At 64.7% G+C, this 54,411-nt stretch carries 54 protein-coding genes, 10 pseudogenes and 1 riboswitch (1 of these 65 only partly in view); of the genes and pseudogenes, 27 read left to right on the top strand and 37 right to left on the bottom strand.

Translation table 11 applies throughout. From position 1 onward, the window contains the following. Positions 1 to 1,296, bottom strand: the 5' portion of a protein-coding gene (locus tag BLS74_RS28860) for an aldehyde dehydrogenase family protein (RefSeq protein WP_093110641.1). Its footprint begins 204 nt before the window's first position; only the first 1,296 of its 1,500 coding nucleotides appear in the window; it begins with the start codon at positions 1,294 to 1,296; its stop codon lies beyond the left edge, outside the window. A gap of 13 nt (positions 1,297 to 1,309) precedes the next feature. Continuing rightward, on the bottom strand, positions 1,310 to 2,833 hold the full coding sequence (gene betC, locus BLS74_RS28855; protein WP_093110639.1) for a choline-sulfatase: 1,524 nt from the start codon (positions 2,831 to 2,833) through the stop codon (positions 1,310 to 1,312). An 82-nt stretch (positions 2,834 to 2,915) separates the two neighbouring features. Here betC and BLS74_RS28850 point away from each other — a divergent pair, with 82 nt between their 5' ends. The 5 genes from BLS74_RS28850 to BLS74_RS28835 all read left to right on the top strand — a co-directional run bounded on the left by BLS74_RS28850 (position 2,916) and on the right by BLS74_RS28835 (position 7,580). Then, positions 2,916 to 4,139 carry a CaiB/BaiF CoA transferase family protein gene (locus tag BLS74_RS28850; protein ID WP_093110637.1) on the top strand — a complete coding sequence of 408 codons (1,224 nt, stop codon included), beginning with the start codon at positions 2,916 to 2,918 and terminating at the stop codon, positions 4,137 to 4,139. Next, complete coding sequence (locus BLS74_RS28845; protein ID WP_093110635.1) at positions 4,136 to 4,870, top strand: enoyl-CoA hydratase/isomerase family protein; 735 nt, start codon at positions 4,136 to 4,138, stop codon at positions 4,868 to 4,870. Before BLS74_RS28850 ends, BLS74_RS28845 begins: the two co-directional genes overlap by 4 nt. Before the next feature lie 899 nt (positions 4,871 to 5,769). Continuing rightward, positions 5,770 to 6,051 carry an HU family DNA-binding protein gene (locus tag BLS74_RS28840; protein ID WP_093110633.1) on the top strand — a complete coding sequence of 94 codons (282 nt, stop codon included), beginning with the start codon at positions 5,770 to 5,772 and terminating at the stop codon, positions 6,049 to 6,051. 438 nt (positions 6,052 to 6,489) lie between these two features. Further along, on the top strand, positions 6,490 to 6,732 hold the full coding sequence (locus tag BLS74_RS34105) for a hypothetical protein (RefSeq protein WP_139191781.1): 243 nt from the start codon (positions 6,490 to 6,492) through the stop codon (positions 6,730 to 6,732). Continuing rightward, complete coding sequence (locus tag BLS74_RS28835; protein ID WP_093110631.1) at positions 6,729 to 7,580, top strand: hypothetical protein; 852 nt, start codon at positions 6,729 to 6,731, stop codon at positions 7,578 to 7,580. The genes BLS74_RS34105 and BLS74_RS28835 overlap by 4 nt, the downstream gene beginning before the upstream one ends. Before the next feature lie 11 nt (positions 7,581 to 7,591). Here the strand turns inward: BLS74_RS28835 and BLS74_RS28830 are convergent, their stop codons facing one another. Together BLS74_RS28830 and BLS74_RS34870 are read right to left on the bottom strand one after the other, a co-directional pair. Further along, complete coding sequence (locus tag BLS74_RS28830; RefSeq protein ID WP_093110629.1) at positions 7,592 to 8,230, bottom strand: PIN domain-containing protein; 639 nt, start codon at positions 8,228 to 8,230, stop codon at positions 7,592 to 7,594. Further along, entirely contained in the window at positions 8,230 to 8,718 is a 489-nt protein-coding gene (locus BLS74_RS34870) for an excisionase family DNA-binding protein (protein WP_212733717.1), read from the bottom strand. The genes BLS74_RS28830 and BLS74_RS34870 overlap by 1 nt, the downstream gene beginning before the upstream one ends. A gap of 476 nt (positions 8,719 to 9,194) precedes the next feature. On the opposite strand from BLS74_RS34870, the gene BLS74_RS28820 reads away from it, so the two are divergent. Then, positions 9,195 to 9,776 carry a hypothetical protein gene (locus tag BLS74_RS28820; RefSeq protein WP_093110625.1) on the top strand — a complete coding sequence of 194 codons (582 nt, stop codon included), beginning with the start codon at positions 9,195 to 9,197 and terminating at the stop codon, positions 9,774 to 9,776. A 194-nt stretch (positions 9,777 to 9,970) separates the two neighbouring features. Then, positions 9,971 to 10,477: a hypothetical protein gene (locus BLS74_RS28815; protein ID WP_093110623.1), complete on the top strand. Its 507-nt coding sequence runs from the start codon at positions 9,971 to 9,973 to the stop codon at positions 10,475 to 10,477. Between the two features lie 169 nt (positions 10,478 to 10,646). Here BLS74_RS28815 and BLS74_RS28810 read toward each other — a convergent pair whose 3' ends face one another. Together BLS74_RS28810 and BLS74_RS35345 are read right to left on the bottom strand one after the other, a co-directional pair. Continuing rightward, on the bottom strand, positions 10,647 to 11,369 hold the full coding sequence (locus tag BLS74_RS28810) for a DUF6988 family protein (protein WP_170855758.1): 723 nt from the start codon (positions 11,367 to 11,369) through the stop codon (positions 10,647 to 10,649). Between the two features lie 1,449 nt (positions 11,370 to 12,818). Continuing rightward, the gene (locus BLS74_RS35345) at positions 12,819 to 13,439 is read right to left on the bottom strand and encodes a hypothetical protein (protein ID WP_244504062.1); all 621 of its coding nucleotides are present in this window, start codon (positions 13,437 to 13,439) and stop codon (positions 12,819 to 12,821) included. Between BLS74_RS35345 and BLS74_RS35340 the strand changes: the two are divergent. From BLS74_RS35340 to BLS74_RS28785, 4 genes and pseudogenes are all read left to right on the top strand, one after another. Next, a pseudogene (locus tag BLS74_RS35340) lies at positions 13,427 to 13,759 on the top strand (transposase); the annotation flags it as partial. The gene BLS74_RS35345 and the pseudogene BLS74_RS35340 overlap by 13 nt on opposite strands. A 12-nt stretch (positions 13,760 to 13,771) precedes the next feature. Then, complete coding sequence (locus BLS74_RS35335) at positions 13,772 to 13,981, top strand: hypothetical protein (RefSeq protein WP_244504069.1); 210 nt, start codon at positions 13,772 to 13,774, stop codon at positions 13,979 to 13,981. A 448-nt stretch (positions 13,982 to 14,429) separates the two neighbouring features. Further along, positions 14,430 to 14,858, top strand: a complete 429-nt coding sequence (locus tag BLS74_RS28795) for a hypothetical protein (RefSeq protein WP_093110617.1) — start codon at positions 14,430 to 14,432, stop codon at positions 14,856 to 14,858. Between the two features lie 438 nt (positions 14,859 to 15,296). Continuing rightward, positions 15,297 to 15,665 carry a hypothetical protein gene (locus BLS74_RS28785; protein ID WP_093110613.1) on the top strand — a complete coding sequence of 123 codons (369 nt, stop codon included), beginning with the start codon at positions 15,297 to 15,299 and terminating at the stop codon, positions 15,663 to 15,665. 836 nt (positions 15,666 to 16,501) lie between these two features. Here the strand turns inward: BLS74_RS28785 and BLS74_RS28780 are convergent. After that, a complete protein-coding gene (locus BLS74_RS28780) occupies positions 16,502 to 17,413 on the bottom strand; it encodes a LysR family transcriptional regulator (protein ID WP_280142680.1) in 912 nt (303 codons plus the stop codon). A gap of 128 nt (positions 17,414 to 17,541) precedes the next feature. On the opposite strand from BLS74_RS28780, the gene BLS74_RS28775 reads away from it, so the two are divergent. From BLS74_RS28775 to BLS74_RS28765, 3 genes are read left to right on the top strand one after another with little or no spacing between them, the layout of a single operon-like run. Then, positions 17,542 to 18,501, top strand: a complete 960-nt coding sequence (locus BLS74_RS28775; RefSeq protein ID WP_093110611.1) for a Bug family tripartite tricarboxylate transporter substrate binding protein — start codon at positions 17,542 to 17,544, stop codon at positions 18,499 to 18,501. Beyond that, entirely contained in the window at positions 18,459 to 19,553 is a 1,095-nt protein-coding gene (locus BLS74_RS28770; protein ID WP_244504061.1) for a zinc-dependent alcohol dehydrogenase, read from the top strand. The genes BLS74_RS28775 and BLS74_RS28770 overlap by 43 nt, the downstream gene beginning before the upstream one ends. Continuing rightward, positions 19,546 to 20,163, top strand: a complete 618-nt coding sequence (locus BLS74_RS28765) for a DUF4286 family protein (RefSeq protein WP_139191779.1) — start codon at positions 19,546 to 19,548, stop codon at positions 20,161 to 20,163. Before BLS74_RS28770 ends, BLS74_RS28765 begins: the two co-directional genes overlap by 8 nt. Here the strand turns inward: BLS74_RS28765 and BLS74_RS28760 are convergent. From BLS74_RS28760 to BLS74_RS34655, 8 genes are read right to left on the bottom strand one after another with little or no spacing between them, the layout of a single operon-like run. Continuing rightward, positions 20,138 to 20,470: an FAD-dependent oxidoreductase gene (locus tag BLS74_RS28760; RefSeq protein ID WP_093110605.1), complete on the bottom strand. Its 333-nt coding sequence runs from the start codon at positions 20,468 to 20,470 to the stop codon at positions 20,138 to 20,140. The two genes, BLS74_RS28765 and BLS74_RS28760, sit on opposite strands and share 26 nt — an antisense overlap. A 15-nt stretch (positions 20,471 to 20,485) precedes the next feature. After that, complete coding sequence (locus BLS74_RS28755; RefSeq protein ID WP_093110722.1) at positions 20,486 to 21,253, bottom strand: SDR family oxidoreductase; 768 nt, start codon at positions 21,251 to 21,253, stop codon at positions 20,486 to 20,488. An 11-nt stretch (positions 21,254 to 21,264) separates the two neighbouring features. Continuing rightward, positions 21,265 to 22,266, bottom strand: a complete 1,002-nt coding sequence (locus BLS74_RS28750; protein WP_093110603.1) for an ABC transporter substrate-binding protein — start codon at positions 22,264 to 22,266, stop codon at positions 21,265 to 21,267. Positions 22,267 to 22,277: 11 nt separating this feature from the next. Continuing rightward, on the bottom strand, positions 22,278 to 23,045 hold the full coding sequence (locus BLS74_RS28745; RefSeq protein WP_093110601.1) for an ABC transporter permease: 768 nt from the start codon (positions 23,043 to 23,045) through the stop codon (positions 22,278 to 22,280). Continuing rightward, the gene (locus BLS74_RS28740; RefSeq protein ID WP_093110599.1) at positions 23,042 to 23,788 is read right to left on the bottom strand and encodes an ABC transporter ATP-binding protein; all 747 of its coding nucleotides are present in this window, start codon (positions 23,786 to 23,788) and stop codon (positions 23,042 to 23,044) included. Before BLS74_RS28740 ends, BLS74_RS28745 begins: the two co-directional genes overlap by 4 nt. Positions 23,789 to 23,796: 8 nt before the next feature. Then, on the bottom strand, positions 23,797 to 25,266 hold the full coding sequence (locus BLS74_RS28735; RefSeq protein ID WP_093110597.1) for an acyl-CoA reductase: 1,470 nt from the start codon (positions 25,264 to 25,266) through the stop codon (positions 23,797 to 23,799). Continuing rightward, positions 25,263 to 26,381, bottom strand: a complete 1,119-nt coding sequence (locus BLS74_RS28730; RefSeq protein WP_093110595.1) for a LuxE/PaaK family acyltransferase — start codon at positions 26,379 to 26,381, stop codon at positions 25,263 to 25,265. Before BLS74_RS28730 ends, BLS74_RS28735 begins: the two co-directional genes overlap by 4 nt. Beyond that, positions 26,382 to 26,534 (bottom strand): hypothetical protein, encoded by a 153-nt coding sequence (locus BLS74_RS34655; protein ID WP_170855756.1) that lies wholly within the window; start codon positions 26,532 to 26,534, stop codon positions 26,382 to 26,384. Positions 26,535 to 26,603: 69 nt separating this feature from the next. Next, positions 26,604 to 26,697, bottom strand: a riboswitch (TPP riboswitch). A gap of 127 nt (positions 26,698 to 26,824) precedes the next feature. On the opposite strand from BLS74_RS34655, the pseudogene BLS74_RS28725 reads away from it, so the two are divergent. After that, positions 26,825 to 27,274 (top strand): annotated as a pseudogene (locus BLS74_RS28725) (tripartite tricarboxylate transporter substrate-binding protein); the annotation flags it as partial. Positions 27,275 to 27,726: 452 nt separating this feature from the next. Here the strand turns inward: BLS74_RS28725 and BLS74_RS28720 are convergent. From BLS74_RS28720 to BLS74_RS28695, 6 genes and pseudogenes are all read right to left on the bottom strand, one after another. Then, a complete protein-coding gene (locus tag BLS74_RS28720) occupies positions 27,727 to 28,068 on the bottom strand; it encodes a hypothetical protein (protein WP_170855749.1) in 342 nt (113 codons plus the stop codon). Positions 28,069 to 28,189: 121 nt separating this feature from the next. Then, positions 28,190 to 28,323 (bottom strand): annotated as a pseudogene (locus BLS74_RS35330) (phytochelatin synthase family protein); the annotation flags it as partial. Positions 28,324 to 28,572: 249 nt separating this feature from the next. Then, a complete protein-coding gene (locus BLS74_RS28710; protein ID WP_093110589.1) occupies positions 28,573 to 29,436 on the bottom strand; it encodes a uracil-DNA glycosylase family protein in 864 nt (287 codons plus the stop codon). A gap of 13 nt (positions 29,437 to 29,449) precedes the next feature. Beyond that, positions 29,450 to 31,105, bottom strand: a complete 1,656-nt coding sequence (locus BLS74_RS28705) for an amidohydrolase family protein (protein WP_093110587.1) — start codon at positions 31,103 to 31,105, stop codon at positions 29,450 to 29,452. Positions 31,106 to 31,108: 3 nt separating this feature from the next. After that, on the bottom strand, positions 31,109 to 32,338 hold the full coding sequence (locus BLS74_RS28700; protein ID WP_093110585.1) for a hypothetical protein: 1,230 nt from the start codon (positions 32,336 to 32,338) through the stop codon (positions 31,109 to 31,111). Positions 32,339 to 32,369: 31 nt separating this feature from the next. Next, positions 32,370 to 34,202, bottom strand: coding sequence for a S41 family peptidase (locus BLS74_RS28695; protein WP_170855755.1), 1,833 nt, complete (start codon positions 34,200 to 34,202; stop codon positions 32,370 to 32,372). Positions 34,203 to 34,993: 791 nt separating this feature from the next. Between BLS74_RS28695 and BLS74_RS28690 the strand changes: the two genes are divergently transcribed. Next, positions 34,994 to 35,446 carry a pyridoxamine 5'-phosphate oxidase family protein gene (locus tag BLS74_RS28690; protein WP_093110581.1) on the top strand — a complete coding sequence of 151 codons (453 nt, stop codon included), beginning with the start codon at positions 34,994 to 34,996 and terminating at the stop codon, positions 35,444 to 35,446. A 376-nt stretch (positions 35,447 to 35,822) separates the two neighbouring features. Here the strand turns inward: BLS74_RS28690 and BLS74_RS28685 are convergent, their stop codons facing one another. The 5 genes and pseudogenes from BLS74_RS28685 to BLS74_RS35325 all read right to left on the bottom strand — a co-directional run. Next, entirely contained in the window at positions 35,823 to 36,311 is a 489-nt protein-coding gene (locus BLS74_RS28685) for a HugZ family pyridoxamine 5'-phosphate oxidase (protein ID WP_093110579.1), read from the bottom strand. Between the two features lie 110 nt (positions 36,312 to 36,421). Next, positions 36,422 to 36,922, bottom strand: a complete 501-nt coding sequence (locus tag BLS74_RS28680) for a GNAT family N-acetyltransferase (protein WP_093110577.1) — start codon at positions 36,920 to 36,922, stop codon at positions 36,422 to 36,424. Then, complete coding sequence (locus BLS74_RS28675; RefSeq protein ID WP_093110575.1) at positions 36,919 to 37,206, bottom strand: type II toxin-antitoxin system TacA family antitoxin; 288 nt, start codon at positions 37,204 to 37,206, stop codon at positions 36,919 to 36,921. The genes BLS74_RS28680 and BLS74_RS28675 overlap by 4 nt, the downstream gene beginning before the upstream one ends. Before the next feature lie 408 nt (positions 37,207 to 37,614). Further along, positions 37,615 to 38,079 (bottom strand): annotated as a pseudogene (locus BLS74_RS28670) (ATP-binding protein); the annotation flags it as partial. A 12-nt stretch (positions 38,080 to 38,091) separates the two neighbouring features. After that, positions 38,092 to 38,286 (bottom strand): annotated as a pseudogene (locus tag BLS74_RS35325) (IS701 family transposase); the annotation flags it as partial. Positions 38,287 to 38,603: 317 nt separating this feature from the next. Between BLS74_RS35325 and BLS74_RS28665 the strand changes: the two are divergent. From BLS74_RS28665 to BLS74_RS28660, 3 genes are all read left to right on the top strand, one after another. Beyond that, positions 38,604 to 38,897: a hypothetical protein gene (locus BLS74_RS28665; RefSeq protein WP_139191777.1), complete on the top strand. Its 294-nt coding sequence runs from the start codon at positions 38,604 to 38,606 to the stop codon at positions 38,895 to 38,897. A gap of 234 nt (positions 38,898 to 39,131) precedes the next feature. Next, the gene (locus BLS74_RS34650; RefSeq protein WP_170855754.1) at positions 39,132 to 39,749 is read left to right on the top strand and encodes a hypothetical protein; all 618 of its coding nucleotides are present in this window, start codon (positions 39,132 to 39,134) and stop codon (positions 39,747 to 39,749) included. Beyond that, entirely contained in the window at positions 39,730 to 40,329 is a 600-nt protein-coding gene (locus tag BLS74_RS28660; RefSeq protein ID WP_170855753.1) for an RES family NAD+ phosphorylase, read from the top strand. Before BLS74_RS34650 ends, BLS74_RS28660 begins: the two co-directional genes overlap by 20 nt. Positions 40,330 to 40,454: 125 nt before the next feature. Here BLS74_RS28660 and BLS74_RS34645 read toward each other — a convergent pair whose 3' ends face one another. Continuing rightward, positions 40,455 to 40,595, bottom strand: coding sequence for a hypothetical protein (locus tag BLS74_RS34645; protein ID WP_170855752.1), 141 nt, complete (start codon positions 40,593 to 40,595; stop codon positions 40,455 to 40,457). Positions 40,596 to 40,723: 128 nt separating this feature from the next. On the opposite strand from BLS74_RS34645, the pseudogene BLS74_RS35320 reads away from it, so the two are divergent. Continuing rightward, positions 40,724 to 40,856 (top strand): annotated as a pseudogene (locus BLS74_RS35320) (type II toxin-antitoxin system RelE/ParE family toxin); the annotation flags it as partial. An 87-nt stretch (positions 40,857 to 40,943) separates the two neighbouring features. On the opposite strand, the gene BLS74_RS28655 reads toward BLS74_RS35320, so the two are convergent. The 4 genes and pseudogenes from BLS74_RS28655 to BLS74_RS35310 all read right to left on the bottom strand — a co-directional run. Next, positions 40,944 to 41,210: a BrnA antitoxin family protein gene (locus tag BLS74_RS28655; protein WP_093110569.1), complete on the bottom strand. Its 267-nt coding sequence runs from the start codon at positions 41,208 to 41,210 to the stop codon at positions 40,944 to 40,946. Continuing rightward, positions 41,194 to 41,493 (bottom strand): BrnT family toxin, encoded by a 300-nt coding sequence (locus tag BLS74_RS28650; protein ID WP_093110567.1) that lies wholly within the window; start codon positions 41,491 to 41,493, stop codon positions 41,194 to 41,196. Before BLS74_RS28650 ends, BLS74_RS28655 begins: the two co-directional genes overlap by 17 nt. Before the next feature lie 97 nt (positions 41,494 to 41,590). Then, positions 41,591 to 41,996 (bottom strand): annotated as a pseudogene (locus BLS74_RS35315) (tyrosine-type recombinase/integrase); the annotation flags it as partial. Further along, a pseudogene (locus BLS74_RS35310) lies at positions 41,996 to 42,453 on the bottom strand (nucleotidyl transferase AbiEii/AbiGii toxin family protein); the annotation flags it as partial. The pseudogenes BLS74_RS35315 and BLS74_RS35310, both read right to left, overlap by 1 nt. A gap of 17 nt (positions 42,454 to 42,470) precedes the next feature. Here BLS74_RS35310 and BLS74_RS34635 point away from each other — a divergent pair. From BLS74_RS34635 to BLS74_RS28620, 3 genes are all read left to right on the top strand, one after another. After that, positions 42,471 to 42,761 carry a hypothetical protein gene (locus BLS74_RS34635; RefSeq protein WP_170855751.1) on the top strand — a complete coding sequence of 97 codons (291 nt, stop codon included), beginning with the start codon at positions 42,471 to 42,473 and terminating at the stop codon, positions 42,759 to 42,761. Positions 42,762 to 43,092: 331 nt separating this feature from the next. Then, positions 43,093 to 43,686 carry a RadC family protein gene (gene radC, locus BLS74_RS28630; RefSeq protein ID WP_093110565.1) on the top strand — a complete coding sequence of 198 codons (594 nt, stop codon included), beginning with the start codon at positions 43,093 to 43,095 and terminating at the stop codon, positions 43,684 to 43,686. A 365-nt stretch (positions 43,687 to 44,051) separates the two neighbouring features. Continuing rightward, positions 44,052 to 45,206 carry an ArdC family protein gene (locus tag BLS74_RS28620; RefSeq protein ID WP_244504059.1) on the top strand — a complete coding sequence of 385 codons (1,155 nt, stop codon included), beginning with the start codon at positions 44,052 to 44,054 and terminating at the stop codon, positions 45,204 to 45,206. A gap of 138 nt (positions 45,207 to 45,344) precedes the next feature. Here the strand turns inward: BLS74_RS28620 and BLS74_RS28615 are convergent, their stop codons facing one another. Next, the gene (locus tag BLS74_RS28615) at positions 45,345 to 46,235 is read right to left on the bottom strand and encodes a DMT family transporter (RefSeq protein WP_093110559.1); all 891 of its coding nucleotides are present in this window, start codon (positions 46,233 to 46,235) and stop codon (positions 45,345 to 45,347) included. A gap of 359 nt (positions 46,236 to 46,594) precedes the next feature. Here BLS74_RS28615 and BLS74_RS34095 point away from each other — a divergent pair, with 359 nt between their 5' ends. Together BLS74_RS34095 and BLS74_RS28610 are read left to right on the top strand one after the other, a co-directional pair. After that, positions 46,595 to 46,816, top strand: coding sequence for a hypothetical protein (locus tag BLS74_RS34095; protein WP_139191776.1), 222 nt, complete (start codon positions 46,595 to 46,597; stop codon positions 46,814 to 46,816). A gap of 521 nt (positions 46,817 to 47,337) precedes the next feature. Beyond that, positions 47,338 to 47,625: a hypothetical protein gene (locus tag BLS74_RS28610; RefSeq protein WP_093110557.1), complete on the top strand. Its 288-nt coding sequence runs from the start codon at positions 47,338 to 47,340 to the stop codon at positions 47,623 to 47,625. 339 nt (positions 47,626 to 47,964) lie between these two features. Here BLS74_RS28610 and BLS74_RS35305 read toward each other — a convergent pair whose 3' ends face one another. From BLS74_RS35305 to BLS74_RS34090, 5 genes and pseudogenes are all read right to left on the bottom strand, one after another. After that, positions 47,965 to 48,531 (bottom strand): DUF1016 domain-containing protein, encoded by a 567-nt coding sequence (locus BLS74_RS35305; RefSeq protein ID WP_244504067.1) that lies wholly within the window; start codon positions 48,529 to 48,531, stop codon positions 47,965 to 47,967. Between the two features lie 30 nt (positions 48,532 to 48,561). Further along, positions 48,562 to 49,083, bottom strand: a pseudogene (locus BLS74_RS35300) (DUF1016 N-terminal domain-containing protein); the annotation flags it as partial. Between the two features lie 932 nt (positions 49,084 to 50,015). Then, positions 50,016 to 50,166, bottom strand: a pseudogene (locus BLS74_RS35295) (IS3 family transposase); the annotation flags it as partial. Positions 50,167 to 50,399: 233 nt separating this feature from the next. Further along, entirely contained in the window at positions 50,400 to 50,684 is a 285-nt protein-coding gene (locus tag BLS74_RS34630) for a hypothetical protein (protein WP_170855750.1), read from the bottom strand. Positions 50,685 to 50,923: 239 nt separating this feature from the next. Continuing rightward, positions 50,924 to 51,145 carry a hypothetical protein gene (locus tag BLS74_RS34090; RefSeq protein ID WP_139191775.1) on the bottom strand — a complete coding sequence of 74 codons (222 nt, stop codon included), beginning with the start codon at positions 51,143 to 51,145 and terminating at the stop codon, positions 50,924 to 50,926. A 391-nt stretch (positions 51,146 to 51,536) separates the two neighbouring features. Between BLS74_RS34090 and BLS74_RS28600 the strand changes: the two genes are divergently transcribed. Beyond that, a complete protein-coding gene (locus tag BLS74_RS28600) occupies positions 51,537 to 53,393 on the top strand; it encodes a hypothetical protein (protein WP_170855748.1) in 1,857 nt (618 codons plus the stop codon). Positions 53,394 to 53,900: 507 nt separating this feature from the next. Continuing rightward, on the top strand, positions 53,901 to 54,329 hold the full coding sequence (locus tag BLS74_RS28595) for a cupin domain-containing protein (RefSeq protein WP_093110718.1): 429 nt from the start codon (positions 53,901 to 53,903) through the stop codon (positions 54,327 to 54,329). The last annotated feature ends 82 nt before the right edge of the window (positions 54,330 to 54,411 follow it).

Here is a 54,411-nt window from a genome sequence, read left to right as displayed (position 1 = left end):
GGTCGCTGCCAGCCCGAAGTCGCTGTCGTTCGCCAGGCTCAGGGCCTCTTCGTAGCTGGAGAAGCGGATCACGCAGGTCACGGGGCCGAAGATCTCTTCCCGCGCGAGGCGGGAGGTGTTGTCGAGCCCGGTGAAGATGACCGGCCGCACGAAAAGCCCGGCCCGAAGCGCTTCGTCCGCGGGCAGCTGCGAACATTCGTGCGCCTGAGACCCGGGTTCGGAGCGGCCGTATTCGATGTAGCTCAGGACCTTGTCGAGCTGGGGCCGCGAGATGATCGTCCCGATGTCCGTCGCCTCGTCCAGCGGGTCGCCCATCTTCATCGCATCGACGCGCGCCTTGAGCATGGCGACGAATTCGTCGTGGACCTTCTCGTGCACGAGGATGCGGCTGGCTGCGGTGCAGCTCTGGCCCTGCCGGGTGAAGCGCATGCCGCTGACCGCGCCGGCGACGGCCTTGGGGAGGTCGGCATCGTCCATCACGATCATCGGGCTCTTGCCGCCCAGTTCGAGCGTGACGGGGATGAGCTTCTCCCCGGCGGTGCGCGCGACGATGCGGCCGGTCTCGACCGAGCCGGTGAACGTCACCTTGCCGACTGCCGGATGCGCGACGAGGGGTGCCCCGCAGTCCGGCCCAAGGCCGGAGACGATGTTCAGCACACCCGGAGGAAGCTTCTGGTTGAGGATCTGGCATACGCGCAGAACCGCCAGCGGCGCCTCTTCCGCCGATTTCACGACGACCGTGTTGCCTGCCACCAGGGCCGGCGCGATCTTCAGCGCCATCAGCATCATGGGCGCGTTCCACGGAATGATCACGCCCACGACGCCGATCGGGTCGCGTTGGGTGAAAGTCAGCATGTCGGGGCTGAATGGGACGCTCTCCCCCTTGAGCTCCGAGCCGAGGCCGCCGTAGAACTGCAGTGCGTCGGCGACGACCGAAGCCTCCACGCGGCTCTCGGTGCGCAAGGCCTTCCCGGTCTCGAGTGCGACCAGCCGGCCGAGTTCTTCCACGTGGTCGGCCAGGAGGCGCGCGCATTCGGCCACGAGGGTGCCTCGCTTGCGCGCGGCCGTGGCGGCCCACGCAGGCTGGGCGCTTGCCGCGGCGGCGACCGCCCGGTCCACGTCGCTCGCATCGCTGTGGGCGGCATGCCCGATCTCGCGGCCGGTTGCGGGGTTGACGACCGGGAAGGTGCGCCCCGATCGTGCCTCGACCAGTGCGCCGCCGATCAGGTTGTACCCACTGAGGGCGCGCGCGAGGCGGTGCGGATCCGTGTCCGCAATCAGCTTGTCCTGAGTCATGCTGCGGCTCCTTTCATTTCCCGGCGGCGGCCAGCGGCGGCCAGCGCTTCTTGACCTTGATCACCCGCGCACTGCCGCGGCGCACGAAGCGGCGCGTGTCGTCGGTGGTGGCCTGGTAATCCCAGACCGGCTGCATGGCGTCGGGCAGCGAGTTGATGAACTTGCGCCTCGCCTGGCTGGCCAGCACCTGCTGCGTGATCGCCTCGGGGTCCCAGCGGGAGAGCACGCGCGCCTTGAGCTCGGCGACCACCTGCGGCTGCTGCTGCGCGATGTTGACCAGTTCGTTCGGGTCGGCCTCCATGTCGAACAGGAGGTCGGGATGGCCGTGCGTGTATACGTACTTGTACTTGCCGCGCCGGAGCATGCAGCAGGGGCCGGTCACCCCTTCGGCGGTGTATTCGACGAAGGCTTCCGCCTCGCCACTTTCATCGCCGGTGGCGACCAGCGGCACGAGGCTGCGGCCATCGATCGGCTCGACCCAGGCCGGCGCCTTCCCCTCGGTGGCGTAGTCCACCAGGGTCGGCAGCAGGTCCACGTGCGAAACCGGTTCTGCAATGCGCCGCGGCTTGGGTGCCCGGGGATCGAAGACCAGCAGGGGCACCTTGGCCGACCAGTCGAAGAACACCCGCTTGAACCACATGCCGCGTTCTCCCAGCATGTCGCCATGGTCGGAGGTGACCACCACGATCGTGTTGTCGTCGAAGCCGGCGCGCTTGAGCGTTTCCAGAAGGCGCCCGACCTTGTCGTCGATGTAGCTGACCATCGCGTAGTACGCATGCCGCGCGCGCCTGACTTGCTCGTCGGTCGCTCCTTCCTTGTCGAGCCCGTGGGAGTACTGCACCCACTGGCTCAGCTTGTCGCGCTCGTGCATCGGCATGTCGCCGACATTGGGCAGGTTGATCTCTTCCGGCTTGTACCGATCGAGGTACTCCGGCGGGACGTGGTACGGCGGGTGGGGATGCGTGAACGAGACGCACATGAAGAAGGGCTGCTCGTCATCGCGTGCGAGGTCGTACAGGCGCTGGATCGACTTGGCCTCCACCTCCTCGTCGAAATCGAGTTGCAGGCTTCGGTAGCAGGAGCCGCTTTCATCCACCGTGCTCAGGTTGTGGCCCGGCGAGTAGAAGCTGAATTCGCCTTCCGTCCAGTCCGCCACCCAGCCGAAGTCCGCGGGATAGATGTCGGTGGTGAGCCGCTCCTCGAAGCCGTGCTTCTGGTCGGGCCCCACGAAGTGCATCTTGCCGCTGAGGATGGTCTTGTAGCCCTGCTGGGCGAGGTAGTAAGGCAGCGTCGGCGTGGCCGCCTGGAACTCGCAGGCGTTGTCGAAGGCGCCGATACGCGTCGCGAACTGGCCCGCGAGGAGCGAGAAGCGCGCCGGCGCGCAGAGCGGGAAGTTGCAATAGGCGTTGTCGAAGACGGCGGACCGCTCGGCGAGCGCCTGCAGGTGCGGCGCCTTCACTGCGTGGTTGCCGTGGAAGGGCAGGGCGGGGGCCGACAGTTGGTCCGCCATGATGAAGAGGATGTTGGGTTTGCGCATGGGGCTCCTTAATTGCACAACGGTTGCATTACGGTTGTATGCAATATAGACTGGCTTCCGCGATGTGACAAGTGGAGAAAACGTGACCGACCCAATTTCCCTGCCCCTGTCCGGCGTGCGCGTCCTGGATCTCACCCGCGCGCTGGCCGGGCCTTTCTGCACGATGATCCTTGGCGACCTCGGCGCCGATGTGATCAAGGTCGAGCCAGCCGGCGGCGACATGATCCGCGAGTGGGGGCCATTCGACCGCGGCACCAGTGCGTACTACCTGAGCGGAAACCGCAACAAGCGCGGCATCGCCGTCAACTTCCGCGACCCTGCGGCGCTGGACCTGTTGCGAGAGCTGGCGGGAAGCTGCGATGTCGTCGTGGAGAACTTCCGGGCTGGCGCCATGGAAGCGATGGGCCTCGCCTACGAAACGCTGGCGGCCGCGAATCCGCGCCTGATCTACGCGAGCGTGACCGGCTTCGGCCGCACGGGACCGGCCAGCGGCCGTCCGGGCTTCGACCAGATCGCCCAGGGCTATTCAGGCCTGATGAGCGTCACCGGCAGCGCCGAGTCCGGTCCGGTGCGGGTGGGGGTGGCCATTGGCGACCAGACCGCCGGCATGTGGTGCGCGATCGGCGTGCTCGCCGCCATCGCGGAACGGCACACGACCGGTCGCGGCCGGCGCGTGGAAACTTCGCTGCTTGCCGGCCTGGTCGGGCTGATGAGCGTCCAGGCGCAGCGCTACCTGAGCCTCGGCGAGGTGCCGGCGCTCGCCGGGAACACGCACCCAGTCATCGCCCCGTATGGTGTCTTCGAAACAGGCGACGGCCCCCTGAACATCGCGCCGGCGACAGCGGAGATGTGGAAGCGGCTTTGCGACGTGCTCGAGCTGCAGCAACTGGTCGACGATCCTCGCTACGCAACCAACGCCGCGCGGATGGAGCGCCGCGTCGAACTCAAGGCCATCATCGAGGCGAAGTTGAAGGAGCGCAGCCGCCGCGAATGGAGCGAGCGGCTCCTCGCGGCGGACATCCCGGCCGGGCCCATCAACAACCTGGCCGACGTCTTCGGTGATGAGCAGGTGGTCCATTCGCGACTCGTGGAGGAGATGCAGCACACGCAGCTCGGCACGATCCGGCAAGTGGGCAGCCCGGTCACGTTCGACGGCCGCCTGGGCGGATCGATCCGCCGCGCACCGCCCGTCTTGGGGGAACATACGTTCGAGGTGCTTCGCGAACACGGATATGCGCAACGTGACCTGGAAGCGCTCGCTCGCAAAGGCGTCGTCGTGCAGCATGCGCAGGGAGCGAGCGCATGAACATCGGCTCGGCACCCACGCTGGAGATCGTGGACTCGGTGGCGACCATCACGCTGCGCCGTCCCGCGCAGCACAACCGCATCGATCCGGACGACCCCGCGGTCCTCCTGCGCCATCTCGATGAAATCCGGGCCAATCCCTCCGTGCGGCTGCTTGTTCTCACCGGCGAAGGCGAGAAGACGTTCTGTTCGGGATACACGCTCGGGCAGATCGGCGCGCGCCTGGATCGATCCTTCGAGGACATGCTCGATGCGCTGGAGTCACTGGAGATTCCTACGCTGTGTGCGCTCAACGGCAGCGCCTATGGCGGGGGCACCGACCTGGCGCTCGCGTGCGACTTCCGCATCGGTGTTCGCGGTTGCAGGCTGTTCATGCCCGCCGCGAGGTTCGGATTGCACTACTACCCTGGCGGGCTGCGACGCTTCGCCGCGCGGCTTGGCTGCTCAGCCGCCAAGAAGATCTTCCTCACCGGGATGACCATGGAGAGCGAGGAGCTGCTTCGAACCGGGTTCCTGACGGAGTTGGTGGAGCGTAGTGAGCTTCAGTCGCGCGTCGACATCTACCAGGACCACATCGCGCGCTGCGATGCGCAGGCGGTCCGCTCGATGAAGCACCACATCAACGCCATTTGCGCGGGCGAATGGGACGAGGTGTCAGGCCGGACTGCTTACGAAGCGTCCCTGAGGTCGGAGGAAGCCGGCAGACGGCTGGCGGAGCTGGCGGGGAGGTAATTGCCGGGCGCCGACGAGCGCAGCCAGAAGGGAAGAATTTCATCAGCGGCGGCAGCTACGCACTTTCGAATCAGACCGTTCGACGGACTTCCAACTGCATGCTCTCCGAAGATTCCGAAGAACCTGCTTTGGGCGGTCCGCCCCGGAGGTCCGGTCCCGGCCGTATTCTTCCGTCGCACTGCGGCCGGAGAACTGGCAAGCTCGCTACGGTCGCTCGCATTGCAGCCTATGGTCTCCCATCCACGCCCTGATGCGCGCAAGCCGCTCTTGCGTGGAGAGGTCGCCCTCAAGGCTGTTGGCCGATTGTTGCCGGACCAGAGGTCAGTGCACAACGCTAAGCGCTGCGCGGCTCCTGAATGATGCGGACCTCGCCCGCCCACTCGGGGTCAGCACCGAACCATCACCAGCTTTGCGATTTCTTGTCCCATACGGCCCGCGGCAGGTGAGTTGCCGCTCGCATCTTGCTGTGGAAAAGATAGCAGGCGTCGCACCAACATGGCGTGCTGCACTGCACTGGCCCAACGCACACGGAACGTGAGTCTACCAATGAGGAAAGGCATTGTGCACTGCACCAAAACACGAATGTCAAGGCCTTGTTTTCCCCTTGACCGGTGCACGACTCTGTGGATAACCCAGTGAGCATCTCGTCGGAGCCGCATTCTGCTTGGCTTTCATTGCGGTGCTCATCGAACGAGCAACCCATTCGCAATTCAAGTTTTGTGTAGGATCCGAAGTCCCTCTTGCGGAACGGCAGGCAACCGTTTTCACGGAGGGCCTCCCCGCCAACTGAGCAGCTTGGGCACGCCGTCACTGCCTGCCTTCAGGATACGCGTGAGCTCGTGTGGGTCGAGCTCCGATGAAGCTACCCTGCTCATCACGTTTTCAAAAGGAACCTCAGTTTGAACAAGACCGAACTCATCGCCGCGATCGCCGCGGACACAAGCCTCAGCAAGGCCGATGCTGGCCGCGTACTCGACTCGGCACTTGAAAACCTGACGCGGGCCCTGGCACGCGGGGAACCCGTGCAGCTGATCGGGTTTGGCAATTTCACCGTCGCGAGCCGTGCCGAGCGCACCGGCCGCAATCCATCGACCGGCGAGCAAATGACGATCAAGGCGAGCAAGGCGCCGAAATTCACGGCAGGCAAAGCATTGAAGGACGCTATCAACGCGTCAGCGTAGTCGCTGCCAGCTCGAACGCCGGGCGCGACGAATGCGAGGCCCAGCAGTATGTAGACCGAGGAGGCTCGCGCCATCAAGGGCGACAGTCGTCCAAATGCGGACGTTCCCCCCAGCTCGCCGATCGTCGCCTTCGTATTTGCGAATGATCTCCTCGACGGTTCCCTCGGCCTCATCGCCCGGCAGCATGGCGGTCAGGGCGGCGAGAGAGCGAGACGTGCTTCTCCCACCAGAGCCGCGCCGCGTTCGGTGTCTTCGAGATGGCCGAGCTTGATCCGAAGACGATCTACGGGAAGATTGCCTTCATCCACCGGCAGTGCTTGGCGTTTTCTGGTGACAGGGAGCTTCGCCTGCTCCAGGGTATGACCCTCCCCAAGATGTATCGCGGTTGACCGCCAGGCCCACAACGTGAACTGGTCGAGTCGAAGGGATCGACGAAACGTGGTCCTCAATGCGATTGCCAGTGCGGACCTGGAAAGCGGCTACGTTTTCGGCTTCCACCTCAACTTCGATCCCTCCATGGATCCGCTGCAGGTTGAGCGGGAAGCAAATGCCGCCGGCGATCTCGGGTCTATGAGCCCTTCAGGAAGTATGCGCGAGTCTGGCTTGCGCGCGACTACGCTGCCGCGGTGGCAAACAGCGCCAGGCTTCGGTCCAAAAGACTTGATGGCGGCGGCAGGATGACGCAGGTGGATCGCCTTGCAATGGAGATTGCCGAAACCTACGAGGATGCTGAGTCTCGGGCTGACGTCGAAGCCTCCGAATCCAAGAACAGCGACATGGCGCTGCCGTCGCACGGAATGCAGGTCAGAGAGTCGTACACGATGCACGGCCACTTTCAGCTACTTGCCGCCATGCTCCAGGGGGCCGAGAAGGTGCGGGTATACATGGACCAGGACAGTGGCATCCGGGCGGCCTTCCTGGCGGCTTTCGTCGACCGGATCAAGGAGCGAACCGCTGACGGCTGGTACGTGTCGGTGCTCAAGGAAACAACCATCCACGACAAGGAAGCGGCGGTCAAACTTGCCCGAGATCGCCTGAAAGCGGAGGCGGAGACCCATCCAGGCCTGGACCAAGACGAACTGCTTGTTGAACTGATGAAGCGGGAAATGCGTTGCGCGACGCGAGTGGGTCAGTATGACGACCTGTGGCTCGAACATCCGATGCCGAGCATGAGCGAGCCAGCCAAGAAGGTCTGCTGGCTCACGGACCTTGGGGACTACGACGAGGAGCACGCGGCACGGCTCTATTCGAAGGCTAGCCTTCACGCGGTTGACCGGTTTTTCATGCAGACGCGCCGACGCCTGTCCATGGCCGAGCGCTCGATCATCACTGCCAGCAAGGACCGGCGCGTCTGGCACGGCCACTCGGCGTATCGGCCCGAAAACCTGGCCATGACCCTCGAAACGTTTCGAGTCTTCTACAACTACTGTAAGGCCAGTGACGATGGCAGAACACCGGCGATGCGCCTCGACCTTGCAAAGGGGCCTATTCAGCTTGAGGAGGTGCTGTACTTTCAAGGAAAAGCGTGAGCACGCCCTGGTCATCCTCTTGTGAAGCCCCATGCCGCAGCGAGACTGGTAGCAAATTGGTTGCAGTTCGATGCAGACAGGACGTCCAACAGATCTTCCTGGCTGATGGGCGGGGCCTTGAACCGGCCGATCATTTTGATTAGCACCCTCGCGACGTTGGGGTCCGCCGCGAGAAGATCGTGGAGGAGCGTTCCAGGCCTCGTCACTTGGACCATGGTCCCCGCAAATGCCTTCTGTGGCAGATCCTTCATATTGCTTGTTACCAGCACGACTGACTGGCCCCCGCGAATCATTTGGCTGAGCTTTAAGGCGCCGGCAGCCACGTGGGCGTCTTTGGGGTCAGTCGTGCCAGCGAAGTTCGCCTCCAATGTCTCGCTGCCAAGGACCAATGCGTCCGGGAACGCGTCGGCCATCAATCGAAGCAACTTGTCGACGCTCGCGGCGGATTGCCCGAACTTCGGCTTGAGGAGGTTTCGGCGAACCTCGACCAGGACTTGCTTGCCCCAGTGCGCCTGAATGAGCCCCGCATGCGCAAGATCCAAGAAAACACTTCGCAGGTATTCGGGAATTAGGACGTTTGCATCCAAGTACACCAGCGGCACCTGCCCCGGCGCGACCAAGGCCGCGCGCTGCAGCTTAGCTGCCGCCATCAGGAGGTCTTCACCCAGGGACGCTTTGACTTGGCGCGTGCGGCATTGAGCTCCCTCGTCCTCTGCTTCGTGGTGATGCTGTCCATTTCCAGGAAGGCAGCTTCACGCGAAGCACGCATTTCACCTTGAACCCGATCGACTTCCTGCCGTGGAATTCGGCGATGGCCAGATTGCGTTCGCTCAACGCCCTGGAAAGTGCCATCATCAACAAGGCGGGCCACGTATGGCCTGCTCACATTGAGCCGATCCGCGGCTTGCTGTGTGGTGAGCATTTCGGGGCTTTGGGCGCTGAGCTCAGCTGTTGATGCAGGCCTAACGCGAAGGATTACGGCGGTCGGTTCTTGCGGGTCAACCGCATACTCGACAACGAAGCGGCGATCTGGCTCGCCCTTGGGTCGGATCCGAACCGTCTGAACGGTGAGCAAGCCTTGCTTCTTGAGGTCCTCCAGAAAAAGGTGGCTTTGCTGGCCAGGAGGAACCAATTTCATTGGATCAACGCCTTGCACGACCTCTCGGATGGTGGTCGCCTTGGTGCGCGATGCGCCCGTCTGGATGGCCTTCCGGGCCGCGCTCGGCAGCCCTCGCTTTGCTGTTCGCTGAGAGTTCTTGAGCGCTTCGAGGACGGCGGACTCTAGGGTGCCAATATAGGGCCTCCCTGATACTCGTTGTGCCGTAGTGTGCTTCGCTCCTGCGTTGCCAGGCGCTTTTAGGGTCGTCATTCGACGAGGTTACCAAACTTCCCATCAATTCGCAAATATCGAAATCAAGGTCTCGCTCTGGAAGCAGCCCTGCGCGGCGCCATCAAGCTTAGAGCCACCTGTGGCCGGTGGTCGGCGGCGCGCATGGCTGGACTGTGGGTGCCGAGCTACACCAGCGGTGCATAACGCACGGGCAAACAGCTTTGAAAGGCTACAGTCGGCCAACTGCGGACATTCAGACCAACCGCCCAACTTGAAGGAAGACGATGGGGTACGACCTGAGTTTGTGCACCGTGAGCGATGAGCAGCTGGACCACCTACGGGGCAACACTGCGCACACGCGCGATTTCATCGAGGGTCGGCGCCCAAAGATGACCACGACTGAGAAGGTCGGCTCTTGGTTCTCGAAGCGCGAGGTGACGAAGGAGGTCGATGTCGAGCTCGGATGCGCTTGGCCGGAATCCGAAGTTGCCTGCACGGCGCTGTACTCCAAGGGCGGGCTCTATTTCGTCCTCAACGGAACTACTGCCAAGGTTGACGGTGTCACGAACTTCCCCAACGTCGGGGGGCGATACCGCGGAGAGATGCTTGGACTGGCGGTCGAGCTTGGCGAGGTGCAGCTTGGGCATGCGCACGCCTTTCGAGCAGCGCAGGTAGCCGAGCTTCGAGCGGCATTGCGCGACTTGGATGCGGCCACGGTGGAAGAGCGGTCGCGTGCCTACGCTTCTGAGACAGGGAGTGATGAGCAAGAGCTTGCGCAGGACGCACTTGCTGATGTCAAGGCCCTGCGCGAATTTCTCGACCGTGCCTGCAGCGCGCACCTTGGCATGATTTGGTTCTGGGGCTAGCGCGGCTTGCGGCCAACAGCGGTCTTTCGTCACGACCCTCCAGTTTCCGCCTTCGGCGCCTTACAGGTGCTCCCGGCGCCAGCTACATTCGGCCAGGAGCACGGCTTCGCGATGGTCAGCGTGTACCGGCCCGCGGCCGGATTGCAGACGTTCGTTGCGCGACGTGCGAGCTTAGATAAACCCAACAGGTCTCAATGATTCAGACGCGCGCTTATCCGCAGGTCATCTCCACGGTCGGGCTGATTGCCGCGTTTTTCTTTGGCGCGCAATGGCTCACGCTCCCCCGTGAACTGACAAAGGACACGGCACAGATGGCCATCGTGGACGCAGAGTACATAAAGTCCCGGTGGCCGCAAGCGAGGTTTGTGCGCGTCGACGGTACTTTCGAGCAGGCCTCTTGCGGAAGGGTCAGACCTCTGTGCGCGCAACTAAAGAACGCGCCCATCAAACGCCTTGCAGTTTGGTTTGCTCCTTCGACACTCGGCGAGGAGGCTTGGGTGGTGGCAGTTGAGTCAGGAAGTCAAACGCTTCTGTCTGAGGCCAGGCAACAGGCCGCCTTCGCCGACTTCAAAACAAAGCCTGCGTTCATGGCGGGATTGTTCCTACTGTTGTCGCTCGCGGGATTATTCTTTGCTCGCCTGCAGCCTCGAGGTATAAGAGGTCGCCATTCCGGGCCGGCGGCCAAGGAAGGTAAACCTTGAGCGTTCGTCGTTGGTCCGTTGGTCCGGCAGTTTTTTGCGACGGGCTTCCGCTGTGGGTCCAAAGCTCCGAGGCCGCGACCGGCTAGATTCGGCCAGAACCCGTTTGCGTCTGAGGAGGTGCCGATTGATTTGCTTCTCGCTCGCGACGGGCAGGACGCAACAGCGACCGCTAGGTCGGGTCGGCAAACTTCGCGATGAAAGCCAACACCTTCTGCTGAAGAGCCTGAAGTTGTTCAGTAGGCTCATGGGCCAAGCGAGCGATACCCAGTACTGCAAGCAAGCCGTAGAGGTTGACGTGGTGGAGCACTTCGATGGTTTCCCTGTCAGGGTGGCGTGGGCCAATCCCATCGGCACCAGCCCATCGTTCGAGTTGGCGAAGCCCGCCGTGCGCGTAGTGCGACATGGCTTTCCAGACCTTCGCTTTTGATTGAGCAAAGGTCGCATCTCCTCCCGCCTTGTCGAGTTGCTTCGTCACCGTGTCCATCGTTGGAAGCTCCTTCGTCCTCACAATCTGCGCCAGCGCGGTTTCGTCCGCGCACTCTTCAGCCCAAAGTCCACGCATGTAGGCCTCGTAGACAGACCTCAGCAAAGCGTAGGCCGACGTTCGGCAATCGTGCTCGATGAGCAAGAGCACGGCCTCGCGATGCTCCAGACAGATGCCGTAGCTTGGTCCAGCGAGCATGCTTGTGGGGGTTTGAATGATGGAGCCCGGATGGTTCGTCGATATCCATCGGGAGATGTCGGAAGAGTCGCGCAGGGCGGCGACGATAGCACTTGACAGAAGGGGCATGCTCATGAGGTGCATGTTGCCACGGCGTTCGCGAAGCGCGTGCGCACTGACCACGCGGCGGGCAACAATCGGCCATAAGCAGACATCGGGCAGAACACGCAAGAATGCCTGCACTCAAGCAACGCGAGAAGAAAGTACACAGATGAGGCTTCTGCGGACCGTCGGTTTCATGTCGTTGCTGACCGCGTCGCTTCCATCTTTGGGCCAAGAGCCTCGCGCCGAAATACAAGCCGAAGTCCAAGGCGTTCTAACCACCAAAGGTCGACCAATCGTCAACGCGATAGTCTCTGGCTGTGGAGAACTTTTTAGCCGCAGCAGCGCACGACGAGCCGGTTGCACGCAACCGTTTGCGGTCCAAACTGACCAATACGGCCAGTTCTCCTTCAAGCAGACAACGGGGTTTGCACCGCCGGATGCCCCCGAGACCAACAACGCGCTTGCAAGCATCAGCGATCCCGGATTTGAGTACTGGTTCGATGTCGCGCACAGGGGAAAGAGCCTTCAGATCCGGCACGGCGGACTCGGTTGGGGCCGTACTCGGGTGCGAATGGAATGTGAACTCGCACCGCCCTCCAGGCCGGGTCGACCCAATGACGGTTCGCTGAGGGCAGAGTGCAAAGTTGGAGAGGTCGCTTTGCGCTATCCAAATGCCACTGACTTCAAACTGAAAAGCACCCAATTCGTGATCGAAGCACCGTGATCCAAGCCACCGCGGATGTAGTGCCGCCTTCGGCAGCCAGGAGCGGTCATTCGGAGGCAAGGCTAAATTCGCTCGCTAGCGGAAGTTCGAGGCATCCGCGCGACATTGTTGCGAAGATTCAGCGGTCTTGCCCCGAAGCGCGTGCACACCAACCGCGCGGCATGAACAATCGGTCCGTGCCTCGGCGCCCAACAATGGGCATCAAACCGCCGGGCTACGGCCGCTTCCAGGCAACCTTCAGTAGACATGCACAGGTCACCGCTATTTCGCAAAGAGAACACGACGGCCCATCGACCCAACAGGCGTAGCGGTGGTGACTATCGTGACGACAGGCACTCGAAGCAAGGGGCATCCGATGAGTCGATGCGAACCCCTATGCATAGCAAGGCTCGTCGCGGTCGCGACTACACCCCTCTCTTCAGGTTCCTCCTGGCAAAGGTAGGCAATCGGTGGGCCGAGATTTACTCAGAGGCCGTCAGCCGGCTCGATTGCACCGAGCCAATCTTCTGGTTGGTGGCAACGAACGATGCTGAACGCCGGGACTACATCAGAACAGGAGAGTCATCGTACTTCAGTGGGCTCTATGTCGATGAGTCTGGCCTTCTACAAGTCGTGAACCCAAATCTCGGGCCAGCAAGCTTGGCGCCTACTTGCAAGTGCTGTACGCATACGTTCAACGGTGTGCGGTTCACACGGTCGTTTCGAGAACCTGCGCCTCCCGTCAATTCGGATGAGGGGCAGCTCAACGTGGTGAGCTGATAAAGCAGTGCGTGTCTCGAAGACCGCACGCGGCCAGAAGATGCTATGTGGGACTACCTGAGCGAGGCCCGTTTGGCTAAAACGGGATTTCCTTAACTTCTTGGCAGGAGATGGAAATGTCGACAACCCAAGCAGTCCCACAACGTGAGGATACGGCGATCCAGGGCGAGCTGTACACGAGCTTCGAGCTCGGCGACAAGTCCTGGAAGGTGACAGCGAGCGATGGCCACCGCGGCCCGAGCCGGTACAACGTGGACGCCGGCGACACGGCCGCAGTTACGCACTGCATCGGCCAGGCCCGAGAGCGCTGCAAGCTCGCGCCGCAGGCCCAGGTGCACTCGTGCTACGAAGCAGGCCGCGACGGCTGGTGGCTGCACCGCTGGCTGGTCGAGCAGGGTGTGGACAACATCGTGGTCGACTCCTCCAGCATCGAGGTGAACCGACACGCCAGGCGGGCCAAGACCGACCGGCTCGATGGCGACAAGCTGCTGGCGATGCTGCTGCGCCATCATCGCGGCGAGCGTGTGTGGTCGGTGGTGCATGAGCCCACGCCCGAGGACGAAGACGCGCGCCGCACGCACCGCGAGCTCGCCCGGCTGACGCAGGAGCGCACCTCCCACATGAACCGCATCGGCGCGCTGCTGGTGCTGCACAACCTGCGCCCGCACGTCATCATCGGCGGACGCGACTGGCCCGCCTGGTGGGCGCGCCATGGCGAGCAGGTACCGCCTGTGTTGCGCGGCGAGATCGAGCGCGAGAGCGCTCGGCTTGCGTTGGTCAAGCAGCAGGTGAAGGCGATGGAGGCCGAGCGGCGCGAGGAACTGGCCGATGGCAAGCAGCCGCTGGTGGCGCAGCTGGCCCAGCTGCGCGCCATCGGACCCAAGGGCGCCTGGGTGTTGGTCCCAAGGAGCTCTTCGGCTGGCGGCGCTTCGCCAACCGGCGCGAGCTGGCCGGCTGCCTGGGGCTGGCACCCACGCCCTACGACAGCGGCGGCAGCCAGATCGAGCAGGGCATCAGCAAGGCCGGCAACAAGCGAGCGCGCGCGTTGCTGGTCGAACTCGCCTGGAGCTGGCTGCGCCTGCAGCCCGATAGCGCCCTGACCCAGTGGTTCAACCGGCGCTTCGCTGGCGGCGGCAAGCGCGTGCGTCGCGTAGGCATCGTCGCCTTGGCGAGAAGACTGGCGATCGCCTTGTGGCGCTATCTGCAGTACGGCGAGATACCGGCCGGAGCCCAGCTCAAGCCGGCCACTGCCTGAAGTCCCGAGCAGCCTTGTTCCAACGCACGGTGGCCAAGGAACGCATCATCATGATCAAAGGTCGACGCGCCCGCAACGTCCGCGGGTCACTGCATAGAAGTGACCGTCCCCAAAGAAGGGGCGCGCCGATAACCGGGGTTTGCCAGTGTGCTTCGTGCGCATGCAGCATGAGGTGCAAGGTGTGCGCACCCTGCACGGATAGAAGTTCGTCCGAGCACTGGCTCGAACGCTCGCCACACCCCGACCTCGGATCAAGATGCGTCACCAATGCCGCCACTGCCTCATCCGCTCAGCAACACGAAGGTGCCACCATGAAACGCCGTTCATTGAGATGTTGATCGAAAGACTTGACAAACAAGTCCCCATAGAAGCGGGCGTTCGAAATCACGGCAGAATTCGGCCCAAATAGAGGAGCGGCAGGCTCCGCCCAGAACCGCAGAGGAAGTCGATGTTCAAGCGTCTCGCACAACTGTTCCGTCCCGACCCGGGGCCACAGGGATTCTCAGGTCCAGCGAAATTGATGCAGCTACGCACCACGGTGGGTACCTCGGCAAGCAGCGATGCCTACGATGGAATGGCATACATCTACTGCCACGACCCAGCGCAGAACTATTGCTTCTCGCTCGCTCGTGAAGTCGATTCCGACGTCATCGAGGTCATGGTCGTCGACCAAGTAGTCCATCGTGTCGACCGGTTGGAGGTTGCGCTCAATGCAACGGGCTTCAAGGCAACCTTAAGCACGGCGGCGGCATCCCAGCTCGATGGTCACCGAGAGTACGACATCGAGTTTCTTCCGGGAGATTGGAGCCGGCAAACAGTCGAGGAAGCATTGACCGCAATTTTCCGCGGGAAAGAGGGGCTGAGTGCGAGCGGCTGAGCGTTCCGTTGGGGCCATCTGCCCGGCCAATGGCACGGGTCGGCCAGAACCAGACATTTAAAATGGCACCTCGCTTCTCGGTTGATTTCAACGAACTCATAGAACACGATCTCGTTATGCTGTCTCAGTTTGACAGCAGGGCGGACGTATCTGGGGTACTCATAGCTCTCGTGCCAGGACTACAGGTCGAAGTTCAAGAAGAGAATCTGTATGACGACGGTGCCCACGAGGTGCTCTTTGCCAGAGGAGTCGTAGAGGCCAACACGACCGGTACCTGGTCGCACGTAAAGTGGCTTTGCCGGATCGACTCCGCAGGAGTCACCGATCTCGCATCCAGATAGTGCCCGCTTCGGGCCTCGGGCCTCGGGTCGCGGACAGTGCTTCGGCTACAGTCGGCCACGAGCAGACGTCCGACATCCTTCCTGAAAAGTCAAACAAATGACGGTCGCAGATTTCCTAGTCGAAAGCATCCTTGATGATGGACTTGTTGTCGGTGCGAATGGGAATATCGACGTGCCCCTCGGCACGGTGTTCACCGAACTTGCATTGACCCGCGTAGATGGAACTCCGCCAGAACTCGTTTCCGTCGAGCTAGGAGCAGTTGCGAGCGTGCGTCTAACGGTGCGCGAGGTCGAAAACAAATTCTTCCGCAAACCGCTTCAGGTGATACCGCGGGGGCACACCGCCGGACTGAGATTGGATGGTGAGGGAATGGAACACTTGCGCGAAGCTCTCCAAACCAAACAGCCCCGCGAGTACGTTTCGATGCGCGCAACGCTGCCTGACGGCAAGGCGTCGGTGTCGTAGAGCGTCTCGCTGGAGTGGCTGCTTTTGGGGAAGGCGTACAGCCGCTTCGGGCCCATACCGGCTGTTCGCCCTTGCTCCATTGCGGACCTACGGGTCGCGCACAAAATAAACGATCCCCGGGCAGCAAGTGACTCGGAGATCGTTGACGTTTAGGGCTTCAGCGTCAACACTTCAAGCCAACCCCTAGCCCACCGAGGCGGGTTTGTCATATCTGAGCTTGCTTGTGCAGCGGATCGTCAAATTTTCGGCCGAACTGCGCAGTAGTTCCGATCCGGAGGGCTGCCGCGTAGCTTCCAGTGCGCGGGGTCGTTGAACGGCGCCGCCAAAGGGCCCATGATGAAATCTCTCAGTGGGAACCCTTCTCCAAGGTCGACCAACGACCTCTTGCCCTGACCGGAAACGGCCGGGGCTTTTTCGTTGCCACCGTCAAAATAGAGGTCATGAGTGGATCGAGAGCGGACGAGGTGCGGACGTGCGATTGCAGTTGGAGCGAGACGACTCTACCTGCGCCAAGGAGACAGGACTCATCTCAATGAGGGGGAGCCTCTTCCTGTTCGACCGGGGGGTTCGTTCCGCAGCTCCGCCATGTCGCAGCGTCGTTGCCGGCCGAGGAGTGAGGTCTGCGCTTCTTGCCGGAAGCGAGGCAGCGTTTGCTTGATTCATCCAGTGACGGGACGCGGCTGCGGATTCAACCGGTCGATGCAACACACTAAAAACTGCGTAGGCAGAAGGAGTGTTGCAGATGAAGCAAAGGCCTCGGATCTACTACACAGCCAGAAGCAGCGTGGGCGCGTCCGGGCGACAAGCAGTCTCAAGCGTCGGTCTGCTCGGCCGTTTCAACAGCCCAGCATTTCTGCCATGCGGCGTTGAAGGTCAGCAAAGTTCGCGCGCACTGCATCTGCCAACGTAGGCAACAGAGGATTCGGATCCGCCTTTCGCCTCAGCAAAACAAGCACCTCGCTGGCGGCCGGTCCCCGCAGGCTGCAAAACCTCGTGCCCGCCACTCCAAGCAACGCGCACGAAGACGGCACCAATGCCACGCCGAGCCCGGCACCGACCAGGTCGAGCACGCCGTGCACCGTGCTCGCTTCGTAGCGGATGCGCGGGCTGAAGCCGGCCTTTGCGCAGAGGTAGATCGACTGGTCGAAGTACGCTGGTCCTCGGTGCCGGGTGAAGGCGACGAAATCGTGGTCCGCGAAGCTGCGCAGTTCGACCGGGTTGCCGGCACGGCGTGCTTGCTGCGGCGTCAGCGCAAGGCAAAAGGGATCGGCCATCTGCGCCGCGACCGTCAGCCGCGGATGGTGCGGCTTGCTGCGTGCGATCCCGGCATCGAGAAGACCCGCGGCCACCGCCTCCGCCTGCTCGCTGCTGATCATCTCGCGCAGTTCGATATGCAGCGCCGGATGCTCCTTCTTGAGATGCCGGACGAGCTTCGGCAGCACCGTGCTGCTGGCCGAGGGCACGAAGCCGAGAGCCAAGTGGCCGCTGCTGGCGCTTCCCGTCACAGACTCCTTCATGCGCGCCGCACGGTCGAGCAGATACCGCGCTTCCGGCAGCAAGGACTCGCCTGCTGTCGTCAGGCGTACGCCTTTGGGGTGGCGCACAAAGAGCGCAGTGCCCATTTCTTCTTCGAGCTGCCGGATCTGCACCGACAGCGGTGGCTGTGCGATGAACAACTTTTCCGCGGCCCGGCTCAGGTTGCCTGTTTCGGCCACGGCCACGAAGTAGCGCAGGTGCCTCAGTTCCATGGTCATGAAAACTCCATATCCAGGAGATATCAAATCCATAGCGTATCGGTGTTTGGCGTATCGAACGCCAGCGACCAGAATTCGTCCATTCCAGGCGCAAGAGCGCCGCCCACTGAACGGAGACACACATGAAGAAAGCTCTCGCCCTGCTGACGGGTTGCGCATTTGGCCTGGCCGCGTCGGCCCAGAGCTGGCCCACCAAGCCGGTCAAGCTGGTCGTGCCGGCGCCAGCCGGCAGCTCGCTCGACTTCATCGCCCGCACGCTGGGCGACAAGCTGCGCGAGCGCTGGAAGCAGCCGGTCGTGGTCGACAACAAGGCCGGCGCTGGCGGCATGCTGGGCATGACCGCCGTTGCCAAGGCCCCGGCCGACGGCTACATCCTGGGCGTTGGCTTCAACGGTCCGATCGCATTCGGGCCGCACATGTACAAGAAGATGGCTTACGACCCTGCCAAGGAGCTGCTGCCGATCGTGCTCACCTCGTCGCAACCCAACGTGCTGGCGGTTGCGGCCAGCAACCCCGCCAGGACCTTGCCCGAATTCGTCGCCTGGGCAAAGAAGCAGGGCGGGAAGATCAACTACGCCTCGGTCGGCGCCGGCAGTTCTTCGCACCTGACCATGGAGCTGTTCAAGAGTGCGGCGGGTTTCGAAGCCACGCATGTGCCGTTCGCCGGCTCGCCACCGGCCGGTATTTCGGTAGCGTCCGAAGAGACACAAGCTCTGTTCACCGTGGCTCCTGCGCTGCTGCCGCTGATCCAGGGCGGCCGCATTCGCCTGCTGGCAGCCACCAGCCTCCAGCGCACCGAGACCATGAAGGACCTGCCGACGGTCGCCGAGGCGGGCTATCCCGGCTTCGAAGCCCTGGCGTGGAACGGCCTGTTCAGCTCCGCTGGCACGCCGCCGGAACTGGTGCGCCGCATCAATGCCGACGTCAACGAGGTGATGAAGGACAAGGACGTGCGCGACGCCTTCGCAAAGCAGGGTTTGATCCTCGGCGGAGGCTCGCCCGACGAGTTCAAGACCTTCATCGCGGCCGAAAGCCTCAAATGGGGCGCCATCATCAAGAAGGTCGGCATCAGCATCGACTGACACCGGAATCAAGCACCATGCAAGCTTTGCGCAAGACACGCCCGGAAGCGGGCCTCGAACTGGTGGACATACCGGCTCCCGTGCTGGAAGCCGATTCCAGCGATGTGCTCGTGAAGGTCAGGGCCACCGGCATCTGCGGCAGCGACCTGCACGTAGACGACTGGACGCCCAGCTATGCCTTCATCACCCAGAGCATTCCTGTCACGATCGGGCACGAGTTCGTCGGGGTTGCGCAGACCGGCCCCTTGGCCGGCCGGCGCGTGGTCGTTCGTCCCTCCGTGACTTGTGGCGTCTGCACCGCTTGCGCCACGGGCGACTACGATGGCTGCGAGAAGCGCCGCGGCATCGGAATGACGCGCGATGGCGCCTTCGCGCCCTGGGTCCGGGTCCCGTTGCGCAACTGCGTGCCCGTGCCCGAGAGCCTCAGCGACGAGCTCGCAGCGCTCACGGAGCCGCTCACCATATCGATGCAGGCGCTTCGCATCGCAGGAGACGTAGCCGGCAAGCGCGTGCTGGTGATGGGCCCGGGCACCATCGGCCAGGGGATCGCTGCGCTGGCACGCCGTGCCGGTGCCACGCAGGTAGTGGTCAGCGGCTTCGACGACGCAGCCCGATTCGACGCACTGCGCCGAATGGGCTTCGATGCCTTGGTCGATGTGGCAACTCAGCCGCTGGCCGAAGGCGCCCGGCCGCACACGGGCGGCGAGCCCTTTGATGTCATATTCGAAGCGACGGGGGTGCCCGAAACCATCACGGAAGGCCTGGCGCTGTTGCGGCGCAATGGAATCGTGGTCGTCACCGGCATCCATGCCCGCCCGCTTTTGCTCGACCTGACACCGATGGTGCGCAACCAGCAACAAATGCGTGGCTCGTTTCGTCCGCCCGAATCCGATTGGCCTCTGGCCCTCGAACTGATGGGCGAGATGGATGCTGTCATGCGCCCGATGATCAGTCATGTCTTGCCGTTGTCGCAAGCCCGCGAGGGGTTTGCGCTGGCGCACGCGAAGGCGGCGAGCAAAGTGCTCCTGAAGCCGCAAGCACGCGATGAATGACGATATAGCCGGCACGGGCGCCGTGTTGGCACTATGGAACGACGTCACGCCCGACGTGGATGCCGAGTACAACACGTGGCATGCAAGCGAGCACGTGCCCGAGCGGTTGACGGTCCCAGGCATGCTGTGGGGCCGGCGCTATCGACGCTTGTGCAACAGCGATGCGCCACGCTACCTCACGATCTATGGCATGCGCGACGCGCAGGTCTTGGAAAGCGACGCCTATCGCCTTCTGCTGAGCCGGCCTACACCGATGAGCGCGCGCATGCGCCCGCATCTGTGCAACCTGTCGCGCTGGGTGTGCGATGTTCGCGAGGCCCTTGGATTCTTCGCATCAACCAACCTGGCTGTGTGGACGTTCGATGCGGAAGATGCGGCTCGCCTGCGCGCAGATGAACACGCATCCCGCACCCATGACTTGCTGCTCGCCCAGCGATCGCTCGACGCAGCGCCGCTGCCCTGGCTGACGGGCGGACAGGCGCAAGCGATCGAGGGAAGCTGGCTGTTGGCCATGGGAATGCCCGAGCGGGCGAGGGCTTCACCGCAGGCAATCCCGGGCGCAATCTTGTACAGCACCCTTCCGGTCAAGCCAGCTTTGCCCCGTCTCTGAGCAGTCGTTCGCGCAGTGCCGGCATCGACACGGCACGGACCTTCCCTTGCTGCTTCGACTGCGCCGCCATCGCAGCCGCCACGCCGGCTGCCTGGCCTACGGCCATCGAGATGGTCATCACACGGATCGCCGCGTGCGCGCTGTGCGTCGCCGAGACGCCGCGCCCGACCACCAGCGCGTTGTCGAAGCCGACCGGAATCAGGCTGCGGTACGGGATTTGGTACGCGTGGTCGTCACCGAGGCCTTCGTAGCGCAGTTCGCCGCCGGCGGCCGGATGGATGTCGATCGGATACGCGCCGGCGGCAATCGCATCGGGAACTCTTCATTTCATCACCAGGCCGCCATCGACGAACAGCACCTGGCCCGTCATGAAGCGGCTCCATTCGGAAGCGAGAAACAACACCGGGCCGGCAACGTCCTCGGGCCGCGCGATTCGTCGCAGCGGGGTTGCGGCGATCAGCGACTCACGAAATTCTTCCCGGGTCGCGCTGCTGGCCTGCGTCGGGTAGACCAGGCCAGGGGCGACGCAGTTGACACGGATGCCGAGCGGCCCCAGTTCGGCGGCCAGGTTGCGGCTGAAGCCGACCAGCGCCGACTTGGCGGTCGTGTAGTCGTGGTACGGAATCACCGGCCGCTCGACCAGGTCGCTGACGATGTTGACGATGCTGCCCTGAGTGCGGTGCCTGAAGTGCGGCAGCACGGCCCTGCAGACGTTGTATGCGCCGCCGACGGCGCCATCGAACTGCGCCTGGTAATCCTGCCACGCCATGTCGCCGAACAAGGTGCGGCGCTGCGGGTCGAATGAATACGGCCGGAAGGCGTTGTTGACCACCACGTCGATGCGGCCCGCTGCATCCAGGGCCTGTTCCACCATGGCCTGCACGGCCGCGCCCGAATTGACGTCGGCCTTCGCAGCCCAGGCGTCGCCACCGGCCGCCTTGCAATTTGCGACCACATCGGCGGCTGCGGCGTCGTTGCTCAGGTGGTTGACCACCACCGTCGCGCCTTCGCTTGCGAAGGCCTGCGCAATGGCGGCGCCGATGCCACGGCTCGCACCTGTGACCAGCACCACCTTGCCATCGAACTTCATGGTGTCAACCTTCATCGCGCCGGCAGCAGTTCCGTGCTGACCACGTCAGAGACCTTGATGTCGTGCCCGATCAGGCCCAGCTTGCGGTAGGCGTCCGCGGCCTTTTGCAGCGACTCCAGGTCGAAGGCACCAAGACCGTTTTTCCCGGTGGTGGCCGACACGGAGGCGGCATTGCGCAGGCGGATCACTTCCAGGTTGGTGGGGCGGTCGGTACCGTCGATGGCGTGTTTCACCGCCAGGCCAGCCGCCTCGTCGGGGTTGGCGATCATCCACGCCGCGCTCTCGCGATAGGCTTTCAGGAACCGCTTCAGCAATGGCTTCTTCTGCTGGTAGACCTGTTCCCGCACCACGAACAGGTCGCTCGACACGTTCAAGTAGTTGCGCACCTCTATCACGTTGACGTCGCCCAGCCCCTTACGCTTGCCCACCAGCAAGCCGGTGTCGGTGGCAGCAGTCGCATCGACCTGGCCTTGCAGCAGCGGCGCGAAGTTCAACAGCCCGGTGACGACGATGGTGACGTCGGATTCGGACAGACCGGCCTGGTGCAGCAGCACCAACAGGTTCTGGCGGGTGCCGCTGGACAGGCTGTAGACACCGATCTTCTTGCCCTTTAGGTCGGCCGGGCTGGTGATGTTGGCGGACTTGAGCGAGACCACGTTGAAGACGTTCTGTGGGTAGATGTCGTAGATCGCCCGCAGCTTCTCGCCCTTGTCGAGGGCCGAAAAGAACGCACCCGGATCGGTGAAGGCCACGTCCGCCTGTCCCGTGAGGATGTTGCGGATCGCGTCGCCCCCGCCGGCGCCCGACACGTAGGCCAGATCGATCCCGTTGGCCTTGAAGATGCCCTTGTCGGGCTCGACCAGCAGGTGCGTGATCTCGGTGATCGGCTTGCTCCAGCCGGCCACAGTGATCTTCTCCAGCGTGTCGGCAGCGTTCGCCCCGCCTGCGGCTACCAAAGTGAAAAGCGCAGCGGTTGCCAGCAGCGCGCAACGGCGTGCGATGGGTTTGTGCATGGACGTTTCCTTCATGAGATTCGGGTGTAGGGCAGCAGCAGTCGTTTCTCGACCGCGAGCGTGACCTGGTACAGCAGCAGGCCGAGCGCGGCGATGACAACCAGCACCGCGAACATCAGCGGCGTGTCCATCATTCCCTGCGAGGCGATGATCAGCGCGCCGAGCCCCTGGCTGGCGCCGATGAACTCCCCGACGACCGCCCCGACCAGCGCGAGCACCACCGCCACCCGCAGGCCCGCCAGGATGCCGGGCAGGCCGGAAGGCAGCTTCAGGCGCAGCAGTGTCTGACGCCGCGTGGCGCCTAGCATCCGAAACAGCTCGAGCCGTTGCGGGTCGACCTGCTGCAGGCTGGTCACGGTGTTTTCCATCAGGGGGAAAAAGCAGATCAGCGCCGTGATCACCACCGTCGACGTCATGCCGAAGCCGAACCACACGATGAAGAGCGGCGCCAGCGCCAGTTTGGGGATGACCTGGCTGATCACGATGTAAGGCTTCAGCACGCGTTGCAGCAGCGCCGACTCGGCCATCGCCACGCCGCTGATGAAACCAATCAAGCAGCCGGTGAACAGCCCGAGCACCAGCTCGAGGCCGGTCGTGCGGATGTGGGGCCACAGGTAGCCGGTGGACAGGCCCATCCAGAGCGACTTCATCACCGCCGAAGGCGCCGGCAGGACCAGGGCCGAAACGCCGGAGCCGCGCGACGCCAGCTCCCATCCCGCGAGCAATGCGAGCAGAAGCGCCCAGGAGCAGAACTGCGTGCGCGCGGAGGTCAGCTTCATACCGTCGCCATGTCCATCGCGTCGCGCACTTGCGCGCAGTGCAGGTTGAAGGCTGCGCCGTACCGCATTGCCGGCGCGCGCGGTTTGCTCACCTCGACGCGGACGTCCTGCACGATCCGGCCGCTGTCCATCACCGCGACCCGGTCGCCCAGATACACCGCTTCGGAGATGTCGTGCGTCACGAACAGGACGGTGGTGCGGCGCAGGCGACACATGTGCAGCAGGTCATCCTGCAGCTCGCCGCGAGTGATCGCGTCCAGCGCGGCGAAGGGTTCGTCCAGCAACAGCAACGCCGGCTCCAGGATCAGTGCGCGCGCCAGGGCCGCGCGGCTTTGCTGGCCGCCCGACAACTGCCGGGGGTAATGCTGCGCATGGGCCGACAGACCGAGCAGCGCCAGCAACTGCTGCGCCTTGTCGATCTCCCGGGCGGTTGGCTTGTGTTGCAGCGACACCGGCAGCAGGACGTTGTCGATCACGCGATGCCATTCGAGCAGGGTGGGCGACTGGAACACGAAGCCGAGCTGCGGTCCGGGCGCAACCACCTCCCTGCCCTGCAACCGGATGCTGCCCGTTTGGGGATGCAGCAGGCCCGCGGCGAGCTTGAGCAAGGTCGTCTTGCCGCAGCCGCTGCGCCCGACCAGGCAATGGAACTCGCCTTCCGCGATGCGCCAGTCGACGCTGCGCACCACCGGCGGCCAGCCGGGGTAGGTGAAGCCCACCTTGTCGATGTCGAGGAAGCTCACGAGCGCTCCTAGTCCGCGTACGGCGCCAGCTTGTCGGCCGCAAGTTCTGCCGACTGCTCGATCTCGACCATCCGCACCAGGTCCAGCAGGTTGAACCGGCCGTCGTGATGCCAGCCCGCCTCCGGCGAGGTCATCGAGCCGATGGCGGTGATGCGGGTCACGCCGGCTGCTCCCAGCAACTCCGACAGCCGGAACAGTTCAGCCGGTGCTGCCGCCACGCCCGCCGTTTGCAGGTAGGGGGGGTGCGCTTCCACTTGCGCGATCACCTGTTCCAGCGAGTCGACCGCGACGACTTGGAGACTCCGGTTCAGCGCCGTGGGGGCCAAGGCCCGTGCTTCATCGGCGTAAGCGACGCCAAAGGCCGCGCCGTCCTCGCCGATCAGCTCGCTGACAAACTCGCCGCCCGCCGACATCGACTGCAGCTCGATGGCTTGCCTCCATCCGGCCACGGCGGCTGAATCCTCCAGCGCCAGGGCCCGGCGCGGGAAACGGTTCTGCAGGTTGGCGAGCTCGCTGGCGAGGTACTGCGCGAATTCGCGCGGCGACACCTTGCCGCCGCGTTCCACGTAGAAGACATGGGGCGAATAGCAGCCCTGCTGGTCGTAGCGCATCACGTCCCAGGCGGCCAGTCGTGCCGTCGCCGGCGCGCGCAGAGTGTCGAGGGCCGCGGCGCTCACCAGGCCGAAGCCCAGCTTGTGGCCGTACGGCAGAAAGCGCGTCGTGACCGGCAGCCGACGGCGGATCTCTGCCAGCGAATCGTTGGCGCCGTAGGCGAGCACCGTGTCCGCCTCGGCGTAGAGGGCCGACGCCTGTTCCTCCTCGCCGCCTTTCCACCACACCACGGCCAGGCAATCGGCCAGCGGCGGGTGGACCTCGGCCAGCAGCCGAGCGAACAGGCCCGCGAACAGCGGCTCCGCGCTTGGCAGCTTGCCGATGTTGCCGGCCTTCACCAGCAATCCGCAGACCAGGCTCCACAGCGGCAGGGCCGGAACGTTGCCGGCCCAGCTGTGAACCAGCAGATCCGGCCCGAACGCCCTGGCCGCGCCGCCCTTGGGTCGCGGCTGGAACTCGTCCAGCAATTTGGGATTGGCGAAGTCTTCGGCGACGAAGCGGTGCAGTTGCGGCTCGCGAAAGGTCTTGAAGAAAGCCGTGAGTCCCAGGCGAACCATATCGGCGTCGTAGCCGCTGACGATCGGCAGCAGCCGGTCGGCCTGTATGCGGTAGGCGTCGGCCGGGTCGAGCAGGCGGGCGATCGCGCGATCCACCACGGCCACGATCTCCGACACGGTCATCGTCTTCAGATGGAGGCGGCTGGCCTGCTTGACCCGCAAGGCGAGCGCGGTCATCTGTTGCGGGCTCAACACGGGCACGGCGACTTCGAGCCGCGTGGCGCCCGATTCGAAGACCAGAGGCTGCCACTGCACTTCCGCCGGCGCCAGGCCAGGCAAGTAACCGGCAGCCGCGTGCAGCGTCGTCATGCCGCTGCCGCCCGGATGAATTCCTCCACCGCCAGCGAGCAGCCCTTGGCCTGCGCGCCCTCGGCGCGACCGAGCAGCAGGAACCCTCCGTCGGCTGCCAGGCCCACGTCCTCGGTCAGGATGGTGGTCACGGAATTGAAGTTGGCAAGGTCGCAATGGACCAAGATACCGCGTTCGCCACGCGCGACTTCGCGGCTCGTGAGCGGGTCGACCAGGCGGGAGCGGATCCAGTGCGGCCCCGACTTCACCGACGGCACGGTAGCATTGCCCGCGTCGTAGAATTGCGTGCTCAGCTCGGTCATGCCATACATGTTGATGCACTGCGATCGTTCGATGCCGAGCCGGGCGGACAGCTCCGCATAGAAGGCGTCGAGTGGCAATTCGCGCGACTGTCCCTTGTAGCCACCCGTGTCCAGGACCCGGCTGCCCGCCGGCAGGCGGAAAGATTTTCCACGCTGCTTGAGCTCGTCGATCAGGTGTACGAAGCTGTAGCTGGCGCCGAGCAGGGCGTAGGGCAAGCCGTGGCGTTCAGCGTCCGCCAGCGCATCGCACAGGCCGGGACTGTCCAGTCCCTGCGGGCTCACGAAGTAACGACTCTCCTCGGTGCCGAATTCACTCAGAGCGAGCGCAAGGTAGTGGGCCAGCGAGGAATTGGGCAGCACGGTTTCGGTGGGGAACAGGATCCCCAAGCGCATCCGGCCGCTGCCGTGCATGAACCGACTCGAGAAGTTGCGGATCATCGACCGGTCGTAGACCGCCAGCGTCGGATGATGATGACGGCCCTTCACCTCGCTGCGGGTCGTGCCGCTGGTCATGAAGACGCGGTCCGTTGCGGCCGGCGGCTCGCACCGTAGGTCCAGCTCCTTGAAGGCGTCGATCGGCACTGCCGGGATGTCGCTCCAGCGCTTTACATTGCGCAGGGTCACGCCGCGCCGCTGGCAGAAGCGTCGGTACGCCTGATTGTTGCCGTACTGATGGGCGAACAGGCGTAACGCCAGCCGATCGAAGTCGTCGTCGGTGCACCCGTCCTGCTCGATGAAGGCGAGGACGTCAGCGACAATTTCGCCGGTTGCACTCGTGGCCCCGGCGGTGTTGTGTCCTGGATGGTTTGACATTCAATTCAGCGGCTGGAGCCGCATCGCTTCGGGCGCGTGCCCATGGTTCAACGGTCCGCCGGAGCTGGCGATAGACAGCACGCGCGGGTACCGGAAAGCATGGGACACAACACCCACCGTGTGCGTGGGCCGCTCTGCAGAGGTGTTGTTCATGAGGACTCCTTCGTGACCGTCGAACGGATGCTCCGAAGGCCACCTTGACCTAGGCGGGATTCGCCGATGGGTCAAGGGGAAAGCTCTTCTTCCGCCGGCATTAACCGGTTCAAGTTCGCGGGTTTGAATCTCAGCACTGTCGCGTGCACCCCGGAGCGCGATTGATTTTACATGTGCCCCACGCGTGCCGCTGCAATTCGTGTCCATTGGGCGGCGCGCCCAGCTCCCCCACGAAGGCCGGCCCCACGCGCTGGACAGACACGCGGCTGCGACCGTCCAAGTATCTCAACATCAAGATCATCGTGCCCGCCCCGCCGGGCGGCGCTATCGACACCATTGCGCGCGTCGTCGGAGACAAGCTCGCGGTGTCGATGGGTCAGCCGGTGGTCGTCGACAACAGGCCTGGCGCATCCAACAACCTCGGCACGGATGTCCTCGCCAAAGCCGCGCCCGATGGCTACACGATCGGCATCGTGGGCGGCAGCCACAACATCAACAAGTTCCTGTTCAAGAACCTGGGCTGGGATCCGGAGAAAAGCTTCGAGCCCATCGTCTACACCCACGAGGTTCCGCTGGTGTTCGCGATCTACCCGCAGATTCCCGCCAAAACACTGCCCGAGTTCGTGGCCTGGATGAAGGCCAATCCCGACCAGTCCAAGGTCGCCACCTCTGGCCGCGGCAGTGCTCAGGAAATGGCGGCAGAGATGTTCCGCATGGCGAGCGGCGCGCAGGTGCTGCTCGGCTTCGGCCCGCGCCTGCCACAGGCGGTGCGCGAGACCCAAGAGAAGTTCGCGGCTGCGATGGCATGAGCGTGGAATCCGCGCCGCGGGTGGATGAATGGAAGCAGCTCACCTCGCGCCTGCGCCGCTCGCGCCACACGGTGCTGGGCGGCGCAGGCCTGTTGCTGGTGGCTGACCTTCATCCAGGAATCGGTGCTGAGAATCCTCTGGATCAGCCTGGCTGTCGAGAGCAGGACGCAGCGCTGGGGCGGCGGCCACGAGTAGATCATCCAGGCCTTCGAGAGCGGCGACAGCGACAAGGCCGCCGAGCTGAGCCTGACCCATCTCAAGGGCGGGCAGCAGCTCGTCTACGAACTGATCATGGACGGCATGGTGCCGGTCTCGCACACCACCTGGCGACCCTGACGCTTCCCCAAGGCGCACCGATGAACACGAAAAGCACGTCTACCCCGTCACGGCGCGGGGGGTGATCGGGGCAGGTACTCGGCCGCGTGGTCTTGCAGACCCACCAGCCAGAAGCGCGCGTCCGTTGCATCGCCGTGATAGGCGGCAGGCAGCCATGCGCCCCATCTGCCGTACTCGGCTTGCAGTTCATCAAGCGGCGGACATGTCGCGTCATCGGCTCGCTTCTCGAGCGCTCGTGCCAGCACCGGCCGCCAAGTGGTGGGCAACTCGATGGTGGGCAGATAGGTCGCCGCCATCCTTGCGGCGGTGCGCGGCAGGTTCTCAGCCTCGGCGCGAAGCACACGCAGTACGGCGAACTCGTGCGGGGTTGGGGGTCTGGGCGAACTCATGGGCGTTATCCGGCAGGGTTGAGACACGAGCCCGGCCAACGATCAATGGAACTCCCGGACTGTACTCAAGGTAGAAGGTCCGCGCGCACGAACGCAGGCGAAATGGCGGGACTCCAGCCGGGTTGACATCGAGCACGAGAAAGAGTCTGACGCAGCGTCGCAGGCGCTGAGCGGCGAGATGTGGCCACCGCCCTTCTGGCCCCCGGTCTTACGCCTATAGTTCACGATCACGTGGTCGCCGCCGCGCGTGAGGTTGTCTGCCCAGGTCAGCGCGGATGGGCTGCTCGGAACGCGCATCGTCAACGACGTCAACTCTTGTGACGAGCGGCATGCGCGCGCAGCATTGCGTCAAACTGGCGCAACTGGTAGCCGAAGTCCCGAACCTGCTGCCCAAAGGGGCTGCGGCCAGCGGACCTTTCGGCCTTCCAACAAGACGGTGCGCCACGTCGATTGTCACCCCCCGAAACTCGAGGACTCTGGCCCGAGGCTCTTGGTCCAGGCGCGCTACCAGGCGATCGGCGCCGCTCCGAAGGCCACGAGCTTCGCGTTGACCGCTGCGAACGGATTCGGCCCGTTGATGAAGCCCGGGGCCACCGGGTGCGGCAGCGCGACCTCGCCGGCACGCGTTTCCCAGGTGCCCGCCTGGGTGGCAGCGAGCTTTACGCCTTCGTTGGCGAGCAGCTTTTGCGCAAGTTGGCCGAGGCAGAGGAAAACCACCTGTCCGCTCGTTCGCGTCGCCATCGATCGCAGCACCTGGCCGACCACCGGCCGCCAGAAGGGGATGTGGCCGCGCGTCTGCTCCGGCGCGCCACCGGACTGGTAGCGCGTGATGGTGAGCCCGGCATTGAGGAAGAGCACGCCCTGCGTCTGCTGCAGCTTGTCGAAGAGGGCGCGCGGCGATTCGAGCGCGACGGCGGGCGTCGCGATGTGGCGAACGAAGGTGGTCCAGCTCATCTTCAGCACGGCCGGATCGTTGGTGCGCGCCGCGACCATCATGCGCAGCAGCACGCGCAGGCTGTTCGCGACCGACGCGGCGGGCAGACCCCAGGCGTCGATGTCACCCTGCTCGAAGGAGCGGCCGGTCGCGCGGCTCAGCGCGGGGTAGGGGTCCTGGCCGATCAGGACGCAGCGCACCTTCGCGGGCGTGAGGCCGTCGAAAGCGCGGAACACGTGGGCATCGGCGCGTGCGCCGGGCAGAGGCTTGTCGCGCCGCGACGGGTAGATGGGCTGCAGGTCGTCGTAGGTGAGCGCGTTGCCGACGGCAGTCGGGTTGGGGCTGGCGCCGGCGAGCACCGAGCGCCAGGCGGGCGTGAGGTCGTTGCGCCAGTTGATGGTGAAATCGTTCAATGCGTCGCGCAGGAGGGCCATGGTGCGGCGGCGTTCACGACCAGAGGTCGCGCAGCCCCTCCTTGATCGTGTCTGGGACGTTCCTCTGCGTGTCCAGCGCGTCGAGGTAGCCGGGATCGTCGACAACGGTCAGCGCATCGATGGCGAGCGGCATGACGGCGGCCGAGAGCTTCTTCGTTTCCGCGAACACCGGCCGCATCGCCGCGGCCCGCAGCGTGCGGCCGCCGGGCACGCGCACCGGCAGGTTGGCGCGCAGTTCGACGCCCGTGTCGAGGATCTCGTCGAGCGCCAGCCGCCAGGTGTTGGCGCCGGCGCGCGCCATCGCCATCGGCGAGATCGGCCGCGGGCGCTCGGCCATGCGCGCGAGCGCGGGCAGACCACGCAGCGCGCGGGTCAGGCGATCGCCTGCGGCGGAGAGCGTGAGGTTCTGCGTCAGCGGATCTTCGGCCGGGTGCGCGAGGAACAGCATGTGGTTGGCGCCGCCGATCTTGAGCGTCTCGCCGGCAAAGCCCAGCTTGCGCATCAGCGCCGCGTCGCCGATGCGACCGACGCCGTTGATCATCACGAGCGCGAGGTCCGACTCCTTGGCGCGGATGAGTTGTTGGTAGGGGTCGCCTGCCGTGCCCTCGACCACGAGGAGATCGGCGCGCTTGCCCACCTCGATGGTGCCGACCACGCGGTCCCAGCCGAGCAGCCCGGCCGGCTCGCGCGTGACCATCGCGACCAGTTCGCGCGCCGTGAAGATCCCGCCATTGGCCTCGCTGAAAATGTGCGCGACCTTGAGCTCGTTGAGCAGGTTGCGGCTGCCCGAGGGCGCCCAGTCGCAGCCGAGCGAGATCGGCACGCCGGCCGCCTTGGCCGCGGCGATGTCGGCGGTGCGGCCGTACAGCAGCATGTTGCTGAAGGGCGACCACACCATGCTGCCGCCGTTGGCTGCGAGGACCTCGAAGTCCGGCGCCTGCAGCGCCGCCGCGTGGATGCCGCAGAGCGAGGGCGTGATCGCCCAGCTGGCGCCGCCGATCTGCAGCGACTGGAAGGCGCGGCGCGCGGTCGCGTCGGTGCCTTCGGAGAGGTGCAGCAGGTAGCAGCTCTTCTCCTTCTTCAGCCGCGTGAGAAAAGTCTGCGCGTCCTTGGCCGCCACGTCGGGCACGCGCGTCGAGGCCGCGGGCAGCGAGGCTTCGTCGTCGGTGGCCTCGACGTTGCGCACCACGCCGCGGAAGTAGCGCCGGATGCCCGACTGGTTCGCCAGCGTGATGCCCTGGCCGGTGGTGGTGCCGCCGACCAGCGCCTTGGCCTCGACGTAGCGGCAGATGGACGCCAGCAGCTCGGGCGTGGCCGCGAGCGTCTGCATCGGCGCGGAGATCTTGCTGTGATACTCGGCGTGGCGGCCCCACTGGCCGCGGTTGCTGAACTTCTTCGGCACCTGCCACAGCGGCAGCACGTTGTAGGGCATGTGGTTGTGCAGGTCGATGAAGCCGGGGTAGATCGTGCCGCCCGTGGCGCTCACCGCCGTGTTGCCGAAGCCCGCGGGCGCCGGCGCCGTCGCCTCCTGCACCGCGACGATGTCGCCGTTGTGCGTGTAGACGCGGCCGTTGGCAATCACCTCGGCGTTGCCGTTCATCGTGACGACGCGACCTTCGAGCACGACCCTCGGGCTGTCCGCCGGATCGATGGGCTTCTTGGTGGCCATCGTTCAGTCGTCCCTGCCCGCGGGCCGGATGTTGATGCCGTGCGAGCCGTCGAGCCGCCGCGGAGCCGCGCCGATGGTGGCGCGCGCGCCGCCCTGCGGGCTCGACGACGGGCCTTCGGTCTGCGCCCAGTTCGCGATGCCGTTCTGCAGCTGCAGCGAGTAGTCGAGCGCGAGCGCGTTCGAATCGAAGGGCGTGCCCGACTTGATGTTGCGGAAGTACAGGCGCAGCGTCGCCGCCGTTGCGCCGGCCGGCGGTATCGCCGCGCGCGTCGGGCGCGAGAGGTTGGTCTGCACCTGTGCCGTCGAATGGCACGACAGACAGGACGAGCGCGGGTTGTCCACCGGCCCGTTGAGCCGTTTCTCGAAGCCCAGATGCTGCGGGATCTGCAGGTCGGCGTTGATCTTGGTCTGCTGCAGCGCCTGGCCGGTCCCCACGCGGGTTGGGTCGTTGCCCCACATGAGGCCGACGGGCACCAGCTTGTCCCAGGGCGTCGCGCCGGGCGCGTTGCCGTCGTAGACGAAGGTGCCGAAGACCCAGCCCGTGGTCGAGGCCGCACGGCTATCGCGCACCGCCACGTCGACCTGCAGCAGGCGCAGCGTGGGCCGCGGGTTGGTGTTGCGGCTACGGTTGATGTCGGCCTGCCATTCCACCGAGCCCGCGAGGTAGGGCACCTGGCTCACCGGCGCCTCGGTGAAGATCAGCTTGACGCTGACGGCGCCCACCGGGAACTTCGCGACACTCGGGTTCGGTGCGTCCGGGTCCTTCCACACGCGCCCTAGCGTGTAGCCACCGCGCGGGTTGTAGACGCTGACGGCCCAGTTCTCGAAAGTGCCCGTCTGGGTCGGGGCCAGTTCGCCGGGGCGCGAACTACGCTCGCGCGTGAGCCCGCGCACGAACTCGCGGCCGGCCGCGCCGACGTGCATCCACGGGGCGTGGTACCAGCCGCGCGTCGTGTTGTTCTGCACCACGAAGTCGACCTGCTTGTTGCCCTCCAGCGCGTAGTCGAGCACCGCCTTGATGTACTCGTTGGGCTGGGTGCGGAAGTCGAAGCTCATCCACGGGCGCGAGCCGACGGCGGGCAGCGTCTGCGGGTAGTCCTGCTTCAGCTTGAAGACCGGCCCGGCCCAGCCCGCCGGCGGCGTGTCGCGGGCGTCGGGAAACTGGGCCGACGCTGTCGCGCAGCAGAACGACGAGACCGCGACGAGTGCGGCCCAGGAGATGCGGAAAGTCAAGAGCGTGCTCCTTGTTGTTGTGTGAGCCGTGTCAGCGGCGTGCGTCCACGCGCCGCTTCTGCAGCAGTTCCTCGCCGCCGAAGCCGAACAGTTCGACCACCTTGGTGCCGGCCGGGTACGGCACGACCACCGGCGCTCGCGCGCGCAGGGCATGGCTGCTGCCCGGATGGCCGTCGAAGAGCACGTCCAGCCGCGTCAGCCCGGCGTGCCGCACGGTGATCTCGCGCGCGGCCTTGCTCGCCTCGACGATCAGGCTGCTTCGGCGCTGCTGCTTGAGGAGCTCGAAGCAATGGGCCAGCAGGTCCGGGTTGCCGGCAAGCAGGTCGTCGCGCGTCATCGCGTACGGCGTGCCGCCGATGCCGACGTCCTCGATCGGCAGGCCTTCCGACGGGCCCGCGCGGGTCGCGCGACGGAACGCGAAGGACATGCCGATGCCGTCGGGCAGCGTCGGCAGCTCGAAGTCGGTGCCGGCCATCAGCGGGCGCAGATCCTCGTAGTCCCAGACGTTCGCGCCGCCGGCACCGGTGGCCTCGCCGACGCAGACGAAGGGGCCGATGCCGTTGTCTACGAAGCCCGCGCTGAACAGATCGCCGGAGGAGTAGGTTGTGGAGTCAGCCACGAGAACGACCGGCCCGCCGTACTGCTGGCCGATCGCGTTGCACTCCGCGAAGCTCGTGATGGGCAGCGGCTGCGAATACAGCTCGCCGTTGCGCACCGCCGCTTCGAGCGACTCCTTCCACGGCCCGAGCTCTCCTTCCATGCCCGGCAGTGCGGCGAGCGTGCGCGTGAAGGCAGTGCACAGGATCGAGAAGCGTGTCGGCTGGATCGGCCTGGGCGTGAAGAGCTGCAGCGCTGATTCCGCCGCCAGGATGTAGCCGCCCGGGTTGCCGCGCACGTCGATGATGAGCCCGTTGTCCGGCAGCAGAGGGATGAGCCGTTGTAGCTCGGGGATGAAGTCCTCCGGCGGGACGTCGAAGCCGTAGATGCGCAAGTAGGCGATGGCTCCGCCCGGCTGGGCCAGCGACGTGGCCTTGAGCGTGCCCGTGAGCTCGGTCGCGATGACCTCGGCGGTCGGCGCCTTGCGACCGGACGACGACTTCGGCGTCGGCTGCGCACTGGCCTGCTCGCCGGTCAGCGCGCCGGGCGCGAAGAGCAGCATCTTGGCGCGGCGCGCGATCGCTGCCGCCGGATCGACCGCGCGCGTGCGCCGCAGGCGCGTGGCCGCGCGGCCGGTAGGTCCGCTCGGCAGCATCTCGTCGATCTCGCCCGGGTCGACGACGCGCCAGGGTATCTTGATCTCGCGGGGCGAACCCGTCGGAGCGCCGTCGGCCGCGCTGCTGCGGTAGCCGACCACGACCCAGTATTCGTCGGGCGGCGGGCCGTACTGCAGCGAGCGCAGGGTCAGGCTCTGGACCGACCATGCGCGCTGGCTGTCGGTGCGTCCGCCGACCTCCTCGTCAGCGTGTCGGCGCACGGCCTTGTCGATCGGCACGCCGTTCCAGAACTCCAGCACCACGCCTGGCTTGAAGGCCGCGTCCAGTCCGGCGGCGACGCGGGTGACGACGTAGGTCGGAGAGGCGGCAGGGCCGAACATCTCGACCAGGAAAGGCAGGGCCGCGACCTTGGTCGACAGGCTCGCCGGGCCGGCGTAGCGCGTGTGCGCATCGCGCAGCCGCGTCACCACGTCGGCCAGCTCGATGTGGAATTCGTCGCTCGACAACTGGTCGACCTGCGTGCGCAGGATGCGCAGCCGCTGCACCGGGTCGACGCCGTAGCGCGCGCGCTTGAGCGGCAGGTGCGCGAACACACCTTCGATGACGCGCTCGACACCGTCGACGAGCTTCAGCCGCTCGACCCTCGTCAAAGAGGACGGTGACAGAAACGGGCCGGTGAACGCGCCGGCGGCGCCCCTTGACGGCGCTCGCCCGGCCCGTGTTGGCGCCGGCGCGCCGACACGACCCACCGCCTTCGCGGCGCGCGCAACTCGTTTCCCGCTTGCTGGCGCAATGGGCGCTGACTCGATGACCTCGGCGAGCGCGATACCCCGCTGCGCAGCGGCCAGCCGGTCTCCGACCATGATCACTCCTTCAGTTTGCAGCTTGGCGATTTCCGCCGAGGGACGCCCACGCCACCTCCAACTCCCCGACGCGCATCGTGACGTGCCGCGGGCCGTGGCGCATCAGACAAAGGGGATATGTCCGAAGCCCAATCGCCTGCTGCTGCCACTGCATGGCTTCGCGATGAAGAAGTAAGCCTGGTGGAGAAATTCCGTGACTCGAGAGTCGCTCGGCATGCAGTCCGCAGACCAAGTGATGGTCGAGCGCTGTCTCCAAGAATCCCGAAGGCTGCGCTGAAGGCACCGGATGCGTGACTCCAGATGAGGACGAAGATGCGCGGCGCAAGCATTGCGAACGCGCGCGCCGGACTTCCGACGCGAGCAATGCCAACTTCGGCAATCGGGGGCGGCCAGGAGCAGCCAGTCGCGACCGACGGCAAGAGTCGACTGAGAAGTCGACTGAGAGGTAGCCAGTCACGGTTACCCCGCCAAGGCGCGCATTCGACCCGATGCGGTCAGGCCTTGATCAAGATCAAGGCCGAGTCGCCAACCAAGCCCAAAATGGGGTGGCCCCTTTTTGACGATTGTGGAGGCGACTCATGGACGACGAGATCAGACGGAAGATCCTGGCGCTGTTGGATCAACATCGAATCATGACAGTTGCGACGCTGCGCCCGGATGGCTGGCCGCAGGCAACGACGGTCGGCTACGTGAACGAAGGCCTGACGCTGTACTTTCTCTGCGGGCTGGACAGTCAGAAGGCAAAAAACCTGGCGCGAGATGATCGACTCTCGCTGACGATCGACCACGACACGGCGGATTTGATGGCGATCACCGGCTTGTCGATGGCTGCACGTGCGCATGCGGTGGATGATCGGGCCGAAGCGGAGAAAGTCCTGCGCCTGCTACCTCTGAAATACCCTGAGGCGGGGCCTCTGCCGATGAAGATGCCGAGCCCGGACGAGGTTCGCCTGTTCCGCGTCACGCCCTCGGTCATTTCCGTGCTCGATTATTCCAAGGGCTTCGGGCATACGGAACTCATCATTTGCTGATTGCGTCAATCTCACTGCCCTGATGTCCGCCAAGACCCGGATGTTCTTCGAACCCGCATGGCCACATCCGGACATTCAGCACAGATGTGGCGCTGACCTGCCGAAGCCGGGCCAGAGGCGGGCGCACCGGCAAACTCGCTTCGGCGCTCATCGCCGAACTCAAGCAGGGTCTACCTGGCATGTGACCGCACGGCATCGCGCCAGGTGCTGGACATGGAATCGGCGGCGCATTGCTCATCCTTCGGCGAAGCGTTGCAAAAGCACGCCTGATGGCGTTGGCGCTCGTTTGCGTGGGGCGCCGGTAGCCTCCAGCGGCCAAGGTCCAGCGGTTGCAGATGAACGCCGAACGCGCCGGCATTCTGACTAATGCATTGCGTTACGCCTCGGCGCGCAAGGCGCGTTGGAGCTCTTCCTCGCCAACGTCACGCGCCGCTGCGAACCCTGAGATCTGGCGGGCGTGATGGACATGAACTGCGACAAACCGGAAATCGTCCAGCTGCGTCATGGGCTCTGCCTCAGGAAAGCGCGCCAGGTATGCGGCTCGGCACGGCTCCCACTCCGGCCTGTTGCTCTCCAGCACGTCGGCGTCGCCCCCCAGAGTAGCGCGTGGAAGCGCATGCACCGGCTCACCAGGCAGCTCGTGCTGCATGACAAGCACGGATACCTTGGGCCGGTCTCGGAGGTAGCGCGTATGGGCGGCCAAGTCGCTGACATGAATGATCAGGCATCCAAGAGATGGCTCCACCGCGAACGGGATCATGGAAACAAACGGCGCTCCGTCATCACCCACAGTGCCTAGGGCGGCCGTACGGCGCGAATGCAATAGCATGCGCAGCTCGTCGGTCAAACTGGATTCACGAGGCATAGGTTCCCCCTCAACATTCGCGACAAGCGCAGTGATTCTGACTGAAGCTTGGCGACTCAGGCAGTGACAGGGCGCGACAAGCTTGACGACCTGGAGGCCGCGTGGCACGTTCAGTTCTTGTTCGCGAGGGTCGCGATCGGAAGGATGAAGGTCAGTGGGTTGCCGCTGAATGCAGTGAATCCGTGATGCTCGTAAAACGCGGCTGCAACCTTATCCTTGGCATCGACAACCAACGCGAAGACGCCCATGCCCGACTGCATTGCGCGCAACCCTGCATCCCACAGCAGTGCTGCTCCAAGCTGCCTCTTCTGAAACGCCACACTCACTGCAAGACGGCCAATGCGTGCCACAGGAACGAGGGGATAGCGCGGCAGTTTCTTCGCCATCGCCTCGGAAAGGCCTGTGAGTGGAACGCTGCCAGCGGCCAGGGTGTAATACCCCGTGACCGCATCCGTCCGGTTGTCGATCGCGACGTAGCAGGCACTGGTGCGGCGACGTATGTCCTGCGACGCTTGCTCTCTCAAATACTTGTCGAGCGGATCGCTCCCGCAGGCAAAGCCCGCGCGGTCATGCTCCGGCGCCAGCGCCTCTATGCGGAACGGAGCTGTCACCGCGAGGAGGCGATCAGTTTCTTGTGCGCCTTGGCCGCGCGTGCCATCGCAGGAGAAAGCGCAGGGGGATCAAGCAGCAATGAGGCAAAGCGCTGCTGTTCTTCCATCGACAGGCGGATGATCTGCGTCTGCTCGATCGTGCGGCGCGCGGCTTCTTGCGCGGCCCCGACGAGAAAGTCGCTGATGCTTCGTCCTTCGATCTCTGCGGCGCGTCGGACCACGGCCAGCACGTCAGGTGCAATGCGCGCTTCGACACGCTCGGTTCGGGGGGTATCGCGGGACATGGCAGACCTCTCTTTCCCCTGCACTGTACGGTAATGTACCGTACAAAGTCAAGAGGAAATGAGCGCGCCCCGGGGAGGTCATCCACGCGGCGGGAGGTCGGTTGAACCGCTTGATCGTCCAGGCTGATCTTGTGTCGATCGTGGCCGGCGGCCGCCGAACTCCAGCGTGACCACGGGGGGCACATAGCCCGTGCCATGCTTGATTGCCGGATTGGATAGCGTCAAGCAGCGTGGCCGGTTAAACGACATTCATCTTGGCCGGTTGGACGGGGATGAATGTCGCTGGTCGAGGGTTCATGGCTGTGGCTCCTTGGGCTGGTTGTCGTTGTCGCTGGATGATTGACGCCGGCGGTTCGTCTTGTCGTTGTCGCGCTGGACCTTCTGTTCCCGGGCGGCCTGCTTGCCGCGCTAACTCTCCACGTTGTTCAGCTCGAAGATCGTCGAGTGATGGACCAGGCGGTCGATGGCGGCCACCGTCATGCCGGCGTCGGGGAACACGGTGTCCCAGCCCGAGAAGGGCTGGTTGGCCGTGATGAGGATGCTGCGCCGCTCGTAGCGCTCGGCGATCAACTCGAACAGCACGCTGGTCTCGGCCTGGTCCTTCCGCACGTACGAGATGTCGTCAAGAATGAGCAGGTCATAGCGGTCGAGCTTGGCGAGTGCCTGGGGCAACTGGAGGGTCTGGCGAGCAGCCTGCAGGCGCTGCACCAACTCGCTGGTGCGCATGTAGAGCACGCGCCGGCCGGCCTCGATCAGTGCGTGGCCGATGCCGCAACCGACGTGGCTCTTGCCCACGCCTGGCGGACCAAAAATCAAAATGTTGGCTCCCTTCTCGAGCCACGAATCCCGCAGATACGCAATCGCAAGCTCGTGATGGAGGATGGGACGTGGCGCTGCGCCCTCTGGGCTTCCCCGAGGTTTGTAATGCGTGGGTAGGGCAGGCTCTTGGCGTGCGGAGTTTTTTTTACCCCCGACCTCGTCGGGGTGCTGCAGCCGCTGCGCCAGCAGGAAGCCGTAGGCGGCAATGCTGAGACTGGCGTGATGATGAAAGCCGCGCCAGCCCCGGCCTTCGTACTGTCCGCTGCAGCGGCGACATCAGCCCCGTGGTGTACCCGCGCAGCCCGGCGTGCCGATCTGAATGTCCCAGGCCTTCGCTCAGATGGGCCATGAGTCAAGCCCCATGTGTATTTCGGGATCCGGTTGCCTGCAGCGACGCAGGCATTCTTCTGACACAGGACGCCGCACGCTGGAATCTTTCCCGCGTTCGCTTAGGCGAAAGGCTTAGCCAATGCCAAGCTGCATTGATGCAACAGGAACGCCACTTTGCACAGATGGGCCCGCCTTGTCCCGCGGCATTGCGCGCGGATCAGTTGATCACTTCGCGCCGTGACTTGACCATGCCCACGCTCGACCATTCAAACGATCCCTCCTTGAACTTCGCCCCGTTCGATGGCGACGGGCGAGAGAGGGTGGAGCCCATAGCGCCACGCCCGGGTACCCGCCCCAGAGGGGTTTCTCATAACACCGCACGCAGTGTGATCAAGGAGTTCATCGAACAAGGTGGATCCACCCACTCCGAAGCCGGGTCGGTGCTCTGGGTGATCGAGGCATGGTGCAAGAAACAAGGCATCGCTGTCACTGTGATACAGCATGAGGCCGGCGGCTACGTAACGACCAAAGGCCCGACGTGACCGTCGCTCCCGGATGAAGGGGCGAGCGCGTTTGAGCATCGTAAGTTATCGGAATAGGCGCGGCAAGCGACCCCTCGCTCAGGACATGCTCCGCCGAATTCGGGCTTGGCTCGCCATCGGTCTGAATCCCTGAGTCCCGCAGGCAGCACCGGTGCGTCGCCTGCCGGCCGGCCGCTGCGGTTTGCTACATTGTCTGCGTTTGCTTCGATATCCGAATTTGCTTAGAATGTACGCATGAGCACCGATCTCAGTACCCCTGTCCTGCTGCGCCGGATTGCGCAACTCGAAGCCACCGTCGGGCGCCTCAGCGAAGATGTCGGCAGCCTTCGCTCGGCGGTCAGCAAGCAAGGGCTGCAGGTGCCGAGGACGCGAGGCGTCCGAGCGCGGGCGCCACGTGCCGAGGCCTCGACCACAGACAGCACCCCGCAAACCCGGGCCGCCGGCGGCTTGGCTGGTGCCACTGCGCGTGGCGAGGCGGCGCGTGTCCAGTGGGTCAAGGATGGCCTCGTCGTGCCCGGCGAGCAGCTTGCGCAAGCCTGGGGACTCACGCGCCAGGCCTTGGCGCCGGCCGCAGACAGGGGCGAAGTGTTCGCGATGAAAGTCGGCAACCGGCTGTACTACCCGCAGGCGTTCCTGGGCATGGAGCGCGAGACCGTGGCCACGGTTTGCCGCGCACTCGGTGACCTCGGCGCCAGCGAGAAGCTGATGTTCTGGCTGCGCGACCATGGTGCCCTGGCAGGCAAGAGCGTCGCCGCGGCATTGGAGGCGGGGGTTGCCGTGGCCAAGGTGGAACGCCTGGCTGCGGCGTGGGCGCGCGAGCGGGGAGCCGCGCGTGTCGCTGCGGCTGCCTGAGCCCGGTTCCTTCGAAGATCTGCTTCGACCGGTCAGGATCGAGGTCGCGTCGCTCGTGCGACTGAGCCGACATCCGGCCACAGAGCCCTACTGGTCGGCTGGCGTCTACCGCTTCGATGATCCAGATCCCGGCCGTGCCGGCGCGTTCGGCACCTGCTACACCGCCAGCACCATCGAGGTGGCCTTCGCTGAGAGCGTCATCCATGAGTCCGGGCGGTTCGTAGGCGGTACCTACGAGGTGCCAGTCGCCGAACTGACCGAGCGCTCGGTCGTACGCTTTGCCTGCGTTCAACGCAAGACGCTGGTGTTGGCCGACCTCACTGGGGCGGCACTCAAGTCCCTGGGCCTGAACAACGACATCAGTGCGTCGGCCGACTACTCGGCGAGCCAAGCCTGGGCGCAGGCCATTCACGGAGCGGGTTCCCGCTGGGACGGGATTCGCTACGTGTCGCGGCAGATGAACAAGGGGTTTGCATACGCGATCTTTGAGCGCAGCGGGCTTCGCAAGCTGCGAGGGGAGAAGCTCAAGGCGCGGCAGGTGGATGACCTCTGCGATCGGTTCAACGTCACTGCGGTCTGACGGCCCCGCGCGCACGACCTGAAGGTCTGCAACCTGGTGGGGACCGGCCGTTCGTTGGCGAGAATCGGTCGGCTCCACTCGGCCAGGAGGCGCCCGTCATGAGGATCAGCTCTCGTGATGTCTATTCAGTGCGTGCCCGCAATGTGGTGGTCCCGATGCAGTTTCCATTCTTCAAGCGGGATCAGCATGCGGTCCCGGTCGCGGAAGCTCGCGCTGTGGTCCAGCCAGACGCTGCCGCCGCGCAGCGCCTTGCGCATCGCCATCATGGTGCTGGCCTCGAAGGCTCTGAAGGCGCGCTGGCGATCCGGGTCGCCGACCAGAGCGCTCCAAGCGCTGCTGGTTGGCCCGGCGTGAAGGTACGAGGCTATGTGTCGCGCGTGGTTTGAGCTTTTCGCCGTTCACTTGCCGCAAGGCGGGAGTAGATCCATTTCATTCGTGAGCTCGTGATTCCGTTTGGAGGGAGCGGCTACGTCGCGCTGTTCGAGATTGAGTCGAATGACTCGATCGCTATTGCAGCAGTACGGCATCACGCGCGAGGACGCATCTGGCAGCATTCGGGATTGCTTCCGCAGGGTCTCAATGATAGGGGGAGACGTCAGCCCACCAGGGGCTGCTCAGTGGGTGCGCAGTTTTTCTTGCAACCAGACCTTGATCAACGACTGATAAGGCACATCGCGGGCGTTCGCCGCGACCTTGATCGAGTCCAGCAGGTGCTGAGGCAAGCGCAGCGAAATCGTCTTGGTCGTGGGTTTCAAGTTGGGCAGCGCAACCTTCTTGGCTTTCGACCAGTCAAGGTAGTCCGAGGAGTCATGCTTTTCCCAGTACGCACGCTCTTGCGCTTCGGTGGTGAACTTCGGGATTGCTTTAGTTTGCTTGTTCATAGATGGCTCGCTCCTTTCGGTGCATGTCCCTGGCTGAAATGAGGCGGATCAACAGGCTCGATTGGCGCAAAGTGAACGTGATGTGCAATGTGCGTCCGTCGTCGGTTTTGCCCAAGGCGTGGAGCCGGGGTTCCTGATGGCTGTGGGCAATATCTTCCAAAAGCAACAAGGGTGCGTTGAAGAAGACCTGCTCTGCTTCGGCCATGGAAACACCATGCTTTTCGTTCTTGCGGGCGTTGCCGTCATCCCGGTTGAACCCCGTAACGCTGGTCAGGTCAATCATGGATTGTATATTACCATCATGTACATTTCTCCTTCACCCCATGTGCACCATGACGTGCGCGAGGGCAGGGAAGTTCGCGAAGCGTCAATGTTGCCGTTCAATCCTCGTCAAGCATCCGGCTGACCCTGCTCCCCAGTGAGCTCTCGGCCCGGAAGTACCCCATCACGGTCGCGACGCTCTGGTGCCCCGTCATTGCCATCGTCTCGGGCAGCGGCATGTTCTGCCGGCCTGCCTCCGTCACGAAGCCGGCCCTTAACGAGTGCGCGCTAAAACCCCCCTCCACCCCCGCGAGCACACATCGCTCCTTCACGATGTCGCGCACCGCGGCAGGCGCCAGCGCCTCGCCCAGATGTCCGCCCTTGCGGATGCGGCGGAAGAGGGCGCCTTCCTTGATCCCTCTTTCCGTCAGCACGGCGAGCCAGTCCTGCATGGCCTGTGTCGCGCTCCCCAACCAGCGGCTTGACGTCCTCGGGGCGCTCGGCGCCGGCCTGGTTGGTCTTGGTGGATAGTGCAGTAGCAGCTTGTCGCGTTCCGCGCCCCCGACTTCCAGTGGCATCCAAGCCGTCGCGCGCCTTCGCCGCTTCGAGAACCGGTTGTACGTCTGTTGCGATCCAACCGGGAAGACGGTCGCGCACGGCCTTCGTCCATTTGGCCGGCCTGGCTGCGGTTCGCTGGCAGGAAGCCTTCACCACCCGTGAGATCCGCGATCAGCCGGCGGATGTCGTCGGTGAGGTCGATGTCTTCCGAGAATCGCTCAATGATCTTGTACGCCTTCGATAGCGACGTGCCGCCCTTGAAGGTCAGGTCGGCAGCGAGGGGCGAATCGAAGAGCGCGCCGAGTGCCCAGACCACCCATACGTCCTTTTCAAGCAGATGGGTAGGGCGATCCGTCTTGGCTCGTGCCTGCTCCAGCACTTCCCGCTGGTCGTCTCTGCTGAGCGCGAAGAAGCGCTCAGCCACGAACAGCTTCCTCGCCAATGGCTCGTGCCATCCAGGACGGCAACGCCGCGCGTGCCGATGCCAGCGACCGCCACTCGGAGGGTGGCAGCGTGCGCCGCAAGGTGGCCAGCGATTCGCCGACATGTGCCGGCCCCATCCAGACCAGGGCACGCACAGCAGTGCCAGCCGGCCCGGTGCCCAAGGCGAGCATCCAGCGCGGTACGTGCTTCACCATGACCTCCGAGCGCCCGAGCTTGAGCTTCCGAGTGCGCCCGGATGTCAGGACCATGCCGAAGGGCGAACGCCGCGACAGCAAGCGAATGGACTGAATCCCGGGCGCCCACCGGCTGCACGCCGGTGCCGGGCTGTTCCAGGTTCGCGCGGTCGCGCTCATCCCCTTGCGGGGACGGGCCTGGCCCGCCTTGCGCATCCCTGGCGCGGGATCGGGAGCGTTTGCGTACCCAGGGGTTGGTGAGGGTGGGGGAGGGCTTGCCTGTGTGCCCTCAGCGTACCCCCACCGTTCTCGCGTTCAAGGCCCTGCGCGCGCTTCGCGTGCTCGGCACGTGCCGCGCGCCTGCGGCGGCCTTGAGCGCTGCGCTGCGGCGGGGTGGTCCGGGGTCACGCAGGCAATCCCGCCTGTGTCACCCACAGGAGTTCACCATGACCGCATCTCTCGATTTCACCGCCGAGCAACGCCGCATCGTCGATGTCTTGCGCCCGATTCTTGGCGCGGAGGCTGACGCGCTGTACGAGGCAAATGGCCGTTCGCTGCACAAGCTGGCCGGCTTCGCCCGCGACTCGTCGATGCCCGGTTGCCGACGCCTGGCGACCAGCCTGGCGCTGGCGCAGGAGCTGCTCGCCGAGGAGTTGACTGCGGCAGCGGTGTTCGACTCGCCGACGGCGGTGGGCGATTTCCTGAAGCTGCACTTTGCCGGGCAGCCGTACGAGAGCTTCGTGGTCATGTACCTCGACGCGCAGCATCGGCTGATCGCCATCGAAGATCTCTTTCGCGGCACGATCGCCCAGACCAGCGTGTACCCGCGCGAGATCGCGCGCAGGGCCCTTCATCACAACGCGGCCGCCCTGATCGTGGCGCACAACCATCCAAGCGGTGCGGCCGAGCCGTCGCGTGCGGATGAAGCGCTGACGAAGGCGCTTGAGGCCTCGCTCGCTCTGCTCGACGTTCGCGTGCTCGATCATTTGGTCATCGCCGGAACCCAGGCGACTTCGCTCGCACAGCGCGGGTTGATGTAGCGGCAGGGGCTTCGGCCCTTTTTTCTTCTGGCTCGCCGCATGACGCGGCTTCGAGGCTTTGCACATGAGCGGCCGCTGGAGCGCGGCCACTTGCCACGCAGGCAGTCTCAATCTCTGTTCCGCGTGCCTCTGCGCCTGCGCGCAGAGGAGGTGCGGCCTGCTGGCCGCTCGCGCGCGCCGATGGGCTCGTGGATGCGCCGTGCCGGCGTGGTGTGCCGCGGTGCATCTGCCTTCGAAGCCGCCTCTTGACCGACGCATAGCTCGCCCGGGCCGCTGTCCAGGGCTTCGGGCTTCGCCACCGTCCTCACCCGGTCCTCGGCCAGCGCCTCGGCTGCGGCCTCCGGGCGCTCCCTGGACATCGGCCCTTGCGCTCGCTCTTCATGCGTCGAGGCGGCCCCGAAAGCAGATCTTTTCAACCACCGCGGCACACCCCGCAGAAAGGCCCAGCCATGCATGCCACTCGATCCACCCGTCGGCGCCATGCGGACAACCCAACAGCCACGGGCGTTCCCCCCGTACCCCCCGAGGACTCACCCCAAGCAGGTGCTGATGAAGAGAGGAACTCGGCGGGTCGCAACGGCGCACGCATGGACGTGCGGCAAGTCATCACCGACCGCATCGTGGCCATGCTCGAGAAGGGCGGCAACGTGTTCCGGGCGCGCTGGACGCGGGCGGCCTCGCGCGGCGTGCCGCGCAACGGCAAGACCGGCGAGCGCTATCACGGCGCCAATGTGCTGCTGCTCTGGGACGCGGCGATCGAGCACGGGTATGCGTCGAATGTCTGGCAGACCTACAAGCAGGCATCGAGCATGGGCGCGCAGGTTCGCAAGGGCGAGCGCGCGGTGATGTGTGCGCACTTCGAACGCAAGGCACGCAAGGGGTCGGATGCAGATGGCGCTGCGTCGAGTCAGGACGGCGAGGAAGAGGGCAGGGCGGAGCAAGCGCCGCGCGGTGGCGTGCTGCTGGCCAGGCCGTTCTGGGTTTTCAACGTCGCGCAGATCGACGGATTGCCGTCGGATGTCGTTGAGCTTTGCGTCGATCCCGTCAAGTCGCAGCGGGGGCCGGTGGAGGGTGCGTTGCGCCTGCTCGGGGGCTGCAATGCGACGATCCGGCACGGCTTCGAGCGCGCGATGTACCTGCCGGAGCTCGACGAGATCCGCCTGCCGTGGCCGAGCCGCTTCACCAGCGCCGAAGCGTGCTGCGCCACCTCGCTGCATGAATTGGTTCACTGGACCGGACATCCGAGCCGGCTGAATCGACAGTTCGGCAAACGCTTCGGCGACGCGGCCTATGCGTTCGAGGAACTGGTGGCCGAGCTCGGCTGCGCGTTCGTGATGGGGCACTGCGGCCTGGTCGACGCGACCATCGAAGGGCATGCCGCCTACCTGGACAGCTGGCTGCGGGTGCTGAAGAACGATCGCACGGCGATCTTTGCCGCGGCACGGCATGCCGGCGCCGCCTTCGAATTCATCCTCGCCAGGGAGATGCCGTCCCTCGGCCCGACTGCGATGTCCTCGTGAGAAGAGTGAGCCGCAATCGCCGTGGGGCCCGGCGAACCGCTGGGGGTTTTTCATCCTGGCGTACGGCCGCCTCCCGGGCCATCGACGATGCGTTGCGCCGCTCCTGCCGTCGGCCCCAGATCCGCGGCGGGGCCTACCTCACTCGACGGCCGGCGCTTTCGATCTCTTGAGCGACCACCCGAGATTCAGTCCCGCCGCGGCCGTCAGGATCGCGGCGGCGCCGACCCCTTGCACCAGCTCCAGTCGATGGTCGAAGGCCACCATGTCCACGCCGATCGCGACGATGGGGTAGACGAAAGACAGCGCGCCCGCCACGTGCGTCGGCAGCTTCTGTATCGCGCCGTAGAGCAGCACGAACACCAGTCCGGTGTAGACCACGCCCATGACGATATAGCTTCCCCACACCCGGCCATCGGCGGTGAGCGCCGAGAGATTGGCAAAGGGCGCGATCATCAAGATGCCCACGCACACCTGGGCGAGCGCAATCATGTGCGGCGGCGTGCCGCTGAGCTTCTTCGTGATGATGGCGGCCACCGCATAGAAGAAGGCCGCGCCGAGTGCCATGAGGACACCGGAGACATACGCGGTGCCGGTGTAGCTGGCCTCGGGTTTCGCCTGGACGACGAGAAGCACCCCGACAAAGGCAACGCCCAGCCACGTCAGTTTGGTCGCGGTCAGGCGTTCGCCAAAGAAGAGCGCGCTCAGCGCGACCAGCATGAAGGGCTGCGTGTTGTAGACCGCGGTCGCGATCGAGATCGATGCCCGTGAGAACGAAGCGAAGATCAGCAACCAGTTGAGGACGATGGCCGCCCCTCCCAACGCTGCCCAGCAGAACAGGCGAATCGAGAGTTTGCCGCGCAGCATGCCCATGGCCGTGCAGACGACCAGCAGGGCGGCCGCGCCGAACACGCAGCGCCAGAACAGCAGATCGATGATCGGCTGTCCAGAGCGCAAAACGAACCAGCCGAGGGTTCCAGAGATCACCATGGCAGTGGTCATCTCGATCGTGCCGCGTGTGTTCTTGTTCATCTACGAGGGAGCTGCCAGCTGAAGTGCGGGCTTGAGCGCAGTGGTCGATGTGCCCCCGGAGGCACTGCCTGGCCATACTAGTGCCCAACCCTGACGAAGACCTGAGCTGTCCATCCAGGGGTGCTGCCCACGGACCACAAAGGCTGTAAGGATGTGAAAAACTCCCATCGAGCGTTGCCTCCTCGCATCTCGTCCCTGTGGGGCTGGCTCTGTGCGCTGCTACAAAGTTCACAGCTGGTGACGACCGAGGCCGTCATCTTCATTCGATCGGCTGATGGGCGACTACGATGAATTGAAGCGGAGGGCGCGTGCTCGCGGGTGCCCTTTCTAAACCGCTGCGCCTGAATGAAGGAGGAAACATGAACTGGCAATCAGAGCCGCTGACGTGCGGGCCTGCCGCGCGCCCCAAACATGCCCAGGAATGGCAACGCGCGTTCGTCGCCGAGTGGCAACGGCTTGCAGAAGGATGCGCCGACCTGGAGCAGACCGCCGACCTTGCCCTTGAGCTGTATGCCACCCGTGGCACGCGAAATCCTGTCGACATTGCACGCGAGGCGTGGGGAGCCCCAGTTGGAGGGTGATGCGTGCGAGCCTTTACGCGATCCGGCTGAAAGCGACGCATCTCGACCAAACTGGAGGATCGTTCGAGATGTCCATGTTGGAAAGCTTGCTGGGGACTCGAGAGAAGGCGCCGCAGGGATGAGTGCGCCTTGGCGCTTGGTACGGTCGGTGATCTCTCTACCAGCAGGGTCTGTCCCATCCAGGATCAAATGCGGACGCGAGCTGCTGCGTCTCTATCGGCGCGTCGATCACCCGAGCCGGCATGCGACACCCGCGCTTCGCGGACTTGTGGGACGACTCCCTGCACGAGGAATGAAGCAGATCTGATCGAGGGTTTCTGCTTCGAGGGTAGCCGGGTGGCGTGACGCCGTTGTGCTTGGGCGCCCCAATCGAAGCGCGGAGGATGACGAGACAGATTGAATTCACAGCGTGACCATCTGGAAGCCGGCAGCGATCCTGTCGGCTTTTTCTCGCCTGCGTTCTCGTCCCGTGTTCGGCATGCCGAACGCTGAGTCCTTGTGTCGCTTTGAGGGCGGGGCCAGTGTCCGAGGTGCACGGCTGGATCGTCGACACCGCCATCGAGTGCGACCACCAGCGCTTCGCCGGCTTCCTGAAGGTGTCGCTCGAGGAGATGCTGATCGCGCTGCGCGACGATGCGGCGCTGCTGCACGACCCGGACCAGCTGTTGCCTGCCGACGCGGGGCGCGCGCTTGACGAAGTGGGCGAGCTGGACCTTGACGCCGCGGTGCGGACGCTCTATCCGCAGGGGTTCTCGGCGCGGCGATTCGTCACCGTGGTCGAAGAAGAGACCGTCTGGCGATCGGTCTGAAACTGGCGCACCGCTTCGATCGATTCCCAGTTGCTTGCCATCGCCGGGGCATTCATCGATAGCGCCCGATGTGTTCGCCGTGCTGCTTCAGTTGGGCCGCCCGCTCGAGAGGAGGTGTGCTGGCAACGCGAGAGATCCTGAGTCTGCGCGGATGCGTCCCGCTGCGCGGCCGGGCTGAACGATAGGTTCTTGCTCCGGAGGCGCGACGATTGAAGGGCGCCTAGCGATTCGACTGGCCGGCGCAGCCCGTGACCTTGTGTGCCGCGACATCATTCATCGTGGACCCGAATCCCCAGTCGATCCAAATGGGTTCACGCGTGCTTGCGTTGCGTTTGCGGCTCAACCCAATCGGGGGTAGACGGCCCGCACTACTTCCTGAAGCTGGCGCGCGGAGGGCAGCTTTCCCTTCATCTCGGCCGGCAGCTTGCCCTGGAGGTGGTACTCGGCCACGCCGATCGGGTTCGACTTGCTCTTCAGTGCGAACTCCACTTCGAGGTTGTCCTTCTCGGCGCACAGGATGATCCCGATGGATGGCGCATCGTCCGGCGCGCGCTCCTTCTCGTTGAGGAGGTTGAGATAGAAATCCATCTTGCCGGCGAGCTCCGGCTCGAAGGGCCCGATCTTCAGTTCGATCGCCACCAGCGCCTTGAGGAAGCGGTGATAGAAGAGCAGGTCGATGAAGTACTCCTTGCGCCCGAGCGAGAGTCGATACTGGCGCCCGACGAAGCAGAAGCCGTAGCCCAGCTCGAGGATAAAGTCGCGCAGCTTGTCGATCAGGTGGTCCTCCAGCTCGCGCTCCTTGATCTCGCGCCGGATGCCAAGGAATTCCAGGTTGTAGCTGCTCTTGAGCGCCTCCTCGGCCTGCTCGGCAAAATGCTCGGGTAGCGCCAGCGCGAAGTTGTGCACCTTGCCTTGTGCCAACGACCGCTCGTAGGCCTGCGCCTTGATCTGGTTGAGCAGCACGTTGCGGCTCCAGCCGAAGCGCGCGGTGGCCTTCAGGTAGAAGAGCCGCTGCGCAGCATCGTCGAGCTTGGAGAGCAGGTTGACATGGTGGCCCCAGGGCACCGCCTCCACCATTTCTCGCACCGCCTGTGCGAGTTGACGATGGTCGACGGCCGTCAGCGCCTTGGGACCTTGGATGCGTTTGGTAGCGCGCTCTCTTTCTCGCACAAGCTGTGCGAGAAACTCCGGCGCGGTGTAGGTCTCGTGAAACTGGCGCATGCGCCAGAGGCTCGCCGCTTAAAAGCCAGTCGTCCCGGGGAAGGACGCCTTGAGATCGCGCGCCAGCCGATCGGCCACCGCGTCGCCCCATCCCCGGCGTGCCTGCTGTTCGCGGATGGCTTGCCCGATGTCCCAGTACAGAGCCACCAGCTCGCGGTTGACGGCGCGCGCGGCCGAAAGCCGCGCACCGTCGATGCGGCGTTTCAGATCCTCGACGAAGCGAGCGTAGTCGAACAAGGTGGGAGCGGCGGTAGACACCCGGGAAATGTAGTGCCTCGTGGTCGTCCGGTGCGCCGATGCGAGGTGCCGGGAGCTTCGGCGCCCTTGCGGGCTGCCGGCAACCTCGGGCACGGCGTGGTGCTGAGTCATAAGGAACGACAGCGCCTGCTGGCCTGTGCCACCAGGGTGCGGGCATCGCCGATCAGGTGGATGCGGACGCCCGGCGCCGAGCGCTTCGAATCCTTCCTCCGGCACGCGGCCGGTCGCGGGCGCAGCCTCAAGACTGCTGGCCGCCTCGCTTCGCCTCGTGCTGGCCCGAAGAGAGGAGAGAGAAGAGAGGGGGGTGGGTGGGGCTGGCTTGCTGCGACCTTGAGGGTGGCACACCATTCTCGCCGTCATATGGCCCGGCGTTCGGCGGACTTGCTCTCCGCCCTCACATAGTTCTCGTTCCTGTACTGGTCTGCATTCATTTCCCTTTACGCGTCGCGGCGCGTTTCTTCTTGAGGTAGTTCGCATACGCCCAGCGGTTCCGGATCTTGGGCTTGCGAGCTCGTGTCCTGCAGCTTGCCATTGACATGCGCACCGTCGCTGCAGTCGGCCGCCAGGACCACCAACGCCGGCACACCTGCGTTTGTGAGGGCTGCCTGGTACTACTGCCGCAGTTCATCCACTTCGGCGGGCGTCCGTCGGGTCGTGGTCGAAATCAAGCCCCTGCGGGAACGAAAGATCGATGCCCCAGGCACGGTAGTACGCGGCCAGATCGTCGAGGCGGACGTGCTCCACGTCATCGGCACGGATTCTGGCGAGCGTACGGCACCAATAACGGCACATGCAGGGTCACATCTCTTTCTCCTCGGCCATTGCTTCTCGTTGAGCGGCTTGCGCGACCACCCCCGGACTGGTCGCGAGCGTGGTTCAACTCGCGTTGACCGGGAACCCTCCTTCTAGAGGATGCGCTCCAGCGTGGCCACGTCCATCGCTTCCCTGGTCTTCCGGGATTCAAGTCGATGAATCGACTCGGCCCTGCCGAGTCCATTGATCGCTTCGGCCAAACACGTTGTCGTTGCGCACCGAGAGCTCAATGAATGCCTCGGCCAGCCTTGGGCGGTTCACCTTGAATTGATCGCATTCTTTCAAGACTCTGGTTCTTTCAGCTTAATCTGAATTAAGTATTCGTTGATCGCGTGGAAGAGCCGCAACGTCTTCGAACTAAGTTGTTAATTCGAATGGCTTCATAGAGCCGTTATTCGATATCGCGCGGCCACGACGTGAAGTTGTGCCTGTCTTTGAGCCTTTGATTTGGCGCGAAAGAGATCGGTGAGCCGACAATAACATCAGTCCAGACATCTATTGAAACAATAGAAGGCAACACTATGAAGGCTTCTGTCGCAGCGGACTGCGGCGACGACGCGCAGCGCATGCAGCTTACCTAAGTACTCAAAAGAACCGATGACAAATCGGTTGCAGCTCTGACGATCGAATCGCAGTGGCACCGCGAAGAGGAAAGGCGACACGTGGGCGTTCTCTTGAAGAACGATAAGGCTGTCGCCGCGGTCCAGTTGGGTTCGATGTCCGGCGGCCTCAGGCCCCACACCACGTACAGGGTCGAGCACGGACAACGTGCCACATCCCTCTAGCCCACGCGGCGATCAGCCCTTCCCGTTCCAGCAGTTTCTCTACCCATTTTCTTTGCGCCCTTTGGAGGCGCAGGGGACTTCTTTTGTCTCGATTACAGGTTGACCAGGAGATTCAGTGTGAAAAAGATCAGCAAAAGCGCGCTTCTGCTTTTTGTTGCAGCAGGTGCACTCGCGGGCTGCGGTGGGGGCGGAAGCGGCCCAGGCGGCAGCTTCGCTCTCCCTCAAAGCACCGATGCGTCGACGGCTTCGCCGGCTGCATCGACGGCTGCATCGGCAGTCGAGCCCGCCGCAGACAAGGAGGCAGAGCTCAGCAAGCTCGACTCAAGTTGGGTCAAGGTCGCCAACGAAGGCCAGGCGTTCAACCTGGCCTCGTTGACGGAGGTGCAATACGGCGCGAATTCGGCCTGGACGAGCAAGATGCTCGCCGGCACCGTGGTCTGCAACAACGCAACCTTCGGCCGCGACCCGCTGGAGTACGTGGCGAAGGCGTGCTATGTGCAAGCCCCGCCTGCTCCGCCCCCTCCCACCGCCCCTGCCGCGGGAACCTGGCTCGCCAAGGAAGATTCCTCATTCACCGTGCCCGCCCCCACATTGGTGAAGTACGGCGCCGACTCGCGCTGGATCACCAAGTCGGTCACTGGAACGGCAGCGTGCACGAACACGTTCTTTGGTGGCGATCCCGCGTTCATGACGGCGAAATCATGTGTGTCGGCCGGTCCTGCGCCTGCACCTGCGCCTGCTCCCGCTCCCACTCCCACTCCCGCTCCCGCTCCGGCTCCGGCTCCGGCTCCGGCCCCCGCGCCTGCTCCCGCGCCTTCACCCATCGCCGGCGACGTGGTGGACAGTTCCGGCGCCATCGTTGCGAATGCCTACGACAACATCGCCTACAAGTTCGGCCAGTCCGAGGGCGTGGCGTACCGATTCGGGCCGGCGGCGGCCAGGACCGGCGTCAACACGCTTCCTCTGCGGGCCGACGTGGGCGCGATCAACCACGGCCCAGGCAATGATCTTTACTACCAGCTCGGTGCGGAAAACACCTTCGCGAGCAACCTGTACGTGAGCATCCATGGCGCAGCGATCGGCACGCCCGCCAGTGGGAGCTCGTTGTCGAACTCGGTCGCGTGGTTCCAGTCGCAGGCGACCGACCGGGTGACCTTCATGCAGCGCCCGCAGTTGCTGTGGCAAGACCGGCGAATACTGCCCACGTCGATCGATGCCTACTACGCCGCAGGCGTGCTGTCGCCGAACGACCCGGCAGACCTGCCCATCGTCGAAGATCGCGGCGAGAACGCCGCGGACAGCCCCTCGACGCGCCTCTCGCTGATTGCGACACAGGGCAGCCCGACGAAGCCGGCAACGATCTTCACCGTCGGCACGTTCACTGCGCAGAACCGTGCCAGCGTCAAGCTGGCCATCGGCAAGGTGCCGACCGCCATTTCCGTGACCGGGGGCGGCGAGTTCGCCTTCGTCACCGTGTGGGACACCATCAGCCACAAGGGCCAGGTCGCTGTGATCTCGCTCGGTGGCAGCTGCCAGGGCTGTACGCTCAATGGTCCCAAGTACGACTGGTGGCACGACTGGATGGACATGGTCCACCCCGGCTTCTTCAACCAGGGCAACTACATCTTCATGAAGGTGCTCGGCTACGTCGATCTGCCCGCCAACATGAAGGCCCCGACATCCATCAAGGTGACGACCGGCATGCACCCGTATGCGGCTGTCGTGTACACCGGCAACGGTGGCTTGTCGGGCATGGCAAAGGAAGCCTCGCCGATGGCCGACAACCGGGCGAAGCTCCTGCCGGGCGGCGAGTACTACGAGAAGTACGCCAAGGGCGGCGTGGCGGTGGTGGCCTCGAAGTCGGAGAAGACCCTGGCCTTTCTCGACCTCGGCCCGCTCTTCAAGTACACGAATGACATGTACCTGGGCAGCGCTGCGAGCAACCTGGAAACGCAGAACGTCGGGCTCGCCGCCAACCAGTGGCCCTACCTGCTGGCAGATCGCCCACAGGCCACGCCTACGATCATCAAGACGATCACGCTGGCCGACAAGCCCACAAGCATCCTGACGACCTCGACCTACAGCTACTGGAGCAAGGACGACCGCGAGCGCATCTCGCCGGACAGCCCGTACTGGAAGACCGTGCCGCGCTATCCACGCGCCTGGGTCGCCACCGAGAACGGCAAGGTGCATATGTACTCGCTGGGGCAGTACGTGCAGGGCCCCAAGCCGGCGGTCGGCACGCCCGCCGAGATCGCAGAAGTCGGCGTGGTGACGGGCCTGGGCAGCAACATCACGCACCTCGCCGCGGCCAAGGACTACCCGAGCCAGGACGATGCCATCAACACGATGCTGATCTTCACCGATCGGGCCAATCGCAAGTGGGGTTGGCTCAAGTTTGCCGACGACGGCAATAGCGGCACCATCCTGCGTACCATGGAGGACTCGCGCGTCGACCCGATCATGGTGACGATGTCCGACAACTACTCCACGCGGGGCAATATCGTCAGCGTGGCGAACTACAGCGGCCAGAGCATCGACAACTACCGGTTCGGTGACCTGATCTACCCCGACACCAACTTCTGTTCCGCGCCCGGTGTCTGCCCCACGCTGGCATCCACTGGCGAGTACGCTGGCAAGCTGGCCCTGCCGTTCAAGCCGTTCGCGGTGCACGCTTCGAACGTGCCGTGACGCGCTGAGTTCATCGCCGATCCCGAGGCGCCGGCAGCGATGCTGCCGGCTTTCTTGTTTTTGAGCTGTGCGCGTGTCGTGTTCGGCGTGCCGAACGTTTGATCCATCGATGCAGATTCCTGGGTGTTCGGCACGCCGAACAAGACTGCGGAACGTTGACCTGGGGAGCCGCAGCTGCGATGCGTTGCACGACTCGATGATCGGGCTGTTCGGCATGCCGAACGCGGAGCGCTTGTTCGAACCCAGCAGCCATGCGCTCTGCAGCCCGATGTGCTGCGCAATGGCGACGCTACGCATAGAACAGGCCCGATGGTTTCTTCCTTAGCCGCTGTCGTAGCCGCAGCGTACTGAGGCCGCCGCCATGCGCACCGGCGCGCGCCCGTACACCCACACGCCCGACCCCTGCGGCTGCCGGCATCGGTGACGCGCATCCAGCCGCTGCGCGAGGGGCCGCCCGCGCGCAGCAGGCCTGCCTCCCTGCTCGGGAGCCAGGTGCGCGCCCTGCGCATGGCGGCTGGGGCCTCAGGTGGTGAGCTGGCTGCGCGCTGCGGCATCTCGCGCTTCTTCGGCGACCAGCCCAGCCGCACGGACTTCAGCCACGTGCGGGCGGGGCACGGGATCCAGGTGGACCGGGTCGGTGCCGTGGCCGACTACCGATACGAGTTGCTGGGGCATCTGCTGTCGGGCAACCTGTTCGTGGAGCCCTACCTGGTGACGCTGCTGCCGGGGGCCGAGCCTTACGTGACCTTCCAGCACCCCGGACTGAAGTTCCTGTACCTGCTCTCGGGCGAGGTGCGATACCGCTATGGGGCGAAGGTGGTGGAGCTCGGCGCGGGGGACTCGCTGCTCTTCGAAGCCTGCGCGCTGCATGGTATCGAGGCGATCGGCACGCAGCCCGTCACGTACCTGTCGGTGGTGTTCACTCTGCGCGATTAGATTGATGACGTGCAGGAGCGCGACGACTGGGGGCGCTCATGATCGTGCGAAGCACGGCCGCAGAGGTACAGAAAGGGTACAC

The organism is Variovorax sp. CF079, from assembly GCF_900101545.1.
Classification (GTDB): Bacteria; Pseudomonadota; Gammaproteobacteria; order Burkholderiales; family Burkholderiaceae_C; genus Variovorax.
Note: the sequence above shows the minus strand (reverse complement) of the source record. Positions and strands in the feature narration are given on the sequence as shown.

Excerpts from the sequence above, each read along its gene's own strand:
- BLS74_RS34655 (WP_170855756.1), bottom strand. The coding sequence starts at position 26,534 with ATGAACAACACCTCTGCAGAGCGGCCCACGCACACGGTGGGTGTTGTG.
- BLS74_RS28720 (WP_170855749.1), bottom strand. The coding sequence starts at position 28,068 with ATGAGTTCGCCCAGACCCCCAACCCCGCACGAGTTCGCCGTACTGCGT.
- BLS74_RS28745 (WP_093110601.1), bottom strand. The coding sequence starts at position 23,045 with ATGAAGCTGACCTCCGCGCGCACGCAGTTCTGCTCCTGGGCGCTTCTG.
- BLS74_RS28765 (WP_139191779.1), top strand. The coding sequence starts at position 19,546 with ATGAATGACGATATAGCCGGCACGGGCGCCGTGTTGGCACTATGGAAC.
- BLS74_RS28685 (WP_093110579.1), bottom strand. The coding sequence starts at position 36,311 with ATGCCTCGTGAATCCAGTTTGACCGACGAGCTGCGCATGCTATTGCAT.
- BLS74_RS28595 (WP_093110718.1), top strand. The coding sequence starts at position 53,901 with ATGGCGGCTGGGGCCTCAGGTGGTGAGCTGGCTGCGCGCTGCGGCATC.
- BLS74_RS34635 (WP_170855751.1), top strand. The coding sequence starts at position 42,471 with ATGGCTCGTGCCATCCAGGACGGCAACGCCGCGCGTGCCGATGCCAGC.
- BLS74_RS28845 (WP_093110635.1), top strand. The coding sequence starts at position 4,136 with ATGAACATCGGCTCGGCACCCACGCTGGAGATCGTGGACTCGGTGGCG.
- BLS74_RS34650 (WP_170855754.1), top strand. The coding sequence starts at position 39,132 with ATGAGCACCGATCTCAGTACCCCTGTCCTGCTGCGCCGGATTGCGCAA.
- BLS74_RS28615 (WP_093110559.1), bottom strand. The coding sequence starts at position 46,235 with ATGAACAAGAACACACGCGGCACGATCGAGATGACCACTGCCATGGTG.
- BLS74_RS28795 (WP_093110617.1), top strand. The coding sequence starts at position 14,430 with ATGTTCAAGCGTCTCGCACAACTGTTCCGTCCCGACCCGGGGCCACAG.
- betC (WP_093110639.1), bottom strand. The coding sequence starts at position 2,833 with ATGCGCAAACCCAACATCCTCTTCATCATGGCGGACCAACTGTCGGCC.
- BLS74_RS28835 (WP_093110631.1), top strand. The coding sequence starts at position 6,729 with ATGACGCAGGTGGATCGCCTTGCAATGGAGATTGCCGAAACCTACGAG.
- BLS74_RS28665 (WP_139191777.1), top strand. The coding sequence starts at position 38,604 with ATGCCCACGCTCGACCATTCAAACGATCCCTCCTTGAACTTCGCCCCG.
- BLS74_RS28650 (WP_093110567.1), bottom strand. The coding sequence starts at position 41,493 with ATGATTGACCTGACCAGCGTTACGGGGTTCAACCGGGATGACGGCAAC.
- radC (WP_093110565.1), top strand. The coding sequence starts at position 43,093 with ATGACCGCATCTCTCGATTTCACCGCCGAGCAACGCCGCATCGTCGAT.
- BLS74_RS28785 (WP_093110613.1), top strand. The coding sequence starts at position 15,297 with ATGACGGTCGCAGATTTCCTAGTCGAAAGCATCCTTGATGATGGACTT.
- BLS74_RS34870 (WP_212733717.1), bottom strand. The coding sequence starts at position 8,718 with ATGAAATTGGTTCCTCCTGGCCAGCAAAGCCACCTTTTTCTGGAGGAC.
- BLS74_RS28755 (WP_093110722.1), bottom strand. The coding sequence starts at position 21,253 with ATGAAGTTCGATGGCAAGGTGGTGCTGGTCACAGGTGCGAGCCGTGGC.
- BLS74_RS35345 (WP_244504062.1), bottom strand. The coding sequence starts at position 13,439 with ATGGCGCGCCCACCAGGCGGGCCAGTCGCGTCCGCCGATGATGACGTG.
- BLS74_RS28820 (WP_093110625.1), top strand. The coding sequence starts at position 9,195 with ATGGGGTACGACCTGAGTTTGTGCACCGTGAGCGATGAGCAGCTGGAC.
- BLS74_RS28780 (WP_280142680.1), bottom strand. The coding sequence starts at position 17,413 with ATGGAACTGAGGCACCTGCGCTACTTCGTGGCCGTGGCCGAAACAGGC.
- BLS74_RS28675 (WP_093110575.1), bottom strand. The coding sequence starts at position 37,206 with ATGTCCCGCGATACCCCCCGAACCGAGCGTGTCGAAGCGCGCATTGCA.
- BLS74_RS34095 (WP_139191776.1), top strand. The coding sequence starts at position 46,595 with ATGAACTGGCAATCAGAGCCGCTGACGTGCGGGCCTGCCGCGCGCCCC.
- BLS74_RS28815 (WP_093110623.1), top strand. The coding sequence starts at position 9,971 with ATGATTCAGACGCGCGCTTATCCGCAGGTCATCTCCACGGTCGGGCTG.
- BLS74_RS28830 (WP_093110629.1), bottom strand. The coding sequence starts at position 8,230 with ATGGCGGCAGCTAAGCTGCAGCGCGCGGCCTTGGTCGCGCCGGGGCAG.
- BLS74_RS28710 (WP_093110589.1), bottom strand. The coding sequence starts at position 29,436 with ATGGCCCTCCTGCGCGACGCATTGAACGATTTCACCATCAACTGGCGC.
- BLS74_RS28775 (WP_093110611.1), top strand. The coding sequence starts at position 17,542 with ATGAAGAAAGCTCTCGCCCTGCTGACGGGTTGCGCATTTGGCCTGGCC.
- BLS74_RS28690 (WP_093110581.1), top strand. The coding sequence starts at position 34,994 with ATGGACGACGAGATCAGACGGAAGATCCTGGCGCTGTTGGATCAACAT.
- BLS74_RS28705 (WP_093110587.1), bottom strand. The coding sequence starts at position 31,105 with ATGGCCACCAAGAAGCCCATCGATCCGGCGGACAGCCCGAGGGTCGTG.
- BLS74_RS28655 (WP_093110569.1), bottom strand. The coding sequence starts at position 41,210 with ATGAACAAGCAAACTAAAGCAATCCCGAAGTTCACCACCGAAGCGCAA.
- BLS74_RS34645 (WP_170855752.1), bottom strand. The coding sequence starts at position 40,595 with ATGATGGCGATGCGCAAGGCGCTGCGCGGCGGCAGCGTCTGGCTGGAC.
- BLS74_RS28750 (WP_093110603.1), bottom strand. The coding sequence starts at position 22,266 with ATGCACAAACCCATCGCACGCCGTTGCGCGCTGCTGGCAACCGCTGCG.
- BLS74_RS28770 (WP_244504061.1), top strand. The coding sequence starts at position 18,459 with ATGGGGCGCCATCATCAAGAAGGTCGGCATCAGCATCGACTGACACCG.
- BLS74_RS28735 (WP_093110597.1), bottom strand. The coding sequence starts at position 25,266 with ATGACGACGCTGCACGCGGCTGCCGGTTACTTGCCTGGCCTGGCGCCG.
- BLS74_RS28730 (WP_093110595.1), bottom strand. The coding sequence starts at position 26,381 with ATGTCAAACCATCCAGGACACAACACCGCCGGGGCCACGAGTGCAACC.